General features: G+C 59.5%; 51 protein-coding genes, 6 tRNA genes and 2 pseudogenes (1 of these 59 cut by a window edge). 46 read left to right on the forward strand and 13 right to left on the reverse strand.

The window, feature by feature from the left end; all coding sequences use genetic code 11:
- Positions 1-78 (reverse strand): annotated as a pseudogene (locus ACJ8J5_RS23610) (phage baseplate assembly protein V); the annotation flags it as partial.
- Here ACJ8J5_RS23610 and ACJ8J5_RS23615 point away from each other — a divergent pair.
- The 4 genes and pseudogenes from ACJ8J5_RS23615 to kdpE form a co-directional block, all read left to right on the forward strand.
- Positions 71-640: pseudogene (locus ACJ8J5_RS23615) on the forward strand (HAD-IC family P-type ATPase); the annotation flags it as partial. The pseudogenes ACJ8J5_RS23610 and ACJ8J5_RS23615 overlap by 8 nt on opposite strands.
- Positions 641-658: 18 nt before the next feature.
- Positions 659-1,228: a potassium-transporting ATPase subunit KdpC gene (gene kdpC / locus ACJ8J5_RS23620; RefSeq protein ID WP_025301867.1), complete on the forward strand. Its 570-nt coding sequence runs from the start codon at positions 659-661 to the stop codon at positions 1,226-1,228.
- Positions 1,229-1,301: 73 nt separating this feature from the next.
- Positions 1,302-3,998, forward strand: coding sequence for a two-component system sensor histidine kinase KdpD (gene kdpD, locus ACJ8J5_RS23625; protein WP_049208642.1), 2,697 nt, complete (start codon positions 1,302-1,304; stop codon positions 3,996-3,998).
- Positions 3,999-4,014: 16 nt separating this feature from the next.
- Positions 4,015-4,704: a two-component system response regulator KdpE gene (gene kdpE / locus ACJ8J5_RS23630; protein WP_016928747.1), complete on the forward strand. Its 690-nt coding sequence runs from the start codon at positions 4,015-4,017 to the stop codon at positions 4,702-4,704.
- A 27-nt stretch (positions 4,705-4,731) separates the two neighbouring features.
- On the opposite strand, the gene ACJ8J5_RS23635 is transcribed toward kdpE, so the two are convergent.
- The 4 genes from ACJ8J5_RS23635 to seqA form a co-directional block, all read right to left on the reverse strand.
- Positions 4,732-5,031 carry a DUF3861 domain-containing protein gene (locus tag ACJ8J5_RS23635; RefSeq protein WP_004939927.1) on the reverse strand — a complete coding sequence of 100 codons (300 nt, stop codon included), beginning with the start codon at positions 5,029-5,031 and terminating at the stop codon, positions 4,732-4,734.
- Positions 5,031-5,672 (reverse strand): PadR family transcriptional regulator, encoded by a 642-nt coding sequence (locus ACJ8J5_RS23640; protein WP_025301865.1) that lies wholly within the window; start codon positions 5,670-5,672, stop codon positions 5,031-5,033. Before ACJ8J5_RS23640 ends, ACJ8J5_RS23635 begins: the two co-directional genes overlap by 1 nt.
- A 190-nt stretch (positions 5,673-5,862) precedes the next feature.
- Positions 5,863-7,506: a phosphoglucomutase (alpha-D-glucose-1,6-bisphosphate-dependent) gene (gene pgm, locus ACJ8J5_RS23645; RefSeq protein WP_016928750.1), complete on the reverse strand. Its 1,644-nt coding sequence runs from the start codon at positions 7,504-7,506 to the stop codon at positions 5,863-5,865.
- A gap of 77 nt (positions 7,507-7,583) precedes the next feature.
- Positions 7,584-8,126 carry a replication initiation negative regulator SeqA gene (seqA, locus tag ACJ8J5_RS23650; RefSeq protein ID WP_025301864.1) on the reverse strand — a complete coding sequence of 181 codons (543 nt, stop codon included), beginning with the start codon at positions 8,124-8,126 and terminating at the stop codon, positions 7,584-7,586.
- Between the two features lie 224 nt (positions 8,127-8,350).
- Between seqA and ybfF the strand changes: the two genes are divergently transcribed.
- The 4 genes from ybfF to fur all read left to right on the forward strand — a co-directional run bounded on the left by ybfF (position 8,351) and on the right by fur (position 11,248).
- A complete protein-coding gene (gene ybfF, locus ACJ8J5_RS23655) occupies positions 8,351-9,124 on the forward strand; it encodes an esterase (protein WP_025301863.1) in 774 nt (257 codons plus the stop codon).
- A 256-nt stretch (positions 9,125-9,380) separates the two neighbouring features.
- Complete coding sequence (ybfE, locus tag ACJ8J5_RS23660; RefSeq protein WP_004939936.1) at positions 9,381-9,668, forward strand: LexA regulated protein; 288 nt, start codon at positions 9,381-9,383, stop codon at positions 9,666-9,668.
- 264 nt (positions 9,669-9,932) lie between these two features.
- Positions 9,933-10,472: a flavodoxin FldA gene (fldA, locus tag ACJ8J5_RS23665; protein WP_025301862.1), complete on the forward strand. Its 540-nt coding sequence runs from the start codon at positions 9,933-9,935 to the stop codon at positions 10,470-10,472.
- A 329-nt stretch (positions 10,473-10,801) separates the two neighbouring features.
- Entirely contained in the window at positions 10,802-11,248 is a 447-nt protein-coding gene (fur, locus tag ACJ8J5_RS23670; RefSeq protein WP_019454058.1) for a ferric iron uptake transcriptional regulator, read from the forward strand.
- A gap of 246 nt (positions 11,249-11,494) precedes the next feature.
- Here the strand turns inward: fur and ACJ8J5_RS23675 are convergent, their stop codons facing one another.
- The 5 genes from ACJ8J5_RS23675 to nagE all read right to left on the reverse strand — a co-directional run bounded on the left by ACJ8J5_RS23675 (position 11,495) and on the right by nagE (position 20,460).
- On the reverse strand, positions 11,495-14,152 hold the full coding sequence (locus ACJ8J5_RS23675) for a beta-N-acetylhexosaminidase (protein WP_173889352.1): 2,658 nt from the start codon (positions 14,150-14,152) through the stop codon (positions 11,495-11,497).
- Between the two features lie 13 nt (positions 14,153-14,165).
- Positions 14,166-14,492 (reverse strand): ChiQ/YbfN family lipoprotein, encoded by a 327-nt coding sequence (gene chiQ / locus ACJ8J5_RS23680; protein WP_025301860.1) that lies wholly within the window; start codon positions 14,490-14,492, stop codon positions 14,166-14,168.
- 45 nt (positions 14,493-14,537) lie between these two features.
- Positions 14,538-15,941 carry a chitoporin ChiP gene (gene chiP / locus ACJ8J5_RS23685; protein WP_173889350.1) on the reverse strand — a complete coding sequence of 468 codons (1,404 nt, stop codon included), beginning with the start codon at positions 15,939-15,941 and terminating at the stop codon, positions 14,538-14,540.
- Positions 15,942-16,518: 577 nt separating this feature from the next.
- Complete coding sequence (glnS, locus tag ACJ8J5_RS23690) at positions 16,519-18,183, reverse strand: glutamine--tRNA ligase (protein WP_025301858.1); 1,665 nt, start codon at positions 18,181-18,183, stop codon at positions 16,519-16,521.
- A 240-nt stretch (positions 18,184-18,423) separates the two neighbouring features.
- The gene (nagE, locus tag ACJ8J5_RS23695) at positions 18,424-20,460 is read right to left on the reverse strand and encodes an N-acetylglucosamine-specific PTS transporter subunit IIBC (RefSeq protein ID WP_025301857.1); all 2,037 of its coding nucleotides are present in this window, start codon (positions 20,458-20,460) and stop codon (positions 18,424-18,426) included.
- A gap of 334 nt (positions 20,461-20,794) precedes the next feature.
- Between nagE and nagB the strand changes: the two genes are divergently transcribed.
- The 12 genes from nagB to ACJ8J5_RS23755 all read left to right on the forward strand — a co-directional run bounded on the left by nagB (position 20,795) and on the right by ACJ8J5_RS23755 (position 29,219).
- Positions 20,795-21,595: a glucosamine-6-phosphate deaminase gene (gene nagB, locus ACJ8J5_RS23700; RefSeq protein ID WP_004939952.1), complete on the forward strand. Its 801-nt coding sequence runs from the start codon at positions 20,795-20,797 to the stop codon at positions 21,593-21,595.
- Between the two features lie 18 nt (positions 21,596-21,613).
- On the forward strand, positions 21,614-22,753 hold the full coding sequence (gene nagA / locus ACJ8J5_RS23705) for an N-acetylglucosamine-6-phosphate deacetylase (RefSeq protein WP_049205765.1): 1,140 nt from the start codon (positions 21,614-21,616) through the stop codon (positions 22,751-22,753).
- Positions 22,754-22,780: 27 nt separating this feature from the next.
- Positions 22,781-24,001, forward strand: coding sequence for a DNA-binding transcriptional regulator NagC (nagC, locus tag ACJ8J5_RS23710; protein ID WP_004939956.1), 1,221 nt, complete (start codon positions 22,781-22,783; stop codon positions 23,999-24,001).
- Positions 24,002-24,068: 67 nt separating this feature from the next.
- Positions 24,069-24,821 (forward strand): HAD-IIA family hydrolase, encoded by a 753-nt coding sequence (locus ACJ8J5_RS23715; protein WP_004939957.1) that lies wholly within the window; start codon positions 24,069-24,071, stop codon positions 24,819-24,821.
- Positions 24,822-25,011: 190 nt separating this feature from the next.
- Positions 25,012-26,454, forward strand: coding sequence for a carbohydrate-binding protein (locus ACJ8J5_RS23720; RefSeq protein WP_089180621.1), 1,443 nt, complete (start codon positions 25,012-25,014; stop codon positions 26,452-26,454).
- A 283-nt stretch (positions 26,455-26,737) separates the two neighbouring features.
- The gene (asnB, locus tag ACJ8J5_RS23725; RefSeq protein WP_147823474.1) at positions 26,738-28,402 is read left to right on the forward strand and encodes an asparagine synthase B; all 1,665 of its coding nucleotides are present in this window, start codon (positions 26,738-26,740) and stop codon (positions 28,400-28,402) included.
- A 218-nt stretch (positions 28,403-28,620) separates the two neighbouring features.
- Positions 28,621-28,697 (forward strand) — tRNA-Met (locus ACJ8J5_RS23730).
- Positions 28,698-28,713: 16 nt separating this feature from the next.
- A tRNA-Leu gene (locus tag ACJ8J5_RS23735) sits at positions 28,714-28,798 on the forward strand.
- A 30-nt stretch (positions 28,799-28,828) separates the two neighbouring features.
- Positions 28,829-28,903 (forward strand) — tRNA-Gln (locus tag ACJ8J5_RS23740).
- A gap of 44 nt (positions 28,904-28,947) precedes the next feature.
- Positions 28,948-29,022: transfer RNA gene (locus ACJ8J5_RS23745), tRNA-Gln, on the forward strand.
- 41 nt (positions 29,023-29,063) lie between these two features.
- Positions 29,064-29,140, forward strand: a tRNA-Met gene (locus ACJ8J5_RS23750).
- Between the two features lie 4 nt (positions 29,141-29,144).
- A tRNA-Gln gene (locus ACJ8J5_RS23755) sits at positions 29,145-29,219 on the forward strand.
- 87 nt (positions 29,220-29,306) lie between these two features.
- On the opposite strand, the gene ubiF is transcribed toward ACJ8J5_RS23755, so the two are convergent.
- Positions 29,307-30,488, reverse strand: coding sequence for a 3-demethoxyubiquinol 3-hydroxylase (gene ubiF, locus ACJ8J5_RS23760; RefSeq protein ID WP_089180620.1), 1,182 nt, complete (start codon positions 30,486-30,488; stop codon positions 29,307-29,309).
- 197 nt (positions 30,489-30,685) lie between these two features.
- Here ubiF and miaB point away from each other — a divergent pair, with 197 nt between their 5' ends.
- The 12 genes from miaB to ACJ8J5_RS23820 all read left to right on the forward strand — a co-directional run bounded on the left by miaB (position 30,686) and on the right by ACJ8J5_RS23820 (position 42,369).
- Entirely contained in the window at positions 30,686-32,110 is a 1,425-nt protein-coding gene (gene miaB / locus ACJ8J5_RS23765) for a tRNA (N6-isopentenyl adenosine(37)-C2)-methylthiotransferase MiaB (protein WP_025301853.1), read from the forward strand.
- 119 nt (positions 32,111-32,229) lie between these two features.
- On the forward strand, positions 32,230-32,565 hold the full coding sequence (locus tag ACJ8J5_RS23770) for a zinc ribbon domain-containing protein YjdM (protein WP_004939967.1): 336 nt from the start codon (positions 32,230-32,232) through the stop codon (positions 32,563-32,565).
- Positions 32,566-32,799: 234 nt separating this feature from the next.
- Entirely contained in the window at positions 32,800-33,855 is a 1,056-nt protein-coding gene (locus ACJ8J5_RS23775) for a PhoH family protein (protein WP_025301852.1), read from the forward strand.
- Positions 33,852-34,325, forward strand: coding sequence for an rRNA maturation RNase YbeY (gene ybeY, locus ACJ8J5_RS23780; protein ID WP_016928766.1), 474 nt, complete (start codon positions 33,852-33,854; stop codon positions 34,323-34,325). The genes ACJ8J5_RS23775 and ybeY overlap by 4 nt, the downstream gene beginning before the upstream one ends.
- 85 nt (positions 34,326-34,410) lie before the next feature.
- Entirely contained in the window at positions 34,411-35,289 is an 879-nt protein-coding gene (gene corC / locus ACJ8J5_RS23785; protein WP_025301851.1) for a CNNM family magnesium/cobalt transport protein CorC, read from the forward strand.
- 7 nt (positions 35,290-35,296) lie between these two features.
- Positions 35,297-36,826: an apolipoprotein N-acyltransferase gene (gene lnt, locus ACJ8J5_RS23790; RefSeq protein WP_342096049.1), complete on the forward strand. Its 1,530-nt coding sequence runs from the start codon at positions 35,297-35,299 to the stop codon at positions 36,824-36,826.
- A gap of 392 nt (positions 36,827-37,218) precedes the next feature.
- A complete protein-coding gene (locus ACJ8J5_RS23795) occupies positions 37,219-38,115 on the forward strand; it encodes an amino acid ABC transporter substrate-binding protein (RefSeq protein WP_414105063.1) in 897 nt (298 codons plus the stop codon).
- 213 nt (positions 38,116-38,328) lie between these two features.
- Entirely contained in the window at positions 38,329-39,069 is a 741-nt protein-coding gene (locus ACJ8J5_RS23800) for an amino acid ABC transporter permease (RefSeq protein ID WP_019454074.1), read from the forward strand.
- Positions 39,069-39,743, forward strand: a complete 675-nt coding sequence (gltK, locus tag ACJ8J5_RS23805) for a glutamate/aspartate ABC transporter permease GltK (RefSeq protein ID WP_025301848.1) — start codon at positions 39,069-39,071, stop codon at positions 39,741-39,743. Before ACJ8J5_RS23800 ends, gltK begins: the two co-directional genes overlap by 1 nt.
- On the forward strand, positions 39,743-40,468 hold the full coding sequence (locus ACJ8J5_RS23810; protein WP_025301847.1) for an amino acid ABC transporter ATP-binding protein: 726 nt from the start codon (positions 39,743-39,745) through the stop codon (positions 40,466-40,468). Before gltK ends, ACJ8J5_RS23810 begins: the two co-directional genes overlap by 1 nt.
- A gap of 115 nt (positions 40,469-40,583) precedes the next feature.
- On the forward strand, positions 40,584-41,516 hold the full coding sequence (gene rihA / locus ACJ8J5_RS23815) for a pyrimidine-specific ribonucleoside hydrolase RihA (RefSeq protein WP_025301846.1): 933 nt from the start codon (positions 40,584-40,586) through the stop codon (positions 41,514-41,516).
- A gap of 148 nt (positions 41,517-41,664) precedes the next feature.
- Complete coding sequence (locus ACJ8J5_RS23820) at positions 41,665-42,369, forward strand: FMN-dependent NADH-azoreductase (protein ID WP_049206176.1); 705 nt, start codon at positions 41,665-41,667, stop codon at positions 42,367-42,369.
- Between the two features lie 40 nt (positions 42,370-42,409).
- Here ACJ8J5_RS23820 and ACJ8J5_RS23825 read toward each other — a convergent pair whose 3' ends face one another.
- Entirely contained in the window at positions 42,410-42,892 is a 483-nt protein-coding gene (locus ACJ8J5_RS23825) for a zinc ribbon-containing protein (RefSeq protein ID WP_025301844.1), read from the reverse strand.
- Between the two features lie 285 nt (positions 42,893-43,177).
- On the opposite strand from ACJ8J5_RS23825, the gene leuS reads away from it, so the two are divergent.
- The 13 genes from leuS (at position 43,178) to lipA (ending at position 56,679) form a co-directional block, all read left to right on the forward strand.
- Positions 43,178-45,760 carry a leucine--tRNA ligase gene (leuS, locus tag ACJ8J5_RS23830; RefSeq protein WP_060447627.1) on the forward strand — a complete coding sequence of 861 codons (2,583 nt, stop codon included), beginning with the start codon at positions 43,178-43,180 and terminating at the stop codon, positions 45,758-45,760.
- Positions 45,761-45,774: 14 nt separating this feature from the next.
- The gene (lptE, locus tag ACJ8J5_RS23835; RefSeq protein ID WP_025301842.1) at positions 45,775-46,335 is read left to right on the forward strand and encodes an LPS assembly lipoprotein LptE; all 561 of its coding nucleotides are present in this window, start codon (positions 45,775-45,777) and stop codon (positions 46,333-46,335) included.
- Positions 46,332-47,366, forward strand: coding sequence for a DNA polymerase III subunit delta (holA, locus tag ACJ8J5_RS23840; RefSeq protein ID WP_049206178.1), 1,035 nt, complete (start codon positions 46,332-46,334; stop codon positions 47,364-47,366). Before lptE ends, holA begins: the two co-directional genes overlap by 4 nt.
- Entirely contained in the window at positions 47,356-48,018 is a 663-nt protein-coding gene (gene nadD / locus ACJ8J5_RS23845; protein WP_015376938.1) for a nicotinate-nucleotide adenylyltransferase, read from the forward strand. The genes holA and nadD overlap by 11 nt, the downstream gene beginning before the upstream one ends.
- 194 nt (positions 48,019-48,212) lie before the next feature.
- Complete coding sequence (rsfS, locus tag ACJ8J5_RS23850; protein ID WP_025301839.1) at positions 48,213-48,530, forward strand: ribosome silencing factor; 318 nt, start codon at positions 48,213-48,215, stop codon at positions 48,528-48,530.
- Positions 48,531-48,533: 3 nt separating this feature from the next.
- The gene (gene rlmH / locus ACJ8J5_RS23855) at positions 48,534-49,004 is read left to right on the forward strand and encodes a 23S rRNA (pseudouridine(1915)-N(3))-methyltransferase RlmH (protein WP_004940002.1); all 471 of its coding nucleotides are present in this window, start codon (positions 48,534-48,536) and stop codon (positions 49,002-49,004) included.
- Between the two features lie 38 nt (positions 49,005-49,042).
- Positions 49,043-50,938 carry a peptidoglycan DD-transpeptidase MrdA gene (mrdA, locus tag ACJ8J5_RS23860; protein WP_025301838.1) on the forward strand — a complete coding sequence of 632 codons (1,896 nt, stop codon included), beginning with the start codon at positions 49,043-49,045 and terminating at the stop codon, positions 50,936-50,938.
- A gap of 8 nt (positions 50,939-50,946) precedes the next feature.
- Positions 50,947-52,059, forward strand: a complete 1,113-nt coding sequence (mrdB, locus tag ACJ8J5_RS23865) for a peptidoglycan glycosyltransferase MrdB (RefSeq protein WP_004940006.1) — start codon at positions 50,947-50,949, stop codon at positions 52,057-52,059.
- Positions 52,060-52,069: 10 nt separating this feature from the next.
- The gene (gene rlpA, locus ACJ8J5_RS23870; RefSeq protein ID WP_025301837.1) at positions 52,070-53,155 is read left to right on the forward strand and encodes an endolytic peptidoglycan transglycosylase RlpA; all 1,086 of its coding nucleotides are present in this window, start codon (positions 52,070-52,072) and stop codon (positions 53,153-53,155) included.
- A 180-nt stretch (positions 53,156-53,335) separates the two neighbouring features.
- Positions 53,336-54,547 (forward strand): D-alanyl-D-alanine carboxypeptidase DacA, encoded by a 1,212-nt coding sequence (dacA, locus tag ACJ8J5_RS23875; RefSeq protein WP_004940010.1) that lies wholly within the window; start codon positions 53,336-53,338, stop codon positions 54,545-54,547.
- A 104-nt stretch (positions 54,548-54,651) separates the two neighbouring features.
- Positions 54,652-54,918 (forward strand): DUF493 family protein YbeD, encoded by a 267-nt coding sequence (gene ybeD, locus ACJ8J5_RS23880; RefSeq protein WP_004940012.1) that lies wholly within the window; start codon positions 54,652-54,654, stop codon positions 54,916-54,918.
- Between the two features lie 134 nt (positions 54,919-55,052).
- On the forward strand, positions 55,053-55,721 hold the full coding sequence (gene lipB / locus ACJ8J5_RS23885; protein WP_414105062.1) for a lipoyl(octanoyl) transferase LipB: 669 nt from the start codon (positions 55,053-55,055) through the stop codon (positions 55,719-55,721).
- On the forward strand, positions 55,714-56,679 hold the full coding sequence (lipA, locus tag ACJ8J5_RS23890; RefSeq protein WP_063991083.1) for a lipoyl synthase: 966 nt from the start codon (positions 55,714-55,716) through the stop codon (positions 56,677-56,679). The genes lipB and lipA overlap by 8 nt, the downstream gene beginning before the upstream one ends.
- Positions 56,680-56,773: 94 nt before the next feature.
- On the opposite strand, the gene tatA is transcribed toward lipA, so the two are convergent.
- Positions 56,774-56,989, reverse strand: a complete 216-nt coding sequence (gene tatA, locus ACJ8J5_RS23895; protein WP_025301834.1) for a Sec-independent protein translocase subunit TatA — start codon at positions 56,987-56,989, stop codon at positions 56,774-56,776.
- A gap of 218 nt (positions 56,990-57,207) precedes the next feature.
- Between tatA and ACJ8J5_RS23900 the strand changes: the two genes are divergently transcribed.
- On the forward strand, positions 57,208-57,427 hold the start of the coding sequence (locus ACJ8J5_RS23900; RefSeq protein ID WP_414105061.1) for a diguanylate cyclase. 848 nt of this gene lie beyond the right edge of the window; only the first 220 of its 1,068 coding nucleotides appear in the window; its start codon is at positions 57,208-57,210; the stop codon falls past the right edge of the window.

Genomic DNA, 57,427 nt, shown 5'->3' on the forward strand with positions numbered 1-57,427 from the left:
GACAATCGGCCGATCCGGATCGCCATTAATAAAGTCCACCACCACTTCATCACCGACGCGCGGTATCTGTACGCCGGAAGCCAAGCTGGCGCTGATCCGTCAGTACCAGGCGGAAGGCCGCCTGGTGGCGATGACCGGCGACGGCACCAACGATGCCCCGGCGCTGGCGCAGGCCGATGTGGCGGTGGCGATGAACTCCGGCACCCAGGCCGCCAAAGAGGCGGGCAACATGGTCGATTTGGATTCCAACCCGACCAAGCTGATCGAAGTGGTACACATCGGCAAACAGATGCTGATGACGCGCGGCTCGCTGACCACCTTCAGCATCGCCAACGACGTGGCCAAATACTTCGCCATTATTCCGGCGGCGTTCGCGGCCACCTATCCGCAGTTGAACGCGCTGAACGTGATGCACCTGCACTCCCCGGCCTCCGCCATCATGTCGGCGGTGATCTTCAACGCCCTGGTGATCGTGTTCCTGATCCCGCTGGCGTTGAAAGGGGTGAGTTACAAACCGATGAGCGCCGCGGCCCTGCTGCGCCGCAACCTGTGGCTGTACGGGGTCGGCGGTCTGCTGGTGCCGTTCGTCGGCATCAAACTGATCGACCTGATCCTGGTCGCGCTGCACGTTGCCGGTTAACCATTGAGGGAAATGAACATGACGTATTTACGACCTGCGCTGGTGATGCTGATCCTGCTGACGCTGATCACCGGCATCGCCTATCCGCTGCTGACCACCGGGCTGGCGCAGCTGCTGTTTTCGGGCGCGGCCAACGGTTCGCTGCTGTACCAGGGCGACAAGGCGGTCGGCTCCGCACTGATCGGCCAGAACTTCACGCGCGCCGACTATTTCTGGGGCCGCCCATCGGCCACCGGCGATTCGGCCTATAATTCGCTGGCCTCCGCCGGCAGCAACCTGGCGGCCACCAACCCGGCGCTGGATAAGGCTATCGCCGAGCGCGCAGCGCAGCTGCGCCAGGCCAATCCTGCGATGAGCGGCCCGATCCCGGTCGATCTGCTGACCGCCTCCGGCAGTGGGTTGGATCCGCAGATCTCGATCGCCGCGGCGCGGTATCAGCTGGCGCGGGTCGCGGCGGCGCGTCATTTGCCGCCGGAACAGGTCGCCAAACTGATCGAAGACAACACCGATCGGGCCACGCCCAACTTCATGGGCGAATCGGTGGTGAACGTGTTGAAGCTGAACCTGGCGCTGGATGCGTTGAAGTAACGCGCCGTATTCAGCATAGTGATAGGGTTCGGCATGCCGAACCCCTTTTTGCTTGGTAACACAAGGAATTGTCATGGTCGAAGAAGAACAGCAGCGTCCCGATCCCGACAGCCTGCTGGCGCTGGCCAATGAAAAACCGCGCGGCCGGTTGAAGGTATTCTTCGGCGCCTGCGCCGGCGTCGGCAAGACCTACGCCATGCTGCAGGAGGCCCAGCGCTTGCGCGCTCAGGGGCTGGACGTGTTGGTCGGCGTGGTGGAAACCCACGGCCGCAGCGAGACCGCCGCCCTGCTCGACGGCCTGGCGCTGCTGCCGCAAAAGCGCATCCAGCATCGTGGGCGACTGGTGCAGGAATTCGACCTCGACGCCGCGTTGGCGCGCCACCCAGCGCTGATCCTGATGGACGAACTGGCGCACAGCAACGCCCACGGTTCGCGCCACCCCAAACGCTGGCAGGATGTGGAAGAGCTGCTGGACGCCGGCATCGACGTGCTGACGACCGTCAACGTGCAACATTTGGAAAGTCTGAACGACGTGGTGGGCGGCGTGACCGGCGTGCGGGTGCGCGAAACGGTGCCCGACCACGTGTTTGACGAGGCCAGCGAAGTGGTGCTGGTCGATCTGCCGCCGGACGATCTGCGCCGACGGCTGCACGAAGGCAAAGTGTATATTCCCGGCCAAGCCGAGCGCGCCATCGAGCACTTCTTCCGCAAAGGTAACCTGATCGCCCTGCGCGAGCTGGCGCTGCGCCGCACCGCCGATCGGGTCGATGACCAGATGCGCGAATTTCGTGACACTCAGGGGCGCGAGAAAGTGTGGCACACCCGCGACAGCATTCTGCTGTGCGTCGGCCACAATAGCGGCAACGAAAAGCTGGTGCGCATCGCCGCCCGGCTGGCGGCGCGGCTTGGCTGCCACTGGCATGCGGTCTACGTGGAAACCCCCAAGCTGCACCGGCTGCCGGAAAACCAGCGCCGCGCCATTCTGCGCGCGCTGCGGCTGGCGCAGGAACTGGGTGCCGAAACCGCTACCCTAGCCGATCCGTCCGAAGAGCGTGCGGTGCTGCGCTACGCCCGCGAACATAACCTCGGCAAAATCATCATCGGCCGCCGCAGCGAGCAGCGCTGGAAGCTGCGCGGCAGCTTCGCCGATCGCCTCGGCCGGCTGGGCCCGGATCTCGATCTGGTGATCGTCGCGCTGGAGAGCGACGCCGCACAGCCGCCGCCGGGCAAGGAGCACGACGGCCGCAGCTTCAATGAGAAATGGCGCATGCAGCTGCGCGGCTGCGCGGTGGCGGTGGCGCTGTGCGCGCTGATCACCCTGCTCTCGCAGTGGCTGCTGCCGGGCTTCGATCAGGCCAACCTGGTGATGGTCTACCTGCTCGGCGTGGCGATCGTCGCACTGTTCTTCGGCCGCTGGCCATCGGTGCTGGCGGCGGTGATCAACGTCGCCAGTTTCGATCTGTTCTTCGTTCAGCCCGAATGGTCGTTCGCCGTCAGCGATATGCAGTATCTGCTGACCTTCGGCGTGATGCTCGCCGTCGGCATCATCATCGGCAACCTGACCGCCGGGGTGCGTTATCAGGCCCGGGTGGCGCGCTACCGCGAGCAGCGGGCGCGCCATCTGTACGAAATGTCACGCGGGCTGAGCCGCGCGCTGACCGTGGCCGACATCGCCAACACCAGCCGTCATTTCCTCTCCAGCAGCTTCCAGGCGAAAACCGTGCTGCTGCTGCCGCAGGAAGGCGGCCGGCTGCAGCAAATGGTCGGCGAGGAAGGCGGGCTGCTGTCGGTAGACGAAGCCATCGCGCGCTGGAGTTTCGATAAAGGCTTGCCGGCCGGCGCCGGCACCGACACCCTGCCCGGCGTGCCTTACCAACTTCTACCGCTCAATACCCCCAAGCAGACCTTCGGCCTGTTGGCGATCGAGCCCAATAACCTGCGCCAGCTGATGGTGCCGGAACAGCAGCGGTTGCTGCAAACCTTCGCAGTGCTGATCGCCAGCGCGCTGGAACGATTGCACCTGGCGCGCAGCGCCGAAGAAGCCAAGCTGGACGCCGAACGCGAACAGCTGCGCAACTCGCTGCTGGCGGCGCTGTCGCACGATCTGCGCACGCCGCTGACGGTACTGTTCGGCCAGGCGGAAATCCTCACGCTGGACCTGGCGGCCGAAGGCTCCAATCACGCCACCCAGGCCAGCCAGATCCGCCAGCAGGTGCTGAGCACCACCCGGCTGGTGAACAACCTGCTGGATATGGCGCGCATCCAGTCCGGCGGTTTCAGCCTGCGCAAAGAGTGGCAGTCGCTGGAAGAGATCGTCGGCGCTTCGCTGCACATGCTGGAGCCGCTGCTCAGCCAGCATCCGATCGAGGTCGAGCTGCCGCCGGAACAGATCCTGGTCAACTGCGACGGTAGCCTGCTGGAACGGGTGTTCACCAACCTGTTGGAAAACGCCAATAAATACGCCGGCGCCGAGGCCACCATCGGCATTCGCGCCCGCACGCTGCCCGAGTGGCTGGAAGTCGAGGTCTGGGATAACGGCCCCGGCATCCCCGCCGATCAGCTGCAGCTAATTTTCGACAAGTTTTCACGCGGCAATAAAGAGTCGGCGATCCCCGGCGTCGGCTTGGGGTTAGCGATTTGTCGTGCCATTATTGAAGTGCATGACGGCCGCATCTGGGCGGAAAACGGCGCCAACGGCGGCGCCAGCTTCCGCTTCGTGCTGCCGCTGGAAAAACCGCCCGAGATCGACGGAGACGCCTTCGATCTGTAATCAACGCAGGGGAAACGTGAGCATAACGCCAACCAACATTCTGATTGTTGAAGATGAAAAAGAGATCCGCCGCTTCGTGCGCACCGCGCTGGAGAGCGAAGGCCTGCGGGTATTTGAAAGTGAAACGCTGCAGCGCGGGTTGATTGAAGCCGGCACGCGCAAACCGGATCTGATCATCCTGGATTTGGGCTTGCCGGACGGTGACGGGCTGAGCTACATCCGCGATCTGCGGCAGTGGAGCGCCATTCCGGTGATCGTGCTGTCGGCGCGCAACGCCGAAGAGGACAAGATCGCCGCGCTGGATGCCGGCGCCGACGACTACCTCAGCAAACCGTTCGGCATCGGCGAGCTGCTGGCGCGGGTGCGGGTCGCACTGCGCCGCCACTCAGCTAACCAACAGGAAAGCCCGCTGGTGAGCTTTTCGGCGATTACCGTCGATCTGGTGAATCGCCGGGTGCTGCGCAACGACGAAGATCTGCATCTGACGCCGATCGAGTTTCGCCTGCTGGCGGAGCTGCTGGCCAACGCCGGCAAGGTGATCACCCAACGCCAGCTGTTGAGCCACGTCTGGGGGCCGAACTACGTGGAGCACAGCCACTATCTGCGCATCTACATGGGCCATTTGCGGCAGAAGCTCGAAGCCGATCCGGCCCGGCCCAAACACCTGCTGACCGAAACCGGCGTCGGCTATCGCTTCATGCCTTAACCCCGGTGGGCGCGGTTTGCCGCGCCTTTACGCCGCCGGGCCCTTCTTCAATCCGACCATAAATTCCTTAAACGCCTCGCGCAGCGGAGCGAACACCGGGTGTTTGCGGTTTTCGATCATCACTTCGGAGAACAGCTTCAATCCTACGGCGAAGGCCGCGCTCTGCTCGGGGCCGAAGTTCAGATCGTCACGCGCCCGAATGCGCTCGACGATCTCGAGAATATCGTCGTGGTTGGTCACCTCAAAACTCAGCGGTGCTTTCTCGACGGGGTTGCCCTGGCGATCGCTCAGGGCTTCAACGGTAATGTTAAAACGGTGGCCGGGCATCAGTTCTTCTCCTGCTGCGTGGGTTGAATATGCATTTCGCTTTCGATCGCCGCCACGGCGGTCAGCAACGCGGCGTTGATGCGCTCCACCTGCTGCGGCGTGAGATCGGCGCGCATCACGTTGCCGCGCAGCAGGCTGCGCAGACGGTTCATGGCGTCGTAGATGCCTTCCGCCAGGTTGCCGTGCCGATGATGCTCGCGGCCGGCGCCCGCCAGGCGCGCCAGAATGACGTCAACCACCTGTTGATGCTTTTGCAGCTCGCCCTCGCCCGCCACGGTGATACGGTAGCTTTTGCGGCCGTTGCCGGTGGTGAGCGGCTCAAGGAAATCCTGCTCTTCCAGCAGCGTCAGCGTGGGGTAAATCACCCCCGGGCTCGGCACGTACAGGCCGGATGACGCTTCCTCGATCGCCTTGATCAATTCGTACCCGTGGCTGGGCTTGCGCGCCACCAGCGCCAGCAACACCAGGCGCAGATCGCCGTGTTCGAACAGACGATGACGCCCGCCCCGGCCACCACGCCCACCTCGGCCGTGTTCTTCGCCTTCGCCGCCGAAGTGATGGCGCCCGCCGCGATGACGGCGGCCCTCTTCGCACTCATGATGGTGGTGGTGATGCCGGTGTAAACCTAATCGATGAAACATAAGGTGATACCTCGCTTAACAGTGAACATCAATACGAGGTTGTTTAGATATATCTAAACAGCGTCGATAGCGCTAATCTAGATCGATATATCTAAATGCGCAAGCACGTACCGTGAAAAAGATATATCTAAATTACAGGCATAAAAAAAGCGCTGTAAAAACAGCGCTTTTTATCCATCAAGAAAAGCGATTACTTGGCGGAAGCCAGCACTTCGCTGACGATCTCGACCGCTTCGTGCTCAATCTTCTCGCGGTGTTCCGCCCCGAGGAAGCTCTCGCAGTAGATCTTGTAAGCCTCTTCAGTACCGGAAGGACGGGCCGCGAACCAGCCATTGTCAGTCATCACTTTCAAGCCGCCGATCGACGCGCCGTTGCCCGGCGCCGCGGTCAGACGTGCGGTGATCGGATCCCCGCCCAGCGTACTGGCCTTGACCATCTCCGGCGACAGTTTGGACAGCGCCGCTTTCTGCGCATGGGTTGCCGGCGCCTGGATGCGGTTGTAGCTCGGCGCGCCGAAGCGCTTGGCCAGATCGTCATAATGATGCTGCGGGTTCTCACCGGTTACCGCGGTGATTTCAGCCGCCAGCAGGCACATGATGATACCGTCTTTGTCGGTCGACCACGGCTGGCCGTTGAAGCGCAGGAACGAGGCCCCGGCGCTTTCTTCGCCGCCGAAGCCCAGGCTGCCGTCGAACAGGCCGTCCACGAACCACTTGAAGCCGACCGGCACTTCCACCAGCTTGCGCCCCAGGTCAGCCACCACGCGGTCGATCATCGCGCTGGATACCAGCGTTTTACCTACCGCCACATCGGCGCCCCACTGTGGGCGATGTTGGAACAGGTAGTTGATGGCTACCGCCAGGTAGTGGTTCGGGTTCATCAGCCCCTTCGGCGTGACGATGCCATGGCGGTCGTAATCCGGATCGTTGGCGAACGCCAGATCGAATTTGTCGCGCAGCGCCAGCAGGCCGGCCATCGCCGACTCGGACGAGCAGTCCATGCGGATGATGCCGTCATGGTCCAGGTGCATAAAGCGGAAGGTCTGATCGATGGAGTCGTTCACCAGCGTCAGATCCAGCTTGTAGTGTTCCGCCACCCGCTGCCAATAGGCGATGCCGGAGCCGCCGAGCGGATCCACGCCCAGCTTCAGGCCGGCGCGTTGAATGGCCGGCATGTCGACCACGTCAACCAGGCCTTCGACATAAGGCTGCACCAGATCTTTGGCATGCAGGTGGCCGCTGTTCCAGGCCTTATCCAGCGACTGACGCTGAACGCCTTTCAACTGCTGCGCCAGCAGTTCGTTGGCGCGCTTCTCGATCACTGACGTCAGGTTGGTGTCAGCCGGGCCGCCGTTCGGCGGATTGTATTTGATACCGCCATCTTCCGGCGGGTTATGGGACGGCGTAATGACGATGCCGTCGGCCTGAGCGCCGCCGCGGCGGTTGTGGCACAGAATGGCGTGCGATACCGCCGGCGTTGGCGTGAAGCCGTTGTTTTCCTGCACGATCACATCGACGCCGTTGGCGGTCAGCACTTCCAGCACGGAAATGAAGGCCGGCTCGGACAGTGCATGGGTGTCTTTGCCCACGTAGCACGGGCCGGTAGTGCCTTGCTGATGACGAACTTCGGCGATCGCCTGAGCGATGGCGAGGATGTGCGCTTCGTTGAAGCTGTGGCGCTGCGCGCTGCCGCGGTGGCCGGAGGTACCAAACTTCACCGCATGTGCGGCATTGCCGGCTTCCGGTTGCAGCACATAGTACTGCGACGTCAGCTGGGCTACGTTGATCAGATCGCTTTGGCGGGCGGGCTGCCCGGCACGTGGATTATTCGCCATCGACATATCTCCCTCATCCCTGTCGGTGACCGGGCAAATACGTCGTGCACGGCCATCATGACGGGCTGTTCGCTAAATTAGACGGTACCGCAAACTTTCTCGATCAGTTCCGCCGGGAACTGCATCGCCTGCATGATGTGTTCGATCATGCTGCGCTTGCGGCCGGTATTGGTATTGGTGATCACCCAGTAAGGGGTGCCCGGTACATGCTTCGGCTTGGTGTGCGTGCCGTTGGCCAGCAGAGTCTGCTGATCGCCGGCGAAATAGGTGCGGGTACGGCCGGTCAACGCCTCGGTAGCGGCGGCGAAACCGGCGGCATCGAGGGTGTACAGCGTGGACAGCACCAGCATGAAACGGTTGACCGCTTTGTTCTGCTCGGCGTATTCATCCGACAGCAGCAGTTCACGCACGGCGCGTACGCGATCGCGCGGACGCTGAGCCGGCACCGCTTTTTCCAGCTCGACGGACTGTGACGCACTGGCGGCAGGCAACGCGCGCACCGGTTGCCCGGCGGTGAATTTCAACATGCGGCGTAAAATATCGGACGCGCTTTCACCGATGTGTTGCGTGTGGCTGGCAATATAACGGTAAAGCTCTTCGTCGACTTCAATAGTTTTCATCTTTATCCAATACTGTTTTTTCTACTTAGAACCTGAAGCCAGATCCTGCATTCAAGCCATGGGATTATAAGGTTAAAAGCGCTGGGGCGAACACAACAATGTGCCTCCGGACGGCAAATGCAGACTAATACCTATAGCCGGCACTGCCAAGCCCGCGCCGCGAAAATTCCGCATGATTCATCGTGCGATTCAATCATGATACCCTAATCTGAATCTCTCTCAGTATGAACTTCGCCATGAAATTACATTATCAACTGCTGGCCGCCGAGTCAGACGCGCTGCCGGTGCTGCTGATCCACGGGCTGTTCGGCAATCTGGACAACCTGGGCGTGCTGGCGCGCGATCTGCATAAACAGCACAGTGTGATCAAGGTCGATCTGCGCAACCACGGCCTCTCCCCGCGCGCCGACGACATGAACTACCCCGCCATGGCGCAGGATCTGCTGGCGCTGCTCGACGAACTGCAGCTGGAAAAAGCGATCGTCATCGGCCATTCGATGGGCGGCAAAGCGGCGATGGCGCTGACCGCCATCGCGCCCGAGCGCATCGCCAGGCTGATCGTCATCGACGTCGCGCCCGTGGATTACCAAACCCGCCGCCACGACGAGATCTTCGCCGCGCTGAAGGCCGTCAGCGCCGCCGGCATTACCCAGCGCCAGGCGGCTGCCCAACTGATGCGCGACTACCTGCAGGAAGAAGGCGTGATCCAGTTCCTGCTGAAGTCCTTCCACAACGGTGAATGGCGCTTCAACCTGCCGGTACTGATCGAACGCTACGCAGACATTACCGGCTGGCAGGAAGTCCCGGCCTGGCCACACCCGACCCTGTTCATTCGCGGCGGCCTGTCGCCGTACGTGCAGGACAGCTACCGTGCAGACATCGCCCGCCAGTTCCCGCAGGCCCGCGCACACGTCGTCGCCGGCACCGGCCATTGGGTGCACGCCGAAAAACCGGAAGCGGTGCTGCGCGCCATCCACCGTTTCCTCGGCGAAGCCTGAAAAATACGTTAATCTGGCGAAAAAACGCGCTAAAGATAACGGCTTAGCGCGTTTAGCCCGCAGTTAGGCATTGTCGCCGCTCCATCTGCTGGGGTAATATGGCGCGCTATAATTTTGCCGCCGCGCCAGCGCGTTCGCGAACGCCGGTTCGGGGGTGAATTTGGGTTAGGGTTTATTGGCCCGAAGTGTGTTAACCGATGCCTCCGGAAGCGTGCGAGCGCTTTTTGATGCAAACTCCCTTGCAGTACCGCTACCTATGGCAAAAGAACAAACGGATCGCACGACGCTGGATCTGTTCGCAGATGAACGCCGTCCGGGGCGCCCGAAAACCAACCCGCTTTCCCGCGATGAACAGCTTAGAATCAATAAGCGCAATCAGTTACGGCGCGATAAAGTGCGTGGATTGCGACGCGTAGAGCTGAAAATCAACGCGGACGCGGTGGATGCCCTGAACAAACTGGCGGAACAGCGCAACATCAGCCGCAGCGAACTCATCGAGCAGATGCTGTTGGCACAACTGGCGGAAGAACAGCCGGAACATTGATCTCTTCGGCCGCACGCGCGGCGCGGCGTTAAGGACAACGCCGGATCGACCCCGCTTTTCTTCATTCTCCGGCATCGCATAAATGCGATAAAACCCCGGTGCCACTTTCTGGCATGATACGCATTTACCGGTAAGAGACTGCGCCTGTCGGCGCCCGCCCCGGAGGCGAAAGGCTCTTGCCATAGCATCATTTTAATCGGCGTCAGCGGCGGCAGTGCTGGCATCGAGTAATGCAATTACTTGAATTTAAAGGTTATACGCGATATGGCTACTGTAGGCATTTTCTTTGGCAGCGACACTGGCAATACCGAAAACATTGCCAAAATGATCCAGAAAATTCTCCAGAAACAGTTTGGCGACGACGTCTCTGAAGTGCATGACATCGCTAAAAGCAGCAAAGAAGACCTGGAAGGGTTCGATATCCTGCTGCTGGGTATCCCGACCTGGTACTACGGTGAAGCGCAGTGTGACTGGGATGATTTCTTCCCGACGCTGGAAGAAGTCGACTTCAACGGCAAACTGGTGGCGCTGTTCGGCTGCGGCGACCAGGAAGACTACGCGGAATACTTCTGTGACGCGATGGGCACCATCCGCGACATCATCGAACCGCGCGGCGCAGCCATCGTGGGCCACTGGCCGACCAAAGGCTACCACTTCGAGGCCTCCAAAGGCCTGGCGGACGACGATCACTTCATCGGTCTGGCGATCGACGAAGACCGTCAGCCGGAGCTGACCAACGAGCGCGTGGACGCTTGGGTCAAACAGATTGTCGAAGAGCTGAGCCTGGCCGATATCGTCGGCTAAACCCCGGCACTGGCGAAAGGTTGAACAAAGGCCCTGTAAAGTGCATAGTGTGCCGACAGGGCCGTCATCGGCAACAGGGATTGCTGCGATAGAAGCTACAGATTTGTAACTTCCCACCCCGTCACGGTAGACTGAGATATCGGTTTATCCCATCCATCAAGGCGTTGCATGCAAAACATGCAATAGTGCAATTATATCTTTGTTAACAACCGGCGGTTTCCATTTAGTACAACCGGTTCTATAATGAGACGCATTAACTCTTTGTGCCGACCGATGCCACAGGCGAGTACGCCTCAACTTGATTAGCATAGTAACAGGACTGAATTCGCATGACCGACAACAACATCGCATTGAAGAAGGCCGGCTTAAAAGTCACGCTTCCGCGACTCAAAATCCTGGAAGTACTGCAAAATCCGGAATGCCATCACGTCAGTGCGGAAGATTTGTACAAAAAACTGATTGATATGGGCGAAGAGATCGGGCTGGCAACGGTTTATCGCGTACTGAACCAGTTTGACGATGCGGGCATTGTGACACGTCACAATTTCGAAGGCGGCAAGTCCGTGTTCGAGCTGACCCAACAGCATCACCACGATCACCTGATTTGCCTGGACTGCGGCAAAGTGATCGAATTCAGCGACGAATCCATCGAAGTGCGCCAGCGTGATATCGCCAAGCAACACGGTATCAAGCTCACCAACCACAGCCTGTACCTGTACGGCCACTGTGAAACCGGTGACTGCCGCGAAGACGAAACGCTGCACGACAAGAAGTAAGCCCTGACCGGCTATGAAAAACCGCCTCACACCGAGGCGGTTTTTTTATGCCCGCCGTACAGCAGACAAAAAAATCCCCGGACAAGCCGGGGGAAAATCATGTCATGAAATATCACAATTGCAGCGGCACAGCGACTCCACGTACTACTCTCACTACAACGTCCGCCCTACGCCGACACGCGTGGGCGAACGCATTCCCCCTTCGTTATACGGCCGCCGCCAGGGCAGCGGGCCGTTGCACCGGGCTTAGACCTTCTCGGCGCGGCTGTAGCGTTTGCCGTCCGGGCTGACCGAACGCACCTGCACTTCACCGGAGATCGCCGGCTTGGCCTTGGCATCATAGCGCTGCCACTGCTTGCCACCGTCGGTGGAGTACTCGATGCCCAACCCCGGCAGCGCGATATTCGCCTCCAGCTTGCCGCCCGCTACGCGTGCGCCCGGTACCGGCAGACGGTAAGCGACGCCGCCCTTGTCCAGCTTGGCCAGTTCACGCTGGCCCAGGATATTGGCAAAGCGCAGCCAGTCTTTCTCCAGCGTCTTGGTATCGACAAAGTGGGTTTCCCCGCCTTTGTATTCGCGGCCGGCGCGATAGTCCTGCTCCCAACCGGCGCGGTGCCAGGCACGTTCTGCCACCGAGAGCGCGCGTGGGAAGATCATGTATTCCATCTGCGGGTCGGTGCGCTGGGTTTCGCTCCACAGCTGAGCGGACAGCCCGTAGGCGCCCGGCCACGGCTTGTCGCTCTTGGCGTTGAAGTGGTTGCCGTCTCGGTCAACCGAGGTTTCCGCGTTCTGCGGCATGTTGTCCGGCGCGAAGCTGAACACCTTGCGTTCGTCGCTGAAGCGGGTACCCCAGTAGTAACCGCGCTCGTCCGGGTTCACCTCGTAAGGGAAGTCCATATAGACGTAGTCCGGGTTGGAGACCACCACTTCATACCCTTTATTGGCCCAGTCGTTGACACTGTCGAAACCGCCCCAGTACAGGGTGTCCCAGAAGTTGACGCCCACGCGCGAGGTGGCGAACGCCTTCGAACTCTCGGCGTCTTTCAGGCCGTCTTGCCAGGCCTGCATTCTGTCGATGCCGTGCGCTTTCACCAGCTTGCTGACCTCTTGGCCAAAGTAGCTCGGCAGGTGCTCCATGTCGGCCACCTTGCCCTCTTTGATCATCGTCTGGCAAACCTGCGACTTGGCCCACGGCTTATCTTCGTTGCTCTGATCGATGATGCCTTTGCCCGGCTCCGGTTTCGCCTTGTCGGTATAGCCGGCGCCCAGGCGAATGTTTTTCGCTTCGTCGCCGCCGAAGTGCCAGGTCTTGATCGGCTGGCCGGCCTCTTTATGCATCTGGGCGATCTCGCCGATCACCTTGTCGACAAAGCGCTGGGAAGAGTCCAGGCACGGGTTCAGGTAGCTCTGGCGGTTAAAGAACTGCACGGAGGTGGTGTTGGAGGTATCGGTCGGATCCACCAGGCGGAATTCGTTGGCCTCCTGCTCTTTCCCGGCGGCATGCAGCTTTTTATAGCGCGCTTCCATCGAGACCACCGCGGCGCGGGCGTGTGCCGGCATGTCGATCTCCGGGATCACCTCAATCTGGCGCGCCTGAGCGTATTTGATGATGTCGATATAGTCCTGACGGCTGAAGAAGCCGCTGTAGACGTCCGGCCCCTGGCCGTACTGCGGCAGCAGGCAGGTGGTTTCGCTCAGATCGTGGCAGCGCTGGCCGCCGACTTCCGTCAGCTCCGGCAAACCGGGGATCTCGATGCGCCAGCCTTCGTCATCGCTCAGGTGGAAGTGGAATTTGTTGAGCTTGTAGGCCGCCATCTGATCCAGCAGGCGCAGCACCGCATCCTTCTTATGGAAGTTGCGCGCCACGTCGAGGAAAATGCCGCGATACTGGAAGCGCGGCGCGTCGCTGGCGTCCAGCGTGGCGATCTTGCCGCTGCCGTCGCTCGGCACTAACGACAGGATCGACTGCAGCCCGTAGAACACCCCGGCCTGATCGAAGCCGATCACCCGCGCCTCTTTCTTGCCAATTTTCAGCTCATAGGCACCCGGCACCGCCATCGCGCCTTTAAATTTGCCCGGCTGGATGTCGGTTTTGATCGGGTAACCGTTGGCCTGAACCGGCACGCCCAGCAGCGCGAAGCGCTGGTTGACGACGTCCGCCGCCGGCTTAACCAGCGTGCTCAGATCCGGCGATACCCCTTTGCGCAGATCGACGTCCTGCGCGTGAACCTTCACCTGCATCGGCGTCGGCACGATCTGGCCGCGCAGCGCACCGGCAGGCAGCGTCTGCAGATCGGCATTGCTGACAAAGCGCGAAGCCGGCGTCATCAGAATGTTTTTGTCGTCCTTGGTGCGCTTCCACTGGTCGCCGGTGAACGGCGCCACAAACTGATCCAGGTTTTCGGTGTCGGTATTCGCCAGCATTTTCGGCTTAGCGTCGCCGGAGGTGGCATACCAGCGCGGCAGGAAGTCGTTTCTGAACAGCTGCCAATATTCGGCGACCACCGGGATTTCCACCGCCTTACCGGCCGGGAAGCCGCTGAATTTGGCGGTCGGCTCCAGCTTGTACAGATCGCCGGTGAGGTGAGCGATCTTGAACTGGTCGTTGTCTACCCGCAGGGTCTGGCGCGGGCTGTGGAAATAGATGACCCAGTCTTTGCCGTCGATCGCCTGGCCGTCGTTGCTGAGGGTGAACAACACCCGGTTGCAAGAGGCCCAGTCAGCGCCCAGCGCCGCGCAATCCACGCCGTTTTCGCCGGCGCGGTTATCCAGCATTTTCACGTTCAGCTTCAGCTGGCTAAGCTGATCCACCAGCTGTTGATCGGCCATGGCGCTCCCCATGCCGCCCAGGAATCCCATCGTTGCCGTCAAGGCGGCAAGCGCGCTCAGTTTGAATGCGTTCATCTTCTTATCCTTCTTAATTATTGTTATCGCGAATTTCTTGCCACAGCTTGCCGCACTTGGCGTCGTAAGCCTGACCGTTACCGCTGTGCACCGCCATAATGCAGTTCTGATAATCCATCACCCGCACCGTTTCCTGCGCGGCGAACTGCTGGTGCTGCTTCTCTTGTTTCAGCACGTTCAGCACCGCCTTACAGGGCTGCAGACGCTCCGGCGAGCCTTCGGCAGTGTTGATGCAGGCGCTGTAAGCCTGCTTCAACTTGGCGTCTTCCGGCGGCGCGGTGGGTTGCGCGCAGGCGCTCAGGGCCGCAGCGGCCGCCAACATCAGCATGATTTTTTTCATCGTTGAATTCCCTTAACTGCCCCGGCGGCGAGGCCGGGGAACGCATCAGAAGATGGTGAATGGCGCGATGACCATGAACTTGACGTCTTTCTCGTCCTGGAAGATGTTGCCGTAACCGCCGCCCCAGCTCGGGATGTTGGTGTGGTTGTCATACTGGGTGTAGTGCAGTTTGATCAGGGTGCCCTTGGCGCGCCCTTCCTGGATGGTATACATCGCGTCCAGGCTCCAGGCGCTCTCTTTCAGGCGCTGGCTCTGATCGTAGATCGGGTTGGTGCTCGGCTTGGCGTCCCAGGCGTAAACGTAGGAGCCGCCGACCGCCATGCCCGGCAGGTTCCAGTTGCTGAGGTCATACATCACGCCGGCATACACCGCTTTTTCGCCGTTGGCGTTAAAGTCGGAGCGGTTATCCCACCACACGTCCAGGCGACCGTTTGACGAGGCGTAGGTCGGGGTCATACGTTGCAGGAAGAAGCCCTGATTGCCTTCCGCCTTGACCATGGTGCCTTCCAGACGCCAGTTGAACTGGCCGGTGGTGTAACCGAAGGTCAACGCCTGCAGCCAGGCCAGGCCGTCGTAGATGCTGTTCGGATCGTTCTTGTTGCTGATGCGGTCTTCCGCGCCATAGAACTGGTAACTGGTGGTCAGCGGGTTGCCCAGCAGATCGAATTTGTAAGACGCCTTGGTGAAGTACTGATTCACGTACCCCTGGGCCTGGCCGTAAGCGGCTTCCAGCACCAGATCGTTTTTGAAATCGTACTTGGCGCCCAGCGAGTGCAGGTAGGAGACGCGGGTTTTCTTGTCGTTCTGACGGAAGTCATCCACCTCGATATGCCACGGCGCTTTGTATTTGTCGGCCCACATGTAGGAGAAGCTCAACGCGCCGGCATCGCCGTAGTCGAACTTGGCACCGGCTTCAGCCCCCTGATAGGTGCCCGGCATAAAGCTCCAGTGCGGCGCCAGCAGGGTTTGGCCGCTCGGCTGAATGTAACCGGCGCGCGCCCAGACCGGGCCGTATTTGAATTTAGCGGCGGCTTTGTACAGGCTGACGCCACCTTTGTCACCGGAATAGTCTTCGTCGTAGGTACGGTTTTTAGAGGAGAACGCGATCTCGTTCGGGTGGCCGCTGGCGCTGGATTCCGCCAGCTCGATGGCGGTAAAGGCGCCGACGTCCAGACCGAACATGTCCCAGGCGTAGCCCGACGCGAAATCCAGGCTCAGGTTGGCGGTGGAGTGCGACAGGTTGGTGGTGTATTGGTTGTAATCCTTGCTGTCCGGATTGAGATCTTTACGGTCGCGCTCACGTTGCCAGTAATAAATGCCGCCGGTCAGCGTGGAATCATCGATAAACCCTGCGGCTTTCGCCTCAGGCGCCATGGCAAACCCTGTTCCCAACAGCGCGCCCGCGACTGCGAGCGCCAGCGTTTTACGCTGAGCACCGTGCGTACCCATAGTGAAATTCCTCTTTGACTTAACTTAAAAGTTGCAGCCGCCTGTGTTCACCACTGCCCTGCACGACTGCCAATAAAAAACCCGAACGGGTAAAAAATATTGCCGACGAGATGTTATTCCCACAGCACTAATTGCTACAGACAGACTATTTTTCGCGACGCGAATTATCAAATGAAAAATGCGGAAGATTTGTCAAAGTATGACAAGGAGCACATATCAGTGATATTTTGTTACGCCGGCGATCATGGAAGGTGTCGAATAAAAAATTCAATTAAATCAGAATAAATTGAGATACAAGGTCAACCAGAGACGATTAATGGTTTCAGCCTGACTAAATTCGTCAGGCAGACGATAAAAATTGAGAGCGCTCTCTAAATGAAATTAATTCGCATCACGAATATATAAGTGAAAATTAAGATTAGTAAGGCCAATATCAGAAAACTTATGGCCTCACGCGCTGCGATTAATTAAACGCAGCCCAGATAAATGTGAGAGGAATAGATTATTCGCTAAATCGCAGGTATAAAAAAGCGCGACCTAAGCCGCGCTGATTCATTAATTTTCGAGGCGAATAAGATTAGCCTTCGATTTTCGCCCAGGTGTCACGCAGGCCGACGGTGCGGTTAAACACCAGATGCTCGGCCGACGAGTAACGGTTGTCGGCGCAGAAGTAGCCTTCACGCTCGAACTGGTAGGCTTTCTCCGGCTGCGCGGCCGCCAGGCTCGGCTCAACGAAGCCGTGCTTGATCACCAGCGATTCCGGGTTGATGGTGGAGAGGAAGTCCTCCGCCGCGCCCGGGTTAGGCACGCTGAACAGCCGATCGTACAGGCGAATTTCCGCCGGCAGCGCGTGCGCCGCGGACACCCAGTGGATCACGCCCTTCACCTTGCGGCCGTCGGCAGGATCTTTGCTCAGCGTTTCCGCATCGTAGCTGCAGAAAATGGTGGTGATCTCGCCCGCTTCGTCCTTCTCGACGCGCTCGGCCTTGATCACGTACGCATTGCGCAGACGCACTTCTTTGCCCAGCACCAGACGCTTGTACTGCTTGTTGGCTTCTTCGCGGAAGTCGGCACGATCGATATAGATCTCGCGGCTGAACGGCACATCGCGGCTGCCCATTTCCGGTTTGTTCGGGTGGTTAGGCATGGTGACCATTTCCACCGCATCGCCCATGTTCTCGATGACGATTTTCACCGGATCCAGCACCGCCATGGCGCGCGGGGCGTTCTCGTTCAGATCGTCACGGATGCAGGATTCCAGCGCCACCATCTCGACGTTGTTGTCTTGCTTGGTCACGCCGATGCGCAGGCAAAACTCGCGGATAGAGGCGGCGGTATAACCGCGACGGCGCAGACCGGAAACGGTCGGCATACGCGGATCGTCCCAGCCCTCAACGATCTTCTCGGCCACCAACTGGTGCAGCTTGCGCTTCGACATGATGGCGTATTCGAGGTTGAGGCGCGAAAACTCGTACTGACGCGGGTGGCAAGGAATGGTGATGTTATCCAGCACCCAGTCATACAGACGGCGGTTATCCTGGAATTCCAGAGTACACAGCGAGTGGGTGATCCCTTCCAGCGCATCGGAAATGCAGTGGGTGAAATCGTACATCGGATAGATGCACCATTTATTGCCGGTCTGGTGGTGTTCGGCGAACTTGATGCGGTACAGCACCGGATCGCGCATCACGATAAACGGCGAAGCCATATCGATCTTGGCGCGCAGGCAGGCGGCGCCTTCGGCAAACTCGCCGTTGCGCATCTTCTCGAACAGCGCCAGGTTCTCTTCCACGCTGCGATCGCGGTACGGGCTGTCTTTGCCCGGCGCGGTCAGCGTGCCGCGATATTCACGGATCTGCTCCGGCGACAGCTCATCGACGTAGGCCAGGCCCTTGGAGATCAGCTCAACCGCATACTGATGCAGCTGATCGAAATAGTCTGAGGAGTAACGAACGTTGCCGCTCCACTCAAAGCCCAGCCACTCCACGTCGTGCTTGATTGACTCCACGAACTCGATGTCTTCTTTCACCGGGTTGGTGTCATCGAAACGCAGGTTGCACTGGCCCTGATAGTCCTTGGCGATGCCGAAGTTCAGGCAGATGGACTTGGCGTGGCCTATATGCAGATAGCCGTTAGGCTCCGGCGGGAAGCGGGTATGTACCGACGTGTGTTTCCCCGACGCCAGATCTTCATCGACGATCTGACGGATAAAATTGGTTGGGCGGGCTTCAGCCTCACTCATTTCACTGTTCCTCAATGCAAAGCGCTACACATAACCGCCTATGATCCAACAAGCCACGTCTGGAAACAACCGTTTGTTTCACGAAAAATGCGGCGCGTTGCACCATCGGCGCGCAGCGCACCGCCATGGGGCGAAACGGAATAAAAAAAGCGGGAAGAGATCGCTCTCTTCCCGCCAAGTCGGGGCAAGCTCCGCCATGATGCGTGACCGGCCCCGGATACTACTCAGGTAAAAACGGCCTTACTTTTGGATCTCGTACAGCTTGGTCTGACCGGCGACCACCGAGCCGCTGGCCAGCGCCGCCAGGCCGGCGTAGTCGTCAGCGTTGCTGACCACCACCGGGCTTATCATCGAGCGCGCGTTAGCGTTCAGGTAATCCAGATCCAGTTCCAGAATCGGTTGACCGGCTTTCACTTCCGCGCCCTCTTCCACCAGGCGTTTGAAGCCCTGGCCTTCCAGCGCGACGGTGTCGATCCCCATGTGTACCACGACCTCAGCGCCCTTGTCGGTTTCCAGGCAGAACGCGTGGTTGGTATTGAAGATTTTCACCACGGTGCCATCCGCCGGCGCCACCACGATCTTGTCGGTCGGGCGAATCGCCAGGCCGTCACCGACCGCCTTGCTGGCGAAAGCTTCGTCCGGCACCTGATCGAGCGCCACGACTTCACCCGTCACCGGCGCCACCAGCGTTTCAAACGCGACTTTCGGTGCGTTCGGCACCGCCTGCGGTTTGACTTCCGCGGCAGGGGCCGCCGCCGGAGCCGCCGCAGCCGCTACCGGGCCGGCCGCAATTACGTTGCGCATTGCGCTGGCAATCAGCTCGGCACGGGTGCCGACGATCACTTGTACGCTCTGCTTGTTCAGACGAATAACGCCCGACGCACCAAGGCGTTTCGCCAATGCGTCGTTCACCAGCGCAGAGTCCTTCACGTTCAAACGCAGGCGGGTGATGCAGGCGTCGATGCCGGTCAGGTTGTCGGAGCCGCCGATCGCGCCAACGTAGCGACGGGCCAGCGTGGTGGTTTCGTTCTCGTCTTTACCGGCGCTGCTGTTGACGTTGACGTCATAACCGTCGGTTTCGTCACCGGCAACCGCCAGCTCGCGGCCCGGGGTCATCAGGTTGAACTTGTTGATGGTGAAGCGGAACACCACATAGTAGATAACGAAGAACACCAGGCCCTGCGGGATCAGCATGTACCAGTGGGTCGCCAGCGGGTTACGCACCCACAGCATCATATCCACCAGGCCGGCGCTGAAACCGAAGCCTGAAATCCAATGCATGTTAGCGGCGATGAACACCGAGATACCGGTCAGTACGGCGTGGATCACGTACAGCACCGGTGCCACGAACATGAAGGAGAACTCCAGCGGTTCGGTGATGCCGGTAAAGAAGGCAGCGAATGCCCCTGCCATCATGATCCCCAGCACCTTCGCCTTATTCTCAGGACGCGCGCAGTGATAGATGGCCAGCGCCGCGCCCGGCAGACCGAACATCATGATCGGGAAGAAGCCCGCCTGATAACGGCCGGTGATGCCAACAACCGCTTTACCCGCGTCAATCGACTGCTGGCCGCCGAGGAAGTTAGGGATATCGTTGATGCCGGCCACGTCGAACCAGAACACCGAGTTCAGCGCGTGGTGCAAGCCGACCGGGATCAGCAGGCGGTTGAAGAAGGCATAGATACCCGCGCCGACGGAGCCCAATTTTTGGATGTGTTCGCCGAAGCTCACCAGAGCGCCGAACACGACCGGCCAAACGAACATCAGGATGTAAGCGACCAGGATCATCAGGAAGGAAATGAGGATCGGCACCAAACGGCGGCCGCTGAAGAACGACAGCGCCTTAGGCAACTCGACACCGCTGAAGCGGTTGTACACTTCGGCGGAGATGATACCCACCAGAATACCAACGAACTGGTTCTCAATCTTGCCGAACGCGGCAGGCACCTGATCGAGCGGGATCTTCTGAATCATCGACACGGCGGCCGGTGAACAGAGGGTCGTCAGCACCAGGAAACCGACGAAACCGGTCAGTGCGGCAGAGCCGTCCTTATCTTTGGACATGCCGTAGGCGACACCAACGGCGAACAACACCGCCATATGATCGATAATCGCAGAGCCAGACTTAATCAATAAGGCAGCGAAAGCGTTGTCGCCGCCCCAACCAACAGGGTCAATCCAGTACCCGACGCCCATCAAGATAGCGGCGGCGGGCAGCGTGGCGACCGGCACCATCAGCGCCCGTCCCACCTTTTGCAAATAACTAAGAATGTTCACCTTTTCCCCCTATGTTGTCCGCGGACGGACCCTATTAGTAGTTTATTTGGAGCTCTCACTACCTTTTTAGAAACAATGCTTGGCACGTATCACTCATGCCGAGTGTAAAAAATTTATTTTGTATCGCAAATTAAAACCTCCTTTTTTGTGATAAATATCACCAAAAAGTAGTCTTTCCCTCCCAGATTGCTGGCCATCACACAAAACTTATTTTATCATTCAAAAAATCAACCGGACGGACGATTCACGCGAGAATCATAAAGCTGGGTTACGCTTAGGACTCCCGCAGGCCCGTACAGTATAGCTTTAGTTTACTTATCCCAAGAGGTGTTAGATGAGACTTATCCCACTGAAAGATACCGCACAAGTCGGCAAATGGGCCGCGCGTCATATCGTTCAACGCATCAACGCATTCAAGCCAACCGCAGAGCGCCCGTTTGTGCTCGGCCTGCCTACCGGCGGCACGCCGCTGGAAGCCTACAAACATCTGATTGCGATGCACAAAGCAGGTGAAGTAAGCTTTAAGCATGTTGTGACTTTCAACATGGACGAGTACGTTGGCCTGCCGCAGGAACACCCGGAAAGCTACCACACCTTCATGTACCGCAACTTCTTTGACCACGTTGATATCCCTCGTGAAAATATCAACCTGCTGAACGGCAACGCCGCGGATGTCGACGCCGAGTGCCGCCAGTACGAAGAGAAGATCAAGTCTTACGGCAAAATTAACCTGTTCATGGGCGGCGTGGGTATCGACGGCCATATCGCGTTCAACGAGCCGGCTTCGTCCCTGGCTTCGCGCACCCGCATCAAAACGCTGACCGAAGACACCCGCATCGCCAACTCGCGCTTCTTCGGCGGCGACGTCAGCCTGGTGCCGAAATATGCGTTGACCGTCGGCGTGGGCACGCTGCTGGATGCCGAAGAAGTGATGATCCTGGTGACCGGCCACGCCAAGGCGCAGGCGCTGGAAGCCGCTGTGGAAGGCAATATCAACCACATGTGGACCATCAGCTGCCTGCAGCTGCACGCCAAAGCGGTGGTGGTGTGCGACGAACCGGCCACCATGGAACTGAAAGTCAAAACCGTCAAATATTTCCGCGAGTTAGAAGCGGAAAGCGTGAAAAGTCTTTAATCTTTGCAGGGGGCTACGATGTTCGCTTTAACCCACGGCCGAATCTATACCGGCCACGACGTACTTGATGACCATGCAGTCATTATCGCTGATGGGCTGATCGAGAGAGTCTGCCCGGTGGCTGAATTGCCCGCCGGCATCGAAACGCGCGACCTGGGTGGCGCCATCCTGGCCCCCGGGCTTATTGACGTGCAGCTGAACGGCTGCGGCGGCGTCCAGTTCAACGATTCGCTGGAAGCAATCTCGGAAGAAACGCTGGAGATCATGCAGCGCGCCAACGAGAAATCCGGCTGCACCAGCTATCTGCCGACGCTGATCACCAGCAGCGACGAATTCATGAAGCACAGCGTCGACGTGATGCGCGCTTATCTGAAAAAGCACCAAAACCAGGCGTTGGGCCTGCACCTGGAGGGGCCGTACCTCAGCCCGGTAAAAAAAGGCACTCACAACCCGGCGTTCATTCGCAAGCCAACGCAGGACATGATCGATTACCTGTGCGCCAACGCCGACGTGATCACCAAGGTGACGCTGGCACCGGAAATGGTTGAGCCGCACGTTATTAAACAGCTGACCGAGGCCGGCATCGTGGTCTCCGCCGGCCACTCGAATGCCACCTACGATCAGGCGCGCACCGGCTTCGCCGCCGGCATCAGCTTCGCCACCCACCTGTACAACGCCATGCCGTATATCACCGGCCGCGAACCGGGGCTGATGGGGGCGATCTTCGATACGCCAGAGGTCTATACCGGCATCATCGCCGACGGCCATCACGTAGCCTGGGCGAGTATCCGTAACGCCAAACGCCTGAAAGGTGATAAATTGGTCTTGGTCACCGACGCGACCGCACCGGCGGGTGCAGATATTGACCAATTTATTTTCGCCGGTAAAACAATATACTATCGGGATGGACTGTGCGTGGATGAGAACGGCACCCTGAGCGGTTCCGCGCTGACCATGATCGAAGCGGTGCGAAACAGCGTCGAGCATATCGGCATAGCGCTGGACGAAGCGCTGCGCATGGCGACGCTGTATCCGGCGCGCGCCATCGGCGTCGATCACCGTCTGGGCACCCTCGAAGCCGGCAAGGTGGCTAACCTGACCGCCTTCACCCGTGATTTCAAGATCACCAAAACGCTCGTTAACGGTAACGAGGTTTAATTCAATGAACAGCGAGTAAAATTATTGATGAGCACTGGCGGACAAGCACAAATAGGGAACGTTGACTTAGTCAAACAACTTAACGGCGCGGCAGTTTACCGCCTGATCGACCAGCAGGGCCCGATCTCGCGCATTCAAATTGCCGAACTCAGCCAGCTTGCTCCCGCCAGCGTCACCAAAATTACTCGCCAGTTGCTGGAGCGCGGGCTGATCAAAGAAGTCGATCAGCAAGCCTCCACCGGCGGCCGCCGCGCGATCTCCATCGTGTCGGAAACCCGTCATTTCCATACCGTCGCGGTGCGTCTCGGCCGCCACGACGCCACCATCACCCTGTATGACATGAGCGGTAAATCGCTCAGCGAAGAACACTATCCGCTGCCGGAACGCACCCAGGAAACGCTGGAGAATGCGCTGTTCGCCGCCATCGCCCAATTCATCGAAGCGAACCAGCGCCGCCTGCGCGAGCTGATCGCCATCGCGGTGATCCTGCCCGGCCTGGTGGATCCGGCGCTGGGCGTGGTGCGCTACATGCCACACATCAGCGTCAGCAATTGGGCGCTGGTGGACAACCTGCAGCAGCGCTTCAACGTCACCAGCTTCGTCGGCCACGACATCCGCAGCCTGGCCCTGGCGGAGCACTACTTCGGCGCCACCCGCGACTGCGAAGACTCGATTCTGGTGCGCCTGCACCGCGGCACCGGCGCCGGCATCATCGTCAACGGGCAGATTTTTCTCGGCAACAACGGCAACGTCGGCGAGATCGGCCATATCCAGATCGATCCGCTGGGTGAACGCTGCCACTGCGGCAACTTCGGCTGCCTGGAAACCGTGGCCGCCAACGCCGCGATCGAACAGCGCGTGCGCCAGCTGCTGAGCCAGGGCTACCCGAGCAAACTGACGCTGGAAGACTGCGGTATCAACGCCATCTGCAAGGCCGCCAACCGCGGCGATCTGCTGGCCAGCGAAGTGATCGAACACGTCGGCCGCTATCTGGGCAAAGCGGTGGCCATCGCCATCAACCTGTTCAATCCGCAGAAGGTGGTGATCGCCGGTGAGATCACCGAAGCGGACAAGGTGCTGCTGCCGGCGATCCAGAGCTGCATCAATACCCAGGTACTGAAGGACTTCCGCAAAAATCTGCCGGTGGTGACCTCCGAACTCAATCATCGCTCGGCGATCGGCGCTTTCGCCCTGGCCAAACGCGCGATGCTCAACGGCGTGCTCTTGCAGCGATTGCTGGAAAGCTGATCCGCCGCTTCTGGCAGGTGTGTTATCGTCACCTCTTGCCTGCCGTAATCATGAGAAACAGCGACAAATGAAAATCAAAAACGTTATATGCGATATCGACGGCGTGCTGCTGCATGACAATACGCCGGTGCCCGGCGCCGATCTGTTCCTGGCGCGCATCCAGGAACAAGGCATGCCGCTGGTGGTGCTGACCAACTACCCGTCACAGACCGCACAGGATCTGGCGAACCGCTTCGCCGCCGCCGGGCTGGAAGTGCCGGAGAGCGCGTTCTATACCTCGGCGATGGCCACCGCCGATTTCCTGCGCCGCCAGGAAGGCAAAAAGGCCTACGTGGTCGGTGAAGGCGCCCTTATCCATGAGCTGTACAAAGCCGGTTTCACCATCACCGACATCAACCCGGATTTCGTGATCGTCGGTGAAACCCGCTCTTACAACTGGGACATGATGCACAAAGCCGCCTATTTCGTGAGCAATGGGGCGCGCTTTATCGCCACCAACCCGGATAGCCACGGCCACGGCTTCTCGCCGGCCTGCGGCGCACTGTGTGCCCCCATCGAGAAGATCACCGGCCGCAAGCCGTTTTACGTCGGCAAGCCCAGCCCGTGGATCATTCGCGCCGCACTGAACAAAATGCAGGCGCACTCGGAAGAAACGGTGATCGTCGGCGACAACCTGCGTACCGACATCCTGGCGGGCTTCCAGGCCGGCCTGGAAACCGTTCTGGTGCTGTCCGGTGTCTCCACGCTGAGCGACATCGAAACCATGCCGTTCCGCCCGAGCTATGTCTACCCTTCCGTCGCCGATATCACTATCTTCTGATGCGGCCATGGCGGCCGCCCGGCCGCCATTATTTCCTTCTCCCTCAGCGTCAGTTTGAATTTAATTCGTTCATGGCAGCAAAAGGTTTCAGCCTGCCTGCATTAAAAATCCTCATTATAACTTTACGCCCCGCCAATAGCTGATATTGCCGGCGAGCGGAAAACCCTTACCCCTAATGAATGAGGCTACCATGAGCACAAATAACATTATTAATGCCGTCGCCGCCGATGACGCGGCCATTATGCCGTCTATCGCCAATAAAAAGATCCTGATGGGTTTCTGGCACAACTGGGCCGCCGGCGTCAGTGACGGCTATCAGCAAGGCCAGTTCACCAATATGAACCTGACCGACATTCCCGCCGAGTACAACGTGGTGGCCGTCGCCTTTATGAAAGGCCAGGGCATCCCGACCTTCAAACCTTACAACCTGTCCGACGCCGAGTTTCGCCGCCAGGTAGGCGTGCTGAACAGCCAGGGCCGCGCGGTGCTGATCTCCCTCGGCGGCGCAGACGCGCATATCGAGCTGAAAACCGGCGACGAAGACAAGCTGAAAGACGAGATTATTCGCCTGGTGGAAGTCTATGGCTTCGACGGCCTGGATATCGATCTGGAACAGGCGGCGATCGGCGCCGCCAATAATAAAACCGTCTTGCCTGCGGCGCTGAAAAAAGTAAAAGACCATTACGCCGCCCAGGGGAAAAACTTTATTATCAGCATGGCGCCGGAATTCCCGTATTTGCGCACCAACGGCACCTACCTGGATTATATTAACGCCCTCGAAGGCTATTACGACTTTATCGCGCCGCAATATTATAACCAGGGCGGCGACGGTATTTGGGTGGATGAACTCAATGCCTGGATCACGCAGAATAACGACGCCATGAAAGAGGACTTCCTCTACTACCTGACGGAAAGCCTGGTTACCGGCACCCGCGGCTATGCGAAGCTCCCGGCGGCGAAATTCGTCATCGGCCTGCCGAGCAACAACGATGCCGCCGCCACCGGCTACGTGGTCAACAAACAGGCGGTGTATAACGCTTTCTCGCGTCTCGACGCCAAAAGCCTGTCGATCAAGGGCCTAATGACCTGGTCAATCAACTGGGATAACGGCAAGAGCAAAGCCGGCGTCGCCTACAATTGGGAGTTCAAAACCCGCTATGCGCCGCTGATTCAGGGCGGCGTCACCCCGCCGCCGGGAAAGCCTAATGCGCCGACGGCGCTGACGGTCTCCGAGCTGGGCGCCACCTCGCTGAAACTGAGCTGGGCCGCCGCCACCGGCGCCTCACCGATCGCCAGCTACACCGTCTACCGCAACGGCAACCCGATCGGCCAAACCGCCGGTCTGTCGCTGGCCGACAGCGGTCTGACGCCGGCAACCCAGTACAGCTACTTCGTTACCGCGACCGACACCCTGGGCAATACCTCCCTGCCGAGCAGTGCGCTGGCGGTCAAAACCGCCAACGACGGCACGCCGCCCGATCCGGGCGCGCCCGAATGGCAGAACAACCACAGCTACAAAGCCGGCGACGTCGTGAGTTATAAAGGCAAGAAATACACCTGTATTCAGGCGCACACCTCCAATGCCGGCTGGACGCCGGATGCCGCGTTCACCCTCTGGCAGCTCATCGCCTAATCGCTAATCGATTGCCGGTCAAACTGGCCGGCAATCCCGCCATCACGCTAAAAATTGCATAATCGACAATTTTTTACGCCGATAACTGAAAATCCGTTAAAAACCTCAGCCACGCAAACAACTATTTCTCAGCGCATGGCTAAAACGCTTGCATCCTCCGCAGCTTTTGGCGCATTTTCATAACCACAGCGCAGCAAAACCGCGTTATCGCTGATAAATCGGCAATGCTGCCCATAACAGTAAAAACAACATCACAGTCATAAAAGCCCGTTAGGAGAGTTGTATGTGTTCTATTTTCGGTGTGCTCGATCTGAAGTCCGATCCCGTTGAACTGCGTAAGAAAGCGCTGGAGCTGTCACGTCTGATGCGCCACCGCGGCCCGGATTGGTCCGGCGTTTACGCCAGCGACAAAGCCATTTTGGCCCACGAACGCCTGTCGATCGTCGACGTCAACAACGGCGCTCAACCGCTGTACAACGCTGCGCACACCCACGTTTTGGCGGTCAACGGCGAAATTTACAACCACCAGGCGCTGCGCCAACAGCTGAGCGACCGCTATGCGTTCCAGACCGGCTCCGACTGTGAAGTAATCCTGGCGCTGTATCAGGAGAAAGGACCGGACTTCCTCGACGATCTGCAAGGCATGTTCGCTTTTGCCCTGTATGACACTGAAAAAGACGCCTACCTGATCGGCCGCGATCACCTGGGCATCATCCCGCTGTACATGGGCCATGACGAACACGGCAACCTGTACGTTGCCTCGGAAATGAAAGCGCTGGTGCCGGTGTGCCGCACCATCAAGGAATTCCCGGCCGGCAGCTACCTGTGGAGCCAGGACGGTGAGATCCGCGAATATTATCGCCGCGACTGGTTCGATTACGACAGCGTCAAGGACAACGTGACCGACGCCGCCGCCCTACGCACCGCGCTGGAAGAGTCGGTGAAAAGCCACCTGATGTCCGACGTGCCTTACGGCGTGCTGCTGTCGGGCGGGCTGGATTCCTCGGTCATCTCGGCGATCACCAAGAAGTACGCTGCGCGCCGCGTGGAAGATCAGGAACGCAGCGAGGCCTGGTGGCCGCAGCTGCACTCCTTCGCCGTCGGGCTGGAAGGCTCGCCGGATCTGCGCGCCGCGCAAGAGGTGGCTAACCACCTGGGCACCGTGCACCATGAGATCCACTTCACCGTGCAGGAAGGGCTGGACGCCATCCGCGACGTGATTTATCACATCGAAACCTACGACGTCACCACCATTCGCGCCTCGACGCCGATGTACCTGATGTCGCGCAAAATCAAGGCGATGGGCATCAAGATGGTGCTTTCCGGCGAAGGCGCGGATGAAGTGTTCGGCGGCTACCTGTACTTCCATAAGGCGCCGGACGCCCGCGAATTCCACGAAGAGACCGTGCGCAAACTGCTGGCGCTGCACATGTTCGACTGCGCGCGCGCCAACAAGGCGATGTCCGCCTGGGGCGTCGAAGCCCGCGTGCCGTTCCTGGACAAGAAATTCCTCGACGTGGCGATGCGCGTCAACCCGAAAGATAAAATGTGCGGCAACGGCAAAATGGAAAAACACATCGTTCGCGAATGTTTCGAGTCCTATTTGCCCGCCAGCGTGGCCTGGCGCCAGAAAGAGCAGTTCTCCGACGGCGTCGGCTATAGCTGGATCGACACGTTAAAAGAGGTGGCTGCGCAGCAAATTAGCGATCAACAGCTCGAAACCGCGCGTTTCCGCTTCCCGTACAACACGCCAACGTCGAAAGAAGGCTACCTGTACCGCGAAATCTTCGAAGAGCTGTTCCCGCTGCCGAGCGCCGCCGAATGCGTACCGGGCGGCCCGTCCGTCGCCTGCTCGTCCGCCAAGGCCATCGAGTGGGATGAATCGTTCAAGAAGATGGACGATCCTTCCGGCCGCGCCGTTGGCGTGCACCAGGCCGCCTATAAATAATTGCGCGGCATTTCCTTCAGGGCGGGCCTTTTGGCCCGCCTTTTTGTTGCCTTTTCCCCCCGCCAACTGCCTGAATTGCCGATTTTATCGCCATAATGTTCACAACCCAGACAAACGGCGCTTCCGGGCGCTTTTTCGGGAAAAAACTTGTTGACGCAAATCGGTCATATACGCATAATGCGCCCCGCAACGCCGATGAAGGCAAAGCAAAAAAAGAGGGCTACGTAGCTCAGCTGGTTAGAGCACATCACTCATAATGATGGGGTCACAGGTTCGAATCCCGTCGTAGCCACCATCTATTTTTTGTATTTGCGGGAGTGGCGAAATTGGTAGACGCACCAGATTTAGGTTCTGGCGCCGCAAGGTGTGCGAGTTCAAGTCTCGCCTCCCGCACCATTTCTCTTCATCGTCGGCGCAGTATGTTGATGGGGTATCGCCAAGCGGTAAGGCACCGGTTTTTGATACCGGCATTCCCTGGTTCGAATCCAGGTACCCCAGCCATATTCTTTCGGGAATGGGGTTTCAACATAAGATTTGTTTGCAGGTGGGGTATCGCCAAGCGGTAAGGCACCGGTTTTTGATACCGGCATTCCCTGGTTCGAATCCAGGTACCCCAGCCATAACAAACTGCTTGCAAATCAAAGAAGTAAAAAGTAACATCGGCTACGTAGCTCAGCTGGTTAGAGCACATCACTCATAATGATGGGGTCACAGGTTCAAATCCCGTCGTAGCCACCATAATTGGGGTGTCGCCAAGCGGTAAGGCTCTGGTTTCTGATACCAGCATACCCAGGTTCGAATCCTGGCACCCCAGCCATATTTAGAAAAGCCCGCTTCGGCGGGCTTTTTGCTGTCTGGCGTTCAGCCCATCCTAACGGGCCCAGCCGCAGCTGAGCCCTGTCGGTTACAATCCCAACGCGTACTTCAACGCATGCTCTTTCAGCTTGCCCGCCCGCTGCGCGGCCATCAGCGCCAGATTGCGCGCGACGTTCAGCGGCGCCAGGTTATTGCTGAAAGCGGTATAAAACAGATCCATGCCGCTCTGCATCAGCAGATTGTCGGTACGGCGGCGACGCTGATAACGCAACAGTACCGCCTCGCAGCTCCAGTCCTCTCCCTGATCCCGCGCCTCGCTCAACACATTCAACAAGGCATCCACATCGCGATACCCCAGATTGACGCCCTGCCCGGCCAGCGGGTTGATGGTATGCGCGGCATCCCCCACCAGCGCCAGCCCCGGCAGCACGTAGCGCTGCGCATGACGCCGCGTCAGCGGGAACGATCCGGCAGCGTGCACCTTGACCGGGCCCAGTCGCGCCGGAAAAGCGGTAGCGATTTCGCGCTCCAGCTGCGCCGGCGGCATCGCCTGCAGTTGGCGAATGCGCTGCGGGCTGTCATACCACACCAGCGACGCCCAGCTGTCGTACAGCGGCAGGAAGGCGCGGGGCCCGGACGGGAAGAAGCGCTGCCAGGTCACATCCTGCTGCGGCGCGCCGGTATCGACGGTGATCAACATGCACGCCTGACGATATTGCCAGCCGTTGGTGCCGATCGCCGCCAGCTTGCGCACCTGCGAGTTGGCCCCGTCGGCACCGACAACCAGCCGCGCTTGCAGCGTCTCGCCGCTGTCCAGCGTCAGCTGCCAGGCATTGTCCGCCCGCTGCAGCGATTGCAGCCTGGCGGGACACAGCAGCGTCAGGTTGGCGCACTGCGCGAACTGTTGCCACAGCCCCAGCTGCAGAATGCGGTTTTCCACCATAAAGCCCAGCTCGGGCAGCCCCAGGGACACCGCGTCGAACGCCACGCGCGACGACGCCCACTCCCAGGTCTCCAGCCGGCGATACGGCGCCGTACGCATCGCCGTCACGGCCTGCCAGGTGCCGAGCTGTTTCAGCAGCCCCACCGAGGTGCAGCCGATCGCGGAAATGCGCAGGTCCGGCGGGCTTTGCGCCTCGAACGCCTGCGGCGCCTGATGTTCCAGCAACGCCACCGACCAGCCCGCCTGCGCCAGCCCCAGGGCCGCCGCCGCGCCGACCATGCCGCCACCCACCACCACCGCGTCATACCGATTTTGAGATGTCTTCATATTGGCTATGTTTTCTATGTGAATGCTCGCCATCCCACCCGACATGGCGTTTTGCGCAGTGTACCGGATTTTCGCTTCGGCTTCAGGTTGCGTGCCATTTTCCCCCGCGCTGGTCACAACGGCGGCAAATGATTACAATACGCGCCCTGCATGTCGCGTAACGCAACTTTCGCTCCGCACTGAGTAATGGCAAGTCAATGACGAAAAAACTACATATCAAAACCTGGGGCTGCCAGATGAATGAGTACGATTCATCGAAAATGGCCGACCTGTTGAACAGCACGCACGGCTTCGAGTGGACCGACAACGCCGAGGAAGCGGACGTGCTGTTGCTGAACACCTGCTCGATCCGTGAAAAAGCGCAGGAGAAAGTTTTCGCCATGCTGGGGCGCTGGCGCTTGCTGAAAGAGAAGAACCCGTCTGTCATCATCGGCGTCGGCGGTTGCGTGGCCTCGCAAGAAGGCGAACTGATCCGCAGCCGCGCGCCTTGCGTCGACGTGGTATTCGGCCCGCAGACCCTGCACCGCCTGCCGGAAATGATCAATCACGTTCAGGGCACCCGCAGCCCGGTGGTCGATATCAGCTTCCCGGAGATCGAAAAATTCGACCGCCTGCCGGAGCCGCGCGCCGAAGGCCCGACCGCCTTCGTGTCGATCATGGAAGGCTGCAACAAATACTGCACTTTCTGCGTGGTGCCTTACACCCGCGGCGAGGAAGTGAGCCGCCCGAGCGACGACGTGCTGTTCGAAATCGCCCAGCTGGCGGCGCAGGGCGTGCGCGAGGTCAACCTGCTCGGCCAAAACGTCAACGCTTACCGCGGCGCGACGCATGACGGCGATATCTGCTCGTTCGCCGAACTGCTGCGCCTGGTGGCGGCCATCGACGGCATCGATCGCATTCGCTTCACCACCAGCCACCCGATCGAGTTCACCGACGACATTATCGCGGTGTACGAAGACACGCCGGAGCTGGTCAGCTTCCTGCATCTGCCGGTGCAGAGCGGTTCGGACCGCATCCTGACCATGATGAAACGCGCGCACACCGCGCTGGAGTATAAGGCGATTATCCGCAAGCTGCGCAAGGCGCGGCCGGCCATCCAGCTCAGCTCCGATTTCATCGTCGGTTTCCCGGGCGAAAGCCAGGCCGACTTCGAACAGACCATGAACCTGATCGCCGACGTCAACTTCGACGTCAGCTTCAGCTTCATCTATTCGTCGCGCCCCGGTACGCCGGCGGCGGACATGGTCGACGACGTCAGCGAAGAAGAGAAAAAGCAGCGGCTGTACATTCTGCAGGATCGCATCAACCAGCAGGCGCTGCAGTTCAGCCGTCGCATGCTCGGCACCGTCCAGCGCATTCTGGTGGAGGGCACCTCGCGTAAAAGCGTGATGGAGCTGGCCGGGCGCACGGAGTGCAACCGTGTGGTAAACTTCGAAGGCACGCCCGACATGATCGGCCAATTTGTCGACGTGGAAATTACCGAGGTGCTGACCAACACCCTGCGTGGCGCAGTGGTGCGCACCGAACAGCAGATGGATCTGCGCGTACATGAATCCCCGCAGTCGGTGATCGCCCGTACCCGCAAAGAAAACGCGCTGGGCGTCGGCATTTACCAGCCCTGACGCCGCGGCGGCCGCCTTATCGCCGCCCGTTCGCGCTACTCCTTACCGTTTCTCCGCCGGGCGTCCGCGCCCGGTGATGTTCTTTTTTTATTTTTTTATTGTTGAAGAGGCGACATAACATGCAACTCCCACACTGCCCGAAGTGCAACTCCGAATACACCTACCAGGACAATGCCCTGTTCATCTGCCCTGAGTGCGCCCACGAGTGGAGCGACAGCGCCCCGGCGGAAGATCAGGACGCGCTGATCGTCAAAGACGCCAACGGCAACCTGCTGGCGGACGGCGACGCGGTCACCGTGATCAAGGATCTGAAGGTCAAAGGCAGCTCCTCGATGCTGAAGATCGGCACCAAGGTGAAAAACATTCGCCTGGTGGAAGGCGATCACAACATCGACTGCAAAATCGACGGTTTCGGCCCGATGAAGCTGAAATCCGAGTTCGTGAAAAAGAACTGATTCCCAGCGGCCTTGTTCTGTGATGACGCGGCGGGCTTTGCGCCCCGCCGCGTTTTTTCCTTATCTTCCCTTGAATTCCGCCGACGGCGCACAGATAGATCAGCGGTAAACTTGCGCCGTTGCGGCGCACCATGAATAATTCAAGAAAGAGAGTATTCAGGCTCGCCCTGAACGCGCGCGTCCCGGACGCGCTATGTGACATCAACCAGGCCCGATGTGACCTAGAGGAATAGTTTGAACGTCGCAACACAAGAAATTTTGTTAGAGCCCGCAGACAACAAGCGTTTGCTCAGCCTGTGCGGCCCGTTTGATGACAACATCAAGCAACTCGAGCGCCGATTGGGCATCGAAATCAATCGCCGCGACAACCGTTTCAAGCTGGTCGGCAAAAACCTGTGCGTGGTTGCCGCCGCCGATATCCTGCGCCATCTGTACGTGGATACCGCGCCGATTCGCGGCGTGATCCCGGATATCGATCCGGAGCAAATCCATCTGGCGATCAAAGAGAGTCGGGTGCTGGAACAGGTGGCGGACAGCGTGCCGGATTACGGCAAGGCGGTCACCATCAAAACCAAGCGCGGCATGGTGAAACCGCGTACGCCTAACCAGGCGCAGTACATCGCCAACATTCTCGATCACGACATCACCTTCGGCATCGGCCCGGCGGGCACCGGCAAAACCTACCTGGCGGTCGCCGCTGCGGTGGATGCGCTGGAACGCCAGGAAATTCGCCGCATTCTGCTGACCCGTCCTGCGGTCGAAGCCGGCGAAAAGCTGGGCTTCCTGCCCGGCGATCTGAGCCAGAAGGTCGATCCTTATCTGCGCCCGCTGTACGACGCCCTGTTCGAGATGCTGGGCTTCGAGCGCGTGGAGAAGCTCATCGAGCGCAACGTGATCGAAGTCGCGCCGCTGGCCTATATGCGCGGCCGTACGCTGAACGACGCCTTTATCATTCTGGATGAGAGCCAGAACACCACCATCGAGCAGATGAAGATGTTCCTGACGCGCATCGGCTTCAACTCTAAGGCGGTCATCACCGGCGACGTCACCCAGATCGACCTGCCGCGCAACCAGAAATCCGGCCTGCGCCACGCGGTGGAAGTGCTGTCGGACGTGGAAGAACTGAGCTTCAACTTCTTCCACAGCGAAGACGTGGTGCGCCACCCGGTGGTGGCCCGCGTGGTCATCGCCTATGAGGCCTGGGAAGCCGCCGAACAGAAACGCAAAGACGCGATTGCCGAACAACGTAAGCGCGAGGCGCTCGCCGCCTCCGAGCAGGAGACACCATGAGTCAGGTGATTTTGGATCTGCAGATTGCCTGTGAAAGCAGCGACGGCCTGCCGGATGAGGCCACCTTCCAGCGCTGGCTGGAAGGCGTGCTGCCGCAATTTCAGGAAGAGGCCGAGGTGACCGTGCGTCTGGTGGACGAAGCGGAAAGCCACGAGCTGAACCTGACCTACCGCGGCAAAGACAAGCCGACCAACGTGCTCTCTTTCCCGTTCGAAGCCCCGCCGGGCATCGAGCTGCCGCTGCTCGGCGATCTGATCATCTGCCGTCAGGTGGTTGAGCAGGAAGCGATTGAGCAAGGCAAAACGCTGGAGGCCCACTGGGCGCATATGGTTGTCCACGGCAGTCTTCATCTGCTAGGGTATGACCACATCGAAGACGATGAAGCCGAAGAAATGGAGTCTTTGGAAACCGAAATCATGCACGGACTGGGTTATCCTGATCCGTACCTGGCGGAAAAAGACCCCGTCTGACGTCAGCCGTTTACCCCACAGCCCCCATGCGGGGCTGTCGCTGACGCCCCTTAACTCTGACATGAGTGACAGTAACTAAAACGCCATGAGCGACGACCATTCACAAAGCAATGACAGCCCCAGTCCCAAGAAGGGGTTCTTTACTCTTATCCTTAACCAGCTGTTCCACGGCGAGCCCAAAAACCGTGGCGATCTGGTCGAGCTGATCCGTGATTCCGAACAAAACGACCTGATCGATCCCGATACCCGCGACATGCTGGAAGGCGTGATGGATATCGCCGAACAGCGCGTGCGCGACATCATGATCCCCCGCTCCCAGATGGTGACGCTCAAGCGCAACCAGACGCTGGAAGAGTGCCTGGACGTGATTATCGACTCCGCCCACTCGCGCTTCCCGGTAATCAGCGAAGATAAAGATCACATCGAAGGCATCCTGATGGCCAAGGATCTGCTGCCGTTCATGCGCGCAGACTCCGAGCCGTTCAGCATCGACAAAGTGCTGCGCACCGCGGTGGTGGTGCCGGAAAGCAAGCGCGTCGACCGGATGCTGAAAGAGTTTCGCTCCCAGCGCTATCACATGGCGATTGTCATTGACGAATTCGGCGGCGTGTCCGGCCTGGTCACCATCGAAGATATCCTGGAGCTGATCGTCGGCGAGATTGAAGACGAATACGACGACGAAGACGATCTGGATATCCGCCAGCTCAGCCGCCACATGTACACCGTGCGCGCGCTGGCGCCGATCGAAGACTTCAACGACGCCTTCGGCACCCATTTCAGCGACGACGAGGTCGATACCATCGGCGGTCTGGTGATGCAGGCCTTCGGCCACCTGCCGGCGCGCGGGGAAACCATTGAAATCGAAGGTTACCTATTTAAAGTTGCCATGGCAGACAGTCGACGTATCATCCAGGTTCATGTAAAAATTCCGGACGACTCTCCACCACCGAAACTGGAAGATTAAATCCAACATGGCTAAAGCCTCATTACTTGAACGCCAGTGGGTTCGCGCCCTGCTGGCGCTGTTGTCAGGTGCCGGCGGGACGCTGGCGTTCTCGCCCTACGATTTCTGGCCCGCGGCCATCGTCTCCCTGTTCGGCCTGCTGGCCGTTACCCTCAATCGCACCACCAAACAGTCTGCCCTGCTCGGCTTTGTCTGGGGCTTCGGGTTGTTCGGCAGCGGGATCAACTGGGTGTATGTCAGCATCGCCGATTTCGGCGGCATGCCCTTCGCCGTCAACATCTTCCTGGTGGCGCTGCTCGCCGCTTACCTGTCGCTGTATACCGGGCTGTTCGCCGGGCTGCTGACGCGCCTGTGGCCGGCCACCCGCTGGTGGCGGCTGGCCATCGCCGCGCCGGTGCTGTGGCAGGTGACCGAATTCCTGCGCGGCTGGGTGCTGACCGGCTTCCCGTGGCTGCAGTTCGGCTATAGCCAGATCAACGGCCCGCTGAAAGGCATCGCGCCGCTGCTGGGCGTCGACGCCATCACCTTTGTGCTGATGGCCATCGCCGGCCTGCTGGTGTACGCCGTCAATCAGCGCCGTCTCTCGGCAGCCGTGATTGCCGCCGCGCTGCTGCTGTTGCCGTGGCCGCTGCGCCAGCTGCAGTGGTTTACCCCGCAGCCGGAGAAAGCGGTGAACGTCGCCATGGTGCAAGGCAACATCGCTCAATCGATGAAATGGGATCCGAAAGCGCTGGTCAGCACGCTGCAAACCTATCTGGACGAAACCCGTCCCTACATGGGCAAGGCGCCGATCGTCATCTGGCCGGAATCCGCCATTCCGGATTATGAAGCCAATCAGAACGGCTTCCTGACGATGATGGACGACCTGATGCGGGCGAAGAACAGCAGCCTGATCACCGGCATCGTCGACGTGCGTGCCACGCCGCAGGGCCAGCAAATCTACAACAGTGCCATCGTGCTCGGTGAACCGACGCCGTACAGTTACCCGGCCAACGATCGCTACAACAAGCACCACCTGGTACCGTTCGGCGAGTTCGTGCCGCTCGAGACGCTGCTGCGGCCCCTGGCGCCGTTCTTCGACCTGCCGATGTCCTCCTTCAGCCGCGGCGACTACGTACAACCGCAGCTCAGCGTACGCGGCTACAACCTGACGGCGGCCATCTGCTACGAAATCGTGTTGGGCCAGCAGGTGCGCGATAACTTCCGCCCGGACACCAACTTCCTGCTGACCATCTCCAACGATGCCTGGTTCGGCCACTCCATCGGCCCGTGGCAGCACTTCCAGATGGCACGCATGCGGGCGCTGGAGCTCGGCCGACCGCTGCTGCGCAGCACCAATAACGGCGTCACCGCCGCGGTGGACGCGAATGGCGAGGTGATCGCCGAGATCCCGCAGTTCACCCGTCAGGTACTCGAAGTGAAAGTCACGCCGACCACCGGCTTCACGCCTTATGCGCGCTTCGGCGCCACGCCGCTGTGGGTGATCACCCTGTTGCTGGGCGGCTGGGCGCTGATATTGGGCCTGCGCCGCAAATAGCCCTCTTCGTCGGGGCGCACCCGCTGCGCCCCGCTTTCCCGTCAAATCTTCCCTCAGTCAGAAAACGCCGTTAAATCAACGCGGCTGGCACACTCCTTGCTTTTATCTATGGCGACATCGCGCGCCGGTTTACTTTTGCTGACGTTTTGTCGCACCTGCGCACATTTTGGGTGCATTGAACGCACCGCATGGGTGCGCCGGCGTTTTGTTGCATTGATTTGGTGCGCGCGGCGTCTCAAAAAATGAAACATTTTAGTTTCAAGGTGTTCACAATCGGTTATTTTTTAACAGCGTTCAGTTCATAAGACTATCTTTATAACTTGAGCAATAAACAGTCGATTTAACCTGACGCTCTTTAGTCAGAGCCACAACAACAGTAAAGGAGTTGGACCATGCAAATGCGTAAATTGGCGTTATCGTTACTGCTGCTCGGTGCGGCAGGTAGCGTGGCGCACGCGGAAGACCTGACCGGTACGCTGAAGAAAATCAAAGACAATGGCGTGATCGTTGTCGGCCACCGCGAATCGTCAGTGCCGTTCTCCTACTACGACAACCAACAAAAAGTTGTGGGCTACTCTCAGGACTACTCCAACCAAATCGTTGAAGCCGTTAAGAAAAAGCTGAATGCACCGAATCTGCAGATGAAAATGCTGCCGATTACCTCGCAGAACCGCATCCCGCTGCTGCAAAACGGCACCTATGATTTCGAGTGCGGCTCCACCACCAATAACCTCGAGCGCCAGAAACAGGCCGCCTTCTCCGACACCATTTTCGTGGTCGGCACCCGCTTGCTGGTGAAAAAAGGCTCCGACATCAAAGACTTTAAAGACCTGGCCGGCAAACCGGTGGTGGTCACCTCCGGCACCACCTCTGAAGTGCTGCTGAACAAGCTGAACGACAGCGGCAAGATGAACATGCGCATCATCAGCGCCAAAGACCACGGCGACTCCTTCCGCACTCTGGAAAGCGGCCGCGCGGTGGCCTTTATGATGGACGACGCCCTGCTGGCGGGCGAGCGCGCCAAGGCCAAGAAGCCGGATCAGTGGGAAATCATCGGCACACCGCAGTCGAAAGAAGCCTACGGCTGCATGCTGCGTAAAGACGATCCTGCGTTCAAGAAACTGGTCGATGACACCATCGCCCAGGCGCAAACCTCCGGCGAAGCGGCCAAGTGGTTTGATAAATGGTTCAAGCAGCCGATTCCACCGAAAAACCTCAACATGAACTTCGAACTGTCGGACGACATGAAGCAGCTGTTCAAAGAACCTAACGACAAGGCATTGAACTAAATAGAATGACAGCCGGGGCGGCCGCCAGGCCAAACCGGCCCAGTTGATGACTGGGACAGACAGGTATGAGGGGGGCCGTTCCCCTCCCTCATTTTCCCCAAGGCGCATCACCGACATCCGCACACAATAAGCCAGCCAGACTGGCCGCGCGGCGATCGGCGCTCATCAAGTCATCAATCTTCGGCGCTCTGCGCCCGTTTACCGGAGTTTGTTATGTCAATAGATTGGAACTGGGGTATCTTCCTGCAGCAGGCCCCGTTTGGGAACACCACTTACCTCGGCTGGATCTGGTCCGGCTTTCAGGTCACGGTGGCCCTCTCCGTCTGTGCATGGATTATCGCTTTCTTCGTCGGTTCGCTGTTCGGTATCTTGCGTACCGTACCCAACCGCTTTCTTTCCGCCCTCGGCACCTGTTACGTCGAACTGTTCCGCAACGTGCCGCTGATCGTGCAATTCTTTACCTGGTATCTGGTGATCCCCGAGCTGCTGCCGGCCAATATCGGCACCTGGTTTAAAAGCGAGCTGGATCCCAACGTGCAGTTCTTCGTCTCTTCCATGCTTTGCCTGGGATTGTTTACCGCCGCCCGCGTTTGCGAACAGGTGCGCGCCGCCATCCAGTCCCTGCCGCGCGGCCAGAAAGCGGCCGGCCTGGCGATGGGCCTGACGCTGCCGCAAACCTACCGCTACGTGTTGCTGCCGAACGCCTACCGGGTGATCGTGCCGCCGATGACCTCGGAGATGCTCAACCTGGTCAAAAACTCCGCCATCGCCTCTACCATCGGGCTGGTGGACATGGCCGCGCAGGCCGGCAAGCTGTTGGATTACTCCGCACACGCCTATGAATCCTTTACCGCCATCACGCTGGCTTATATCGGCATCAACGCCGTTATCATGCTGTTTATGCGTCTGGTCGAAAAGAAAGTGCAGTTGCCTGGCAACCTGGGGAGTAAATAATGTACGAATTTGACTGGGCGTCGATCGTCCCAAGCTTCCCGTTTCTGCTGCAGGGCATGGTAATCACGCTGAAGATCACCGTGACCGCCATCGTGGTCGGCATTCTGTGGGGTACCGTGCTGGCGGTGATGCGTCTGTCGCCGTTCAAACCGATCAGCTGGTTCGCCACCCTGTACGTCAACCTGTTCCGCTCGGTGCCGCTGGTGATGGTGCTGCTGTGGTTCTACCTGGTGGTTCCAAGCTTATTACAACAGGTTCTAGGCTTATCGCCGAAAACCGATATTCGCCTGATCTCGGCTATGGTAGCCTTTTCCCTGTTTGAAGCGGCCTATTACTCGGAAATCATCCGCGCCGGCATCATCAGCATCTCGCGCGGCCAATCCTCCGCCGCGCTGGCGCTGGGCATGACCCATTGGCAATCCATGCGGCTGGTGATCTTGCCGCAGGCGTTCCGCGCCATGGTGCCGCTGCTGCTGACCCAGGGCATCGTCCTGTTCCAGGATACCTCGCTGGTTTACGTACTGAGCCTGGCCGACTTCTTCCGCACCGCGTCGACCATCGGCGAACGCGACGGCACCCAGGTTGAAATGATCCTGTTCGCCGGCTTTGTCTATTTTGTTATCAGCCTCGCCGCCTCGGCGCTGGTAAGCTATTTGAAGAAAAGGACTGTTTGATGATATCCCTGAAAAATGTTTCTAAGTGGTACGGTCACTTTCAGGTGTTGACCGATTGCACCACCGAAGTGAAAAAAGGCGAAGTGGTCGTCGTCTGCGGTCCTTCAGGTTCCGGCAAGTCCACCCTGATCAAAACCGTCAACGGCCTCGAGCCGATCCAGCAGGGCAATATCCTGGTGAACGGCACGCCGGTCAACGACAAGAAAACCAACCTGGCGCAGCTGCGTGCCAAGGTTGGCATGGTGTTCCAACACTTTGAGCTGTTCCCGCACCTGTCTATCATCGACAACCTGACGCTGGCGCAGGTGAAAGTGCTCAAGCGCGACAAATCCGCCTCACGCGAGAAGGGTCTGAAGCTGCTGGAGCGCGTCGGCCTCTCCGCCCATGCCAACAAGTTCCCCGGTCAGCTGTCCGGCGGCCAGCAGCAGCGCGTCGCCATCGCCCGTGCGCTGTGCATGGATCCTATCGCCATGCTGTTCGATGAGCCGACCTCTGCGCTCGATCCGGAAATGATCAACGAAGTGCTGGACGTGATGGTCGAACTGGCGAACGAAGGCATGACCATGATGGTGGTAACCCACGAAATGGGCTTCGCCCGCAAGGTGGCGAATCGAGTGATCTTTATGGACGAAGGCAAAATCGTCGAAGACCGCAACAAAGACGATTTCTTCAACAACCCCGAGTCCGATCGCGCCAAGGATTTTCTGGCCAAGATCCTGCACTAAACGCTCTGCCTATGCGCCCCGCCAGGGGCGCATCTTTTCCCCCGGCACTAAAAGCACTTGTTTCTCCCCGGTTTTGATCCGATGCTCGCTGGATAACAAACAGAGGAGAAAGAACATGCCCCGCCCTATTATCATCGATTGCGATCCTGGCCTCGACGACGCCATCGCGCTGGCTATGGCGCTGCGTTCGTCAGAACTGGACATCAAAGCCATCACCACCTCCGCCGGCAACCAGACGCCGGAGAAAACCCTGCATAACGCGCTGGGCCTGTTGACCCTGATGCAGCGCGAGGACATACCGGTCGCCGCCGGCGCCAGCGGCCCGCTGATGCGCGAACTGGTGATCGCCGACTATGTCCACGGCAAAACCGGCATGGGCAACACCCACCTGCCGACGCCGACAATCAAACCCGATCCCCGCGGCGCCGTCGAGCTGATCGCCGACTTGCTGCGCGCCAGCCCGCAGCCGATAACCCTGGTGGTGACCGGCCCGATGACCAATATCGCCCTGCTGCTGGCCCAGCATGCCGAGCTGAAAAGCCATATCGAACGCATCGTATTCATGGGCGGCGGTATGAACGCCGGCAATACTACGCCTGTCGCGGAGTTCAACATCTTCGTCGATCCCGAAGCCGCCGAAATGGTGCTGAAATCCGGGGTGCCGCTGACCATGGCCGGGCTGAACGTCACCCATCAAGCGCTGGTGTTGCCGCAGGATATCGAGCGCATTCGCCAGATAGACAATCCGGTCGCGCAGGCGGTCGCGGAGATGCTCGATTTTTACCTGCCGCTGTACCTCAGCCATCCGCGCGGCCTGCCCGGCGCTGCGATGCACGATCCCTGCACCATCGCCTGGCTGCTGGCGCCGCAGCTGTTCACCGGCGTAGAACGCTGGGTCGGTGTGGAGACCAAAGGGGAATACACCGTCGGCATGACGGTGGTGGACTATTTCCAGCAAACCGGCAACGCGGCCAACGTGGAAGTGCTGACCGGCATCAACCGCGAGGGTTTTATCGATCTGCTGGCCGAGCGCCTGGCGCGTTATTGATCTCATCGGGGCGCGCTCGCGCCCCTCCTTCAACTTTTTTGATTTAACTCAGCGAATTTTTGCGCTATCACTGTTGATGGCTTGCCTCTACCATGCGTTTACACCGACTGACATCGTCACCGATTAAACTTCGCCTGGAGATAAGCCAATGAGCCGCGTACTGGTCCTGAAATCAAGTATTCTGGGTGAATATTCCCAGTCTGGAAAATTAGTCGATTTTTTTGTTGAACAATGGCGTGAAGCTCACCCAGAAGACACGTTCACCGTGCGCGACTTGGCTAACCCAACGCTGCCGGAGCTGGATGGCGAAGTGATGGCTGGCTTTACCGCCGGCGACAACCCGCTGACGCCGCATCAGCAGAGCACCCTGGCGCTTTCCGATGAGCTGATTGCCGAGCTGAAGTCGCACGACACGCTGATCATCAGCGCCCCAATGTACAACTTCAACATCCCGACGCAGCTGAAAATCTACTTCGATCTGATCGCCCGCGCCGGTCAGACGTTCCGCTACACCTCCGCCGGTGCCGAAGGGCTGGTGACGGGCAAGAAAGCGATCGTCATCTCCAGCCGCGGCGGCATCCACGCCGACACGCCGACGGATCTGATCACGCCGTACGTGAAGCTGTTCCTGGGCTTTATCGGCATCACCGACGTTGAATTCGTGCTGGCGGAGGGCTTCGCCTACGGCCCGGAAGCGGCGGAGAAAGCCGCCCAGGACAGCCGCGTCGCGGTCGCGCAGAAAATCCCGGCCGGCGTCGCCGTACCGGCCAGCGCACCGGCGCAGGCGCAAGCCGCCCCAGCAGCCGTCAGCGGCGGTTTCCTGAGCAACCTGCTGAAGAAACTGTTCCGTTAAACGCCGGCCTTAGTGTTCCCCGCCCTGGCGGGGAACGTCATCAAGGCTCAAACGGCCGACGCTGGAACTGGTCGTGACCGCATTTCGGGCAAAGCGGCAGCACCTCCGGCGTGTAAAACGCCAGATGGTAGTGACACTGCTCGCACACCAGATTGCCCAACCCCACCACTTCACCGCTGTGATAAACGCCGTGATGGCTGACATCCTTGAACACTTCACGCCACTCCAGCTGGGTTTTGTCGGTGATATCCGCCAGTTCCTGCCACAGGCTCTCTTTGATCACCCGCATAAACACGCTGTCGGTAAACTCGTCCCGGCTTTCCTGATAGCTGCGGGCGAACTCTTCCAGATCGCGCCGCACCGCCTGCGTCACCTGCCGCACCTCGTCGCGGGTCAGATCTTCGGCCTCGTTCAACCGCCGCTCCGCGCTGGCCACCAGTTCGTCGATATCGCGTTCACCGTTTTTCAGGCGTTCGGTCAGTGATGCCACCAATTCGCGGTAATACTGAGCAACCTTGTTCATAGACTCTCCTCGATAAACGCTGCGCCGGGCTTGGCTGTAGGGATACCCCTAAGCTACTTGTTCTTATTTTAGCCGTAAATGACTGATGTCACTTGGCAAGACGCGGGATCCGCAGGTTGTGAGCCGCGTCATGGCGGCGTTTTTTTTAAATGCGCCGAGTCAGGCGCTTGGAGTTGTTGCCGGGAGGTCTTATCAGCTATGCTATGCGGATCTACGAATACTAAATGTTCATTGCGTTGCCTCTGACCGAGGCAACGGTTTACACCTACAGGACCACCGGCCGCCATGCAAGAGCAATACCGTCCAGAAGACATAGAATCGAACGTACAGCTTCACTGGCAAGAGAAGCAGACTTTCAAAGTTACCGAAGACGACAGCAAGGAAAAGTACTACTGCCTATCCATGCTGCCTTACCCGTCCGGCCGACTGCACATGGGCCACGTTCGTAACTACACTATCGGCGACGTGATCTCGCGCTATCAGCGCATGCTGGGCAAAAACGTACTGCAGCCGATCGGCTGGGATGCGTTCGGCCTGCCGGCGGAAGGTGCGGCGGTGAAAAACAACACCGCACCGGCCCCGTGGACCTACGACAACATCGAATACATGAAGAACCAGCTGAAACTGCTGGGCTTCGGCTACGACTGGGATCGCGAAATCGCCACCTGCCAGCCGGAATACTACCGCTGGGAACAGTGGTTCTTCACCAAGCTGTATGAAAAAGGCCTGGTCTACAAGAAGACCTCGGCGGTGAACTGGTGCCCGCACGATCTGACCGTGCTGGCCAACGAACAGGTTATCGACGGCTGCTGCTGGCGCTGCGACACCAAGGTCGAGCGTAAAGAGATCCCGCAGTGGTTCATCAAAATCACCGCCTACGCCGATCAGCTGCTGAACGATCTGGACACGCTTGAAAGCTGGCCGGAGCAGGTGAAAACCATGCAGCGCAACTGGATTGGCCGCTCCGAAGGCGTGGAAATCACCTTCGACGTGGCGGACAGCGAAGAGAAGCTGACGGTTTATACCACCCGTCCCGACACCTTCATGGGCGCCACCTACGTGGCGGTCGCCGCGGGTCACCCGCTGGCGCAACAGGGCGCGCGCAACAACCCGGCGCTGACCGACTTCATCGACGAATGCCGCAACACCAAAGTGGCCGAAGCCGAAATGGCGACGATGGAGAAGAAAGGCATGCCAACCGGCCTGTTCGTTGTCCACCCGCTGAGCGGCGAGAAGCTGCCGGTGTGGGTCGCCAACTTCGTGCTGATGGAATACGGCACCGGCGCCGTGATGGCGGTACCGGCGCACGACCAGCGCGACTGGGAATTCGCCACCAAATACGATTTACCGATCAAACCGGTGATCCTGAACCTCGACGGCAGCCAACCTGACGTGAGCGCCGAAGCGATGACCGACAAAGGCGCGCTGTTCAACTCCGGCGAGTTTGACGGTCTGGACAACGAAGCCGGCTTCAACGCCATCGCCGACAAACTGGTCGCCAAGGGCGTAGGCCAGCGTAAGGTCAACTACCGTCTGCGCGACTGGGGCGTCTCCCGTCAGCGTTACTGGGGTGCGCCAATCCCGATGGTGACGCTGGAAGACGGCACCGTGATGCCGACGCCGGAAGACCAGCTGCCGGTGATCCTGCCGGAAGACGTGGTCATGGACGGCATCACCAGCCCGATCAAGGCCGATCCTGAGTGGGCGAAGACCACCGTCGACGGCCAGCCGGCGCTGCGTGAAACCGACACTTTCGACACCTTTATGGAGTCTTCCTGGTACTACGCGCGCTACACCTGCCCGCAGTACGACCAGGGTATGCTGGATCCGGCCGCCGCCAACTACTGGCTGCCGGTCGATCAATATATCGGCGGTATCGAACACGCCATCATGCACCTGATGTACTTCCGCTTCTTCCACAAGCTGATGCGCGATGCGGGTCTGGTGGATTCCGACGAGCCGGCCAAGCGCCTGCTGTGTCAGGGCATGGTGCTGGCCGACGCCTTCTACTACACCGGCAACAGCGGCGAGCGCGTCTGGGTGTCCCCGGTTGACGCCACCGTCGAGCGTGACGACAAGGGCCGCATCATCAAGGCCACCGATCCGCAAGGCCGTGAACTGGTCTATGCTGGCATGAGCAAAATGTCGAAGTCGAAGAACAACGGCATCGACCCACAGGAAATGGTGGAAAAATACGGCGCGGACACCGTGCGTCTGTTCATGATGTTCGCTTCACCGGCAGAAATGACGCTGGAGTGGCAGGAATCCGGCGTAGAAGGGGCTAACCGCTTCCTGAAACGCGTATGGAAACTGGCCTACGATCACGTGGCAAAAGGCGCGGTACAGCCGCTGGACGTGGCGGCGCTGAACGAAGATCAGAAAGCGCTGCGCCGCGATCTGCACAAAACCATCGCCAAGGTGACCGACGATATCGGCCGCCGTCAGACCTTCAACACCGCGATCGCCGCCGTGATGGAGCTGATGAACAAGCTGGCCCGCGCGCCGCAGGAGAGCGAGCAGGATCGCGCGCTGCTGCAGGAAGCGCTGCTGGCCGTGGTTCGCATGCTGTATCCGTTCACCCCGCACGTGTGCTTCACCCTGTGGCAGTCGCTGGGCGGCGAAGGCGACGTGGACACCGCGCCATGGCCGGTTGCCGACGAACAGGCGATGGTCGAGGACTCCAAGCTGGTGGTGGTGCAGGTGAACGGCAAGGTTCGCGCTAAAATCACCGTATCTGCCGATGCGACCGAAGAGCAAGTGCGCGCGCGCGCTGCCGAAGAGCATCTGGTGGCTAAATATCTGGACGGCGTCACGATTCGCAAAGTGATCTACGTTCCGGGCAAACTGCTTAACCTGGTTGTGGGTTAACACAAGGAGGAGTTGTGCGACAACGTATTCTGACGCTGTTGCTGGGGTTGGCGGTGCTGGTCACCGCCGGCTGCGGTTTTCACCTGCGTGGCACCACGCAGGTGCCTAATGAAATGAAAACGCTGATCCTGGACAGCGCCGACCCTTATGGTCCGTTGACGCGCGCGGTGCGTGAGCAGCTGCGTCTGAACGCCGTGACCATCGTCAGCGATCCGAAGCGTAAAGACGTGCCTTCCCTGCGCATCCTCGGCGCGACGGAAAGCCAGGATACCGCCTCGATCTTCCAGGACGGTAAAACCGCCGAGTACCAGCTGGTGCTGACCGTGCAGGCGCAGGTGCTGCTCCCGGGCCACGACCTGTATCCGCTGTCGGTGAAAGTGTTCCGTTCGTTCTTCGACAACCCGCTGACCGCGCTGGCCAAAGACTCCGAGCAGGAGATCATTCGCCAGGAAATGCGTGAGCAGGCGGCGCAACAGCTGGTGCGCAAACTGCTGACCGTGCACGCGGCGGAAGAAGAAAACCGGCAGAAAGCCGCTGCCGTCGGCGAACGAGCGGCAAGCCAAACCGCACAATGATCCGCATTTATCCGGAACAACTTGCCGCGCAGCTCCGAGAGGGGCTGCGCGCTTGTTATTTATTGAGCGGCAATGAACCGCTACTGCTGCAGGAAAGCCAGGATCTGCTCCGGCAGGCTGCGCAACAGCAGCAGTTCAGCGAGCACTACAGCATTTCCCTCGACGCCCATACCGACTGGGACGCCATCTTCGGCATCTGCCAGGCGATGAGCCTGTTCGCCAGCCGCCAGACGCTGCTGCTGATCTTCCCGGAAAACGGCCCGACGGCGCCGATCGGCGAACAGCTGACCAAGCTTGCCACGCTGCTGCACGAGGATATTCTGCTGATCCTGCGCGGCCCGCGCCTCACCAAAGCGCAGGAAAACAGCGCCTGGTTCAAGGCGCTCAGCCCGCACGGCGCCCTCGTCAGTTGCCAGACGCCGGAACAGGCACAGCTGCCGCGCTGGGTCGCCACGCGCGCCAAGGCGATGAAGCTGGAATTGGACGACGTCGCCAATCAGCTGTTGTGCTACTGCTACGAAGGCAACCTGCTGGCGCTGTCGCAGGCGCTGGAGCGGCTGTCGCTGCTGCACCCGGACGGCAAACTCACGCTGCCGCGCGTCGAACAGGCGGTGAACGACGCCGCCCACTTCACGCCGTTCCACTGGCTGGATGCCCTGCTGGCCGGCAAAAGCAAGCGCGCCTGGCATATCTTGCAGCAGCTGCAGCAAGAGGACGTGGAGCCGGTGATCCTGCTGCGCACCTTACAGCGCGAACTGCTGCTGTTGCTGACGCTGCAGCGCCGCATGGCGTCCGCGCCGCTGCGCACGCTGTTCGATCAGCACAAGGTTTGGCAGAACCGCCGCCCGCTGGTGACCCAGGCGCTGCAACGCCTGTCCGGTCCCCAGCTGCAGCAAGCGGTACAGCTGCTGACGCAAATCGAGCTGACCCTCAAGCAGGACTATGGCCAGTCGGTCTGGCCGGAACTGGAAACCCTGTCGATGCTGCTGTGCGGCAAACCCCTGGCCACGAGTTTTACCGATGCCCACTAATCCGGAACACCCCACCGTTTTGCACGCGCTGTTCGGCGGCACCTTTGATCCGATCCACTATGGCCACCTGCGGCCGGTGGAGGCGTTGGCCGCCGAAGTGGGCCTGAATCGCGTCACGCTGCTGCCTAACCACGTGCCGCCGCACCGCCCGCAGCCGGAGGCCAATGCGCAGCAACGCCTGAAGATGGTCGAGCTGGCGATCGCCGGCAACCCGCTGTTTGCGGTCGACGATCGCGAACTGCACCGCACCACCCCCTCCTACACCATCGAGACGTTGGAAACGATTCGTAAAGAGCGTGGCGCCGCCCAGCCACTGGCGTTTATTATTGGCCAGGACTCGCTGCTGACATTGCATAAATGGCATCGCTGGCAGGCGCTGTTGGACGTCTGCCACCTGCTGGTGCTGGCGCGCCCGGGCTATAACGATCGCATGGACACACCGGAACTGCAGCAGTGGCTGGAACGTCATCGCACCGCCGATCCGGCGCTGCTCAGCCGCCGCCCGCACGGCCATATCTATCTGGCCGATACGCCGGAGCTGGAAATTTCCGCCACCGAGATCCGCCAGCGCCGCCATCAGGGCCTCAACTGCGACGACCTGCTGCCGCGCCCGGTGCAGCGCTATATCGAGTTGCAGGGTTTATATCGCTAGCGAAAGGTGCGTGATATACTGCGCCGCTATTTTTCAGGTATCCGCTGAAAACCCCGGAAACCTTAGCTGGCCGGGCAGTCACCAGTTAGCTGGCTTTCAGCGGCAGCCTGCCGAAACCATTATCCGGTTACGCCGCAGCGTGCGCATGTTGCCCGCTGCAGTCGACTGAACAGAACACACCCGAGGGGGAACCTTTGCAAGGTAAAGCGCTCCAAGATTTCGTCATCGATAAAATCGATGACCTGAAAGGCCAAGACATTATCGCTCTGGACGTACAGGGCAAATCCAGCATCACCGATTGCATGATCATCTGCACCGGCACGTCGACTCGCCACGTGATGTCGATCGCCAACCACGTGGTACAGGAATCCCGCGCCGTGGGCATGGAGCTGTTTGGCATGAAAGGCCAGGAAGCCTCCGACTGGATCGTGGTCGATCTGGGCGAAGTGATCGTGCACGTGATGCAGGAAGAGAGCCGTCGCCTGTACGAGCTGGAAAAACTCTGGAGCTAAGCGGTGAAACTGCAATTGGTGGCGGTCGGCACCAAAATGCCAGACTGGGTGCAAACCGGCTTTATGGATTACCTGCACCGCTTTCCCAAAGATATGCCGTTTGAGCTGACCGAGATCCCGGCGGGCAAACGCGGCAAAAACGCCGACATCAAACGCATTCTGGACAAGGAAGGCGAACAGATGCTGGCGGCGGTGGGCAAAGGCAACCGCATCGTTACGCTGGATATCCCAGGCACGCCGTGGGAAACGCCGCAGCTGGCGCAGCAGCTTGAGCGCTGGAAGCAGGATGGCCGCAACGTCAGCTTGCTGATCGGCGGCCCGGAAGGGCTGGCGCCCGCCTGCAAAGCCGCTGCCGAGCAGAGCTGGTCGCTTTCTCCGTTGACGCTGCCGCATCCTTTGGTGCGCGTCCTGGTGGCCGAAAGCCTCTACCGCGCCTGGAGTATTACAACAAATCATCCTTACCACCGGGAATAGCCGGTGGTGACCGTGACAGAGTGAAATAAAGCAGCGGGATGAAAATAGAACGTAACCCTTTTCGCGACTATACGGCTGAATCCGCCCTGTTTGTACGCCGCGCCCTGGTGGCGTTCCTGGTCATCCTGGTGCTGTCCGGCATCCTGATCGCCAACCTGTATAATCTGCAAGTGGTCCGCGTCGAGGATTACCGCACCCGCTCCAACGAAAACCGCATCAAGCTGGTGCCCATCGCGCCCAGCCGCGGCATTATCTACGATCGCAACGGCACCCCGCTGGCACTCAACCGCACCATTTATCAGCTGGAGCTGATGCCGGAGAAGGTTGACGATCTCAAAGCCACGCTGCAGGCGCTGCGCACGGTGGTCGATCTGACCGACGACGACATCACCAATTTCGAAAAAGAGCGCAAGCGTTCGCGTCGTTTCGTCTCCATTCCGGTGAAAACCGCGCTAACCGAGGTGCAGGTCGCCCGCTTTGCGGTCAATCAGTTCCGCTTCCCCGGCGTGGAAGTAAAAGGCTACCAGCGCCGCTACTACCCCTACGGTTCCGCCCTCACCCACGTCACCGGCTATGTGTCGAAGATCAACGACCGCGACGTCGAACGCCTGGATAAAGACGGCAAGCTGGCCAACTACGCCGCCACCCACGATATCGGCAAGCTGGGCATCGAACGCTATTACGAAGACACGCTGCACGGCAAAACCGGCTATGAAGAGGTCGAGGTCAACAACCGTGGCCGGGTGATCCGCCAATTGCACGAACAGCCGCCTTCCGCCGGTCAGGACGTTTACCTGACGCTCGATCTTGATTTGCAGCGCTATATCGAGCAACTGCTGGTCGGCAGCCGCGCCGCGGTGGTGGTGAGCGATCCACGCACCGGCGCCATCCTGGCGATGGTGTCCAACCCGAGTTACGATCCAAACCTGTTCGTCGACGGCATTTCCAGCAAGGACTACCAGGGGCTGTTGAACGATCCGAATCGCCCGCTGATCAACCGCGCCACGCAGGGGGTCTATCCGCCTGCATCAACGGTGAAGCCTTACATCGCGGTGTCGGCGCTGAGCGCCGGAGTGATCACCAAAAACACCGTGGTGTTCGATCCCGGTTGGTGGCAACTGCCCGGCTCGGAAAAACGCTTCCGCGACTGGAAAAAATGGGGCCACGGCCGCCTGAACGTCACCAAGGCGCTGGAAGAGTCCGCAGATACCTATTTCTATCAGGTCGCCTATGACATGGGGATCGATCGGCTGTCGACCTGGCTGACCAAATTCGGTTACGGCCAGTACACCGGCATCGATCTGTCCGAAGAACGATCCGGCCTAATGCCGACGCGCGAGTGGAAGCTGAAACGCTATAAAAAGCCGTGGTATCAGGGCGACACCATTCCGGTGGGTATCGGCCAGGGTTACTGGACCGCCACGCCGATCCAGATGGCCAAAGCGCTGAACACCCTGATCAACGACGGCACCGTCAAAACGCCGCACCTGCTGCAGAGTACCCGCGTCAACGGCGCGCTGGTGCCGTTCAAACAGGAAGAGAGCACGCAGATCGGCGATATTCACTCCGGCTTCTGGGAAATTGCTAAAGACGGCATGTATGGTGTGGCCAACCGTCCGAACGGGACGGCGCGCAAATACTTTGCGGACGCACCTTATAAAGCCGCGGCGAAATCGGGTACCGCACAGGTATTCGGCTATGAAACCTACAACGCCCACAAACTGGCGGAGCACCTGCGCGATCACAAACTGATGACCGCCTTCGCGCCGTTCAACAACCCGACGGTGTCGGTCGCCATCATTCTGGAAAACGGCGGCTCCGGTCCGGCGGTGGGGACCATCACCCGCCAGATCCTCGACCACATTCTGCTGGGCGACAACAATACGCAATTGCCAAGCGAGGCCCCGCTGCCGCCTGGCGTAGAAGGTGACTAAGGTAGAACATGACTGAAAGCCAACAAAAAGGCTCGATCTGGACCAAAATCCACATCGACCCGACGTTCCTGCTGCTGATCCTGGCCCTGTTGGTCTACAGCGCCTTCGTGATGTGGAGCGCCAGCGGCCAGGACATCGGCATGATGGAGCGCAAGATCGGGCAGATCGTCATGGGGCTGATCGTGATGGCCGTCATGGCGCAAATCCCGCCGCGCGTGTACGAAAGCTGGGCGCCCTATCTGTATATTTTCTGCGTAATTTTGCTGATCCTGGTGGACGCCTTCGGCCAGATAAGTAAAGGCGCGCAGCGCTGGCTGGATCTCGGCGTGGTGCGCTTCCAGCCGTCGGAAATCGCCAAGATCGCCGTGCCGCTGATGGTGGCGCGCTTTATGAACCGCGATGTCTGCCCGCCTTCGCTGAAAAACACCGCCATCGCGCTGGTGCTGATCTTCCTGCCAACGCTGCTGGTGGCCGCGCAGCCAGATCTGGGCACCTCGATCCTGATCGCCGCCTCCGGCCTGTTCGTGCTGTTCCTGTCGGGCATGAGCTGGAAATTGATCGCCGTCGCCGCCGTCGCACTGGCGGCCTTTATCCCGGTGCTGTGGTTCTTCCTGATGCACGGCTATCAGCGCGACCGCGTCATGATGCTGCTCGATCCGGAGAGCGACCCACTCGGCGCCGGCTATCACATCATTCAATCCAAGATCGCCATCGGCTCCGGCGGCCTGTCCGGCAAGGGCTGGCTGCACGGCACCCAGTCGCAGCTGGAGTTTCTGCCGGAGCGCCATACCGACTTTATCTTCGCCGTCCTGGCCGAAGAGCTGGGGCTGATCGGGGTATTGGTGCTGCTGGCGCTCTACCTGCTGGTGATCATTCGCGGGCTGATGATCGCCGCCAAGGCGCAAACCACCTTTGGCCGCGTGATGGTCGGCGGCTTGATGCTGATTTTGTTCGTTTATGTCTTTGTTAACATCGGTATGGTCAGTGGCATTTTGCCGGTAGTTGGCGTACCTTTGCCTCTGGTCAGTTACGGGGGTTCGGCGCTGATAGTATTGATGGCCGGTTTCGGCATCATCATGTCGATCCACACGCATCGGAAAATGCTGTCTAAAAGTTTATAAGAGGTGAGTAATGCGTAAGGAATGGCTTTGGATCGGCGTCGCGGCGGTGTTGCTCTCCGCCTGTACCGCCCCGACCACGGAACAGCAGGCACCACAGCAGCCGTACAACGGCCCGGTGGTGGAGATCGGTGGCGTCGAGCCTCAATATGAACCCTATAACCCTAATAACATGCAGGATTATAAGGTTAATGGCGATACTTACCGCATCGTAAAAGATCCGCAGAACTTCTCGCAGACCGGCCTGGCGGCCTGGTATGGCGAAGAAGCCAACGGCAACACCACGGCGCTGGGCGAGCAGTTCGACCCCAACGGTCTGACTGCGGCGCACCCGACCTTACCGATCCCAAGCTATGTGCGCGTCACTAACCTGGCCAACGGCCGTCAGCTGGTGGTGCGCGTCAACGATCGCGGGCCTTACACCAAGGGCCGTATTATCGATCTGTCGAAAGCCGCCGCCGATCGCCTCAACCTGTCGAACAACACCAAGGTCAAAGTCGATTTCATCAACGTGGCGCCGGACGGCACGCTGAGCGGCCCAGGCACCATCGGTACCATCGTGGCGAAGCAGAGCTATGCCCTGCCGTCGCGCCCGGATCTCGGCGCCAGCGGCATGGGCACCCCGATCCAACAGGACGTGCCGGTCGCCAGCGGCGCGGCGGTACGCCCGATCGATAACAGCACCCTGCGCACCGACGACGACAACGCCCCAGCAACCGGCGGCAACGCCGGTAGCGGCCGCAGCGGTTTCCTCGGCGCGCCAAGCGCATTGCCGGCCGGCGTGCTGGAAGGTTCGGAGCCTGAAGCCGCCGCGGTGGCTGCACCGGTCGCGGCCGGCGCCGCAGCTGCCGGCATGGCTGCCGCTTCGTCCTCCGGCGGTTACGTGGTGCAGGTCGGTGCGCTGAGCAGCGCCGAGCGTGCCCAGAGCTGGCAGCAAAGCCTGAGCCAACAGTTTGGCGTCCCGGGCAAAGTGGCGGCCAACGGCAACGTTTATCGCGTCCAGCTCGGCCCGTTCAGCAGCCGTCAGCAGGCAGCCCAGCTGCAGCAACGCCTGGCGAGCGAAGCGCAACAACAGTCTTTCGTTACTGCTGCACCCTGAGCATTAAGCCCGGTGGGCATTCACGGCCGATAAGCGGTTATTTAGCTGAAACATTTTCTTGCAGCTAAAAGGGCACTAACCGCAATTAGTCAGATGAATGGGTAATGCCTGCCGGGATCGCATCTGCTATAGTGTGGCTCGTTTTTTAACTTTACTTTCACGGATGTTGTAGTCCCGATCATGAAACAAGTAACTTCTTTTCGCTTAATCAAAAGCATCGCCCTCGGCACCGTTATCGCAATGAGCGCAGCCTCCGTTGCGCACGCCGATGACGTTAACATCAAAACCATGATCCCAGGTGTCCCGCAGATCGATGCGGAAGCGTACATCCTGATTGATTACAACTCCGGCAAGGTGCTGGCCGAGATGAACGCCGATGCGCGTCGCGATCCGGCCAGCCTGACCAAAATGATGACCAGCTACGTCATCGGCCAGGCGCTGAAAGCGGGTAAAATCGGCCAGGACGATCTGGTGACCGTCGGCCAGGACGCCTGGGCGACCGGCAACCCGGTGTTCAAAGGCTCCTCGCTGATGTTCCTGAAGCCGGGCGATCGCGTGCCGGTCTCCAAACTGACCCGCGGCATCAACCTGCAGTCCGGTAACGACGCCTGCGTGGCGATGGCCGACTACGTCGCCGGCAGCCAGGACGCGTTCGTTAACCTGATGAACACCTACGTCAGCAAGCTGGGCCTGCAGAACACTCACTTCCAGACGGTACACGGCCTGGATGCCCAGGGCCAGTACAGTTCGGCGCGCGACATGGCGCTGATCGGCCAGGCGCTGATCCGCGACGTGCCGGAAGAGTACGCGATCTACAAAGAAAAAGAGTTCACCTTCAACAATATCCGCCAGATGAACCGCAACGGTCTGCTGTGGGATAACAGCCTGAACGTCGACGGCATCAAAACCGGCCATACCGACGCGGCGGGTTACAACCTGGTGGCTTCGGCGACCGAAGGCCAAATGCGCCTGATCTCCGCCGTGATGGGCGGCCGCACCTACAAAGGCCGTGAAGCCGAAAGCAAGAAACTGCTGACCTGGGGCTTCCGCTTCTTCGAAACCGTGGCGCCGCTGAAAGTCGGTAAAGAGTTCGCCTCCGAGCCTGTCTGGTTCGGCGATGCCGACCGCGTTGAGCTCGGCGTGGACAAAGACGTCTACCTGACCATTCCGCGCGGCCGCATGAAAGATCTGAAGGCCAGCTACGTGCTGAACACGCCGGAAATTCACGCGCCGCTGGCGAAAAACCAAGTGGTAGGCAGCATCAACTTCCAGCTGGACGGCAAAACCATCGACCAGCGTCCGCTGGTGGTGATGAACGAAGTGAAAGAAGGCGGTTTCTTCAGCCGCATCGTGGACTACATCAAACTGATGTTCCACCACTGGTTCGGTTAACGGTTGAAACGGGCGAAATTGCCCCCATATACTGAATAACATTAACTCCCGCCCCGGCGGGAGTTATAATTTATAGATTAGCTAGCACTCTGGAGCGCACGCACATGCAAAAAACTAAACTGAACGAACTGCTCGAATTCCCTTGCTCGTTTACCTACAAGGTGATGGGCCTGGCGCAGCCTGAGCTGGTTGACCAGGTAGTTGAAGTGGTGCAGCGCCATGCACCGGGCGATTACAACCCGCAGGTTAAGCCGAGCAGCAAAGGCAACTACCACTCCGTTTCCATCACCATCAACGCCACTCATATCGAGCAGGTCGAAACCCTGTACGAAGAGTTGGGCAACATTGAAATTGTTCGCATGGTGCTGTAATTCCAGCATAAAACCCTGCTTATCAACCCGGGATGGCGCAGCGTCTTCCCGGGTTGCGCATTTTTGGTCAGCGAAAGGCTGGCCGCAAGCCGGAGCGCCCGGTATAATGGCTTTACCACTTCTGTAACCTGACGATGACTCTTTTGCAACCAGACAAGATCATTTTGCGTCAGCTGGGGTTGCAGCCCTACGCGCCTGTATCCCAAGCCATGCATAACTTCACCGACAGTCGTACCGAGACTACGCCGGACGAACTGTGGCTGGTACAGCATCACCCGGTGTTCACCCAAGGCCAGGCCGGCAAAGCCGAGCATGTGCTGATGCCCGGTGATATCCCGGTGGTCCAGAGCGATCGCGGCGGCCAGGTGACCTACCACGGCCCGGGTCAGCAGGTGATGTACGTGATGGTCGATCTGAAACGCAACAAGGTCGGCGTGCGTCAATTGGTCACGGCGATAGAAGATACGGTTATCAACACCCTCGCCCACTTTCGCCTCGCATCGCGCGCCCGTCCGGATGCGCCTGGCGTGTATGTGGGGGAGCAGAAAATCTGTTCGTTGGGTTTGCGGATCCGCAAAGGCAGCTCATTCCACGGCCTGGCCCTGAATGTGGCGATGGATCTCAGCCCCTTCCAACGCATCAACCCTTGCGGTTACGCCGGCATGCAAATGACGCAGCTCAGCGCGCTGGCGCCCGGCGTTGGCATTGAAGACATACACCCAATCCTGGTACAGGAATTTGTTCATTTACTCGGCTACCAGACGGTCGAGCTTCGTAACTGGAACCTGCACGATTATGAGTAAACCAATTCAGATGGAACGCGGCGTCAAATACCGCGATGCTGACAAAATGGCGCTGATCCCGGTCAAAACGGTGGTCACCGAACGGCAGGAGCTGTTGCGTAAACCCGAGTGGATGAAGATCAAACTGCCTGCCGACTCAACGCGCATTCAGGGCATCAAAGCCGCGATGCGTAAAAACGGCCTGCACTCCGTCTGTGAGGAAGCCTCGTGCCCTAACCTGTCCGAGTGTTTCAACCACGGTACCGCCACCTTTATGATCCTCGGCGCTATCTGCACCCGTCGCTGCCCGTTCTGCGACGTGGCCCACGGCCGCCCGATCGCGCCGGACGCCAACGAACCGGAAAAGCTGGCGCAAACCATCGCCGACATGGCGCTGCGTTACGTGGTGATCACCTCGGTTGACCGCGACGATCTGCGCGACGGCGGTGCTCAGCACTTTGCCGACTGCATCTCGGCCATCCGCGCCAAGAGCCCGAACATCAAAATTGAAACGCTGGTGCCGGACTTCCGCGGCCGCATGGATCGCGCGCTGGAAATCATCACCGCCACGCCGCCGGACGTGTTTAACCACAACCTGGAAAACGTGCCGCGCGTCTACCGCCAGGTGCGCCCGGGCGCCAACTACGAGTGGTCGCTGAAGCTGCTGGAGCGCTTTAAAGAAGCGCACCCGGATATCCCGACCAAATCCGGCCTGATGGTCGGCCTGGGCGAAACCAACGCGGAAATCGTCGAAGTGATGCGCGATCTGCGCCGCCACGGCGTGACCATGCTGACGCTGGGCCAATACCTGCAGCCAAGCCGTCACCACCTGCCGGTGCAGCGCTACGTCAGCCCGGCCGAGTTCGACGAAATGAAAGAAGAAGCGATGGCGATGGGCTTCACCCACGCTGCCTGCGGCCCGTTCGTGCGTTCGTCTTACCACGCCGATCTGCAGGCCAAAGGGATGGAAGTGAAATAACGCGTAATAGTTTGTTACGCTAAAGACGGCGGAAACGCCAAAAAACGGATGTCCGTAAGGCATCCGTTTTTTTATTGTGCGTCACCAGACGGAATTAAACGTCTTTCTTTTCGACGCTCTGCTGAGCGGACTGGCTCTCGGCGGTGCTGTTGCCGGCGGCCGGCGGCGTGCTGTCGTCGCCCACGGCTTTTTTAAAGCCTTTCAGCGCCGCGCCAAGATCGGCGCCGAGCGTACGCAGTTTGCTGGTGCCGAACAGTAAAATCACCAACACTGCAATCACCAGAAGTTTGGTAATGCTGATACCTTCCATACTCACCTTCTTATCATAGAGCGCTGTGTGAACAGCGAGAAAAACTGACCTTGCCTGCGAATATTTAGCGACTTTCCTTCGGCTCACACAACCGCAACATGTAACAGAGTGAGATCCGTTGCAGGAATGTCACGTAACCTCGCGGCGTGAATCCCAGACTATTCTTAGTTTATCACCCGCATGATACGCTGCCGTGATACTCATCAGGGAGATGCCGGATGTATATTGCCCCATCCATTTTCGATGCCCGAAAATCCGGCCTCAGCTTCGCCAAACGCACCTATCTGCCCCGCGTCGCCGGTCTGGGGCTCGGATTTATCTGCGTTTGCGCCGCGCTCTACCCGCTGGCTCCGCCCACGGCGGTCTGGCTCTTGCTGGCCTTTCACGGCTTTGTCTGGCCGCATCTCGCCTACCATCGGGCCTGCCGCGCCAAAGATC

It is taken from the genome of Serratia sp. CY43202 (assembly GCF_052168755.1).
GTDB lineage: Bacteria > Pseudomonadota > Gammaproteobacteria > Enterobacterales > Enterobacteriaceae > Serratia > Serratia bockelmannii.

What these genes read in the sequence shown, in the direction of transcription:
- kdpC (WP_025301867.1), top strand. Translation starts at nt 659, where the DNA reads ATGACGTATTTACGACCTGCGCTGGTGATGCTGATCCTGCTGACGCTG.
- kdpD (WP_049208642.1), top strand. Translation starts at nt 1,302, where the DNA reads ATGGTCGAAGAAGAACAGCAGCGTCCCGATCCCGACAGCCTGCTGGCG.
- ACJ8J5_RS23635 (WP_004939927.1), bottom strand. Translation starts at nt 5,031, where the DNA reads ATGCCCGGCCACCGTTTTAACATTACCGTTGAAGCCCTGAGCGATCGC.
- ACJ8J5_RS23640 (WP_025301865.1), bottom strand. Translation starts at nt 5,672, where the DNA reads ATGTTTCATCGATTAGGTTTACACCGGCATCACCACCACCATCATGAG.
- pgm (WP_016928750.1), bottom strand. Translation starts at nt 7,506, where the DNA reads ATGGCGAATAATCCACGTGCCGGGCAGCCCGCCCGCCAAAGCGATCTG.
- seqA (WP_025301864.1), bottom strand. Translation starts at nt 8,126, where the DNA reads ATGAAAACTATTGAAGTCGACGAAGAGCTTTACCGTTATATTGCCAGC.
- ybfF (WP_025301863.1), top strand. Translation starts at nt 8,351, where the DNA reads ATGAACTTCGCCATGAAATTACATTATCAACTGCTGGCCGCCGAGTCA.
- ybfE (WP_004939936.1), top strand. Translation starts at nt 9,381, where the DNA reads ATGGCAAAAGAACAAACGGATCGCACGACGCTGGATCTGTTCGCAGAT.
- fldA (WP_025301862.1), top strand. Translation starts at nt 9,933, where the DNA reads ATGGCTACTGTAGGCATTTTCTTTGGCAGCGACACTGGCAATACCGAA.
- fur (WP_019454058.1), top strand. Translation starts at nt 10,802, where the DNA reads ATGACCGACAACAACATCGCATTGAAGAAGGCCGGCTTAAAAGTCACG.
- ACJ8J5_RS23675 (WP_173889352.1), bottom strand. Translation starts at nt 14,152, where the DNA reads ATGAACGCATTCAAACTGAGCGCGCTTGCCGCCTTGACGGCAACGATG.
- chiQ (WP_025301860.1), bottom strand. Translation starts at nt 14,492, where the DNA reads ATGAAAAAAATCATGCTGATGTTGGCGGCCGCTGCGGCCCTGAGCGCC.
- chiP (WP_173889350.1), bottom strand. Translation starts at nt 15,941, where the DNA reads ATGGGTACGCACGGTGCTCAGCGTAAAACGCTGGCGCTCGCAGTCGCG.
- glnS (WP_025301858.1), bottom strand. Translation starts at nt 18,183, where the DNA reads ATGAGTGAGGCTGAAGCCCGCCCAACCAATTTTATCCGTCAGATCGTC.
- nagB (WP_004939952.1), top strand. Translation starts at nt 20,795, where the DNA reads ATGAGACTTATCCCACTGAAAGATACCGCACAAGTCGGCAAATGGGCC.
- nagA (WP_049205765.1), top strand. Translation starts at nt 21,614, where the DNA reads ATGTTCGCTTTAACCCACGGCCGAATCTATACCGGCCACGACGTACTT.
- nagC (WP_004939956.1), top strand. Translation starts at nt 22,781, where the DNA reads ATGAGCACTGGCGGACAAGCACAAATAGGGAACGTTGACTTAGTCAAA.
- ACJ8J5_RS23715 (WP_004939957.1), top strand. Translation starts at nt 24,069, where the DNA reads ATGAAAATCAAAAACGTTATATGCGATATCGACGGCGTGCTGCTGCAT.
- ACJ8J5_RS23720 (WP_089180621.1), top strand. Translation starts at nt 25,012, where the DNA reads ATGAGCACAAATAACATTATTAATGCCGTCGCCGCCGATGACGCGGCC.
- asnB (WP_147823474.1), top strand. Translation starts at nt 26,738, where the DNA reads ATGTGTTCTATTTTCGGTGTGCTCGATCTGAAGTCCGATCCCGTTGAA.
- ubiF (WP_089180620.1), bottom strand. Translation starts at nt 30,488, where the DNA reads ATGAAGACATCTCAAAATCGGTATGACGCGGTGGTGGTGGGTGGCGGC.
- miaB (WP_025301853.1), top strand. Translation starts at nt 30,686, where the DNA reads ATGACGAAAAAACTACATATCAAAACCTGGGGCTGCCAGATGAATGAG.
- ACJ8J5_RS23770 (WP_004939967.1), top strand. Translation starts at nt 32,230, where the DNA reads ATGCAACTCCCACACTGCCCGAAGTGCAACTCCGAATACACCTACCAG.
- ybeY (WP_016928766.1), top strand. Translation starts at nt 33,852, where the DNA reads ATGAGTCAGGTGATTTTGGATCTGCAGATTGCCTGTGAAAGCAGCGAC.
- corC (WP_025301851.1), top strand. Translation starts at nt 34,411, where the DNA reads ATGAGCGACGACCATTCACAAAGCAATGACAGCCCCAGTCCCAAGAAG.
- lnt (WP_342096049.1), top strand. Translation starts at nt 35,297, where the DNA reads ATGGCTAAAGCCTCATTACTTGAACGCCAGTGGGTTCGCGCCCTGCTG.
- ACJ8J5_RS23795 (WP_414105063.1), top strand. Translation starts at nt 37,219, where the DNA reads ATGCAAATGCGTAAATTGGCGTTATCGTTACTGCTGCTCGGTGCGGCA.
- ACJ8J5_RS23800 (WP_019454074.1), top strand. Translation starts at nt 38,329, where the DNA reads ATGTCAATAGATTGGAACTGGGGTATCTTCCTGCAGCAGGCCCCGTTT.
- gltK (WP_025301848.1), top strand. Translation starts at nt 39,069, where the DNA reads ATGTACGAATTTGACTGGGCGTCGATCGTCCCAAGCTTCCCGTTTCTG.
- ACJ8J5_RS23810 (WP_025301847.1), top strand. Translation starts at nt 39,743, where the DNA reads ATGATATCCCTGAAAAATGTTTCTAAGTGGTACGGTCACTTTCAGGTG.
- rihA (WP_025301846.1), top strand. Translation starts at nt 40,584, where the DNA reads ATGCCCCGCCCTATTATCATCGATTGCGATCCTGGCCTCGACGACGCC.
- ACJ8J5_RS23820 (WP_049206176.1), top strand. Translation starts at nt 41,665, where the DNA reads ATGAGCCGCGTACTGGTCCTGAAATCAAGTATTCTGGGTGAATATTCC.
- ACJ8J5_RS23825 (WP_025301844.1), bottom strand. Translation starts at nt 42,892, where the DNA reads ATGAACAAGGTTGCTCAGTATTACCGCGAATTGGTGGCATCACTGACC.
- leuS (WP_060447627.1), top strand. Translation starts at nt 43,178, where the DNA reads ATGCAAGAGCAATACCGTCCAGAAGACATAGAATCGAACGTACAGCTT.
- holA (WP_049206178.1), top strand. Translation starts at nt 46,332, where the DNA reads ATGATCCGCATTTATCCGGAACAACTTGCCGCGCAGCTCCGAGAGGGG.
- nadD (WP_015376938.1), top strand. Translation starts at nt 47,356, where the DNA reads ATGCCCACTAATCCGGAACACCCCACCGTTTTGCACGCGCTGTTCGGC.
- mrdA (WP_025301838.1), top strand. Translation starts at nt 49,043, where the DNA reads ATGAAAATAGAACGTAACCCTTTTCGCGACTATACGGCTGAATCCGCC.
- mrdB (WP_004940006.1), top strand. Translation starts at nt 50,947, where the DNA reads ATGACTGAAAGCCAACAAAAAGGCTCGATCTGGACCAAAATCCACATC.
- rlpA (WP_025301837.1), top strand. Translation starts at nt 52,070, where the DNA reads ATGCGTAAGGAATGGCTTTGGATCGGCGTCGCGGCGGTGTTGCTCTCC.
- dacA (WP_004940010.1), top strand. Translation starts at nt 53,336, where the DNA reads ATGAAACAAGTAACTTCTTTTCGCTTAATCAAAAGCATCGCCCTCGGC.
- ybeD (WP_004940012.1), top strand. Translation starts at nt 54,652, where the DNA reads ATGCAAAAAACTAAACTGAACGAACTGCTCGAATTCCCTTGCTCGTTT.
- lipB (WP_414105062.1), top strand. Translation starts at nt 55,053, where the DNA reads ATGACTCTTTTGCAACCAGACAAGATCATTTTGCGTCAGCTGGGGTTG.
- lipA (WP_063991083.1), top strand. Translation starts at nt 55,714, where the DNA reads ATGAGTAAACCAATTCAGATGGAACGCGGCGTCAAATACCGCGATGCT.
- tatA (WP_025301834.1), bottom strand. Translation starts at nt 56,989, where the DNA reads ATGGAAGGTATCAGCATTACCAAACTTCTGGTGATTGCAGTGTTGGTG.